Source organism: Ruegeria sp. CG3, from assembly GCF_056537205.1.
The window spans coordinates 282,063-339,285 of sequence record NZ_JBQFRC010000001.1 but is presented as its reverse complement, the minus strand read 5'-3'; the positions used below and the strand labels follow the sequence as shown (position 1 = coordinate 339,285).

Below are 57,223 nucleotides of genomic sequence, written 5' to 3'. Positions count from 1 at the left end.
CCGGCGCCCGGTCCCGTCACCTCGACGCGCTTGCGCACGCAACTTGCCGGGCTGGACCTGCCCAACCCGGTGGGGCTGGCCGCCGGGTTCGACAAAAATGGCGAGGTTCTGGGCCCGCTGTCACGCGCAGGCTTTGGGTTTATCGAGGTGGGTGCCGTCACACCGCGCCCGCAGCCAGGCAACCCCCAGCCGCGCCTGTTCCGACTGACCGAGGACCGCGCCGCCATCAACCGGTTCGGCTTCAACAACGAAGGGATGGAGGCGATGGCCCGGCGTCTGGCGCACCGCCCCAAGGACGCGGTGATCGGCCTGAACCTGGGCGCCAACAAAGACAGCACCGACCGGGCGCGGGATTTTGCGCATGTGCTGGCCCATTGCGGGCAATGGCTGGATTTCGCCACGGTGAATGTCTCGTCACCCAACACCGAAAAGCTGCGCGACCTGCAGGGGAAAGAAGCGCTGAGCGCCCTGCTGGCAGGTGTGCTGGACACCCGCGATGCCTTGGCGCGGCGGGTCCCGGTGTTTCTGAAGATCGCCCCCGACCTGAAGGATGACGAACTGCGGGACATCGCCGATGTCGCCCGTGACACGGGCATCGACGGTGTCATCGCCACCAACACGACCTTGTCGCGCGAAGGGCTGCGCAGCCTGCACAAGGATCAGGCCGGCGGATTGTCGGGCGCGCCCCTGTTCGAGAAATCGACCCGCGTTCTGGCTCGGCTGAGCCAGTTGACCGACGGGCAGATCCCGCTGATCGGCGTGGGTGGCATCGGCACGGCCGAACAGGCCTATGCCAAAATCTGCGCCGGGGCCTCGGCCGTGCAGTTCTATACCGCGATGGTCTATGGCGGCCTGTCACTGGCGGCCGAGATCGCGCGGGGGCTGGACGCCCTGCTGGCGCGGGACGGGTTCAAGTCGGTGGCCGACGCCGTCGGCAGCAAACGAGAGGATTGGCTGTGATCGAATACTGGCACAACCCACGCTGTTCAAAATCGCGCGCCGGGCTGGCCCTGCTGCAGGACCGCGGCGCCGAAGTCACCGTTCGCAGATACCTCGAGGACGCGCCCAGCGCGGATGAGCTGCGCGCGGTGCTGTCCCGGTTGGGCATCCCGGCGATCGAGATGATGCGCAGGGGCGAGGCGCGGTTCAAGGAACTGGGGCTGAGTAGGGAAACACCCGAAGAGGCCTTGGTTCACGCCATGGCCGAGAACCCGATCCTCATCGAACGCCCCATCGGGATCACCACCGACAAGGCCGCAATCGGTCGCCCGCCCGAGACCCTGCTGACCCTGCTCTAGGCCACCTGCGCCTCGAGCCGGGGGTAGCGCAGGCCCAGCGTCACCGCGCGGGCGGTGTTCAGCACCATCAGCGCGGCCCACAGCCCGTGATTGCCCATGGTCGGCACCAGCAGGAACAGCGCCACCACATAGATTGCCACCGACTGGATCATGGCGATGCGCATGGCGCGGGTCCAGGTGGCGCCGATGTAGATGCCGTCGAACATCCAGCTGGCAACGCCGACCACCGGGGCCAGCGCCGCCCAGATCAGGTATTCGCGCGCCGTGATCCGCACCTCGGGCGCGGTGGCCATCAGGTCGATCAATGCGGGCCCTGCCACAAAAAACGTGGCCCCCAGCACCAGAGCCCCACCGACGCCCCATTGCGACGCCATGACCGAGGCGCGCCGGACCTGGTATCGGTCCTTGGCTCCGACGGCGCTGCCTACCAATGCCTCGGCAGAAAAGGCGAACCCGTCCAACGCAAAGGCGGTGATTTCCAGGAACTGCAGCAGCACCTGGTTGGCGGCCAGCGTCACGTCGCCCAGATCGGCGCCCACGAACAGAAAGGTGGTGAAGGACCCGGTCAGCAGGACCGACCGGATCATGATGTCGCCATTGACCTGCATCATCCGGCGCAGGCGGGCGGGGTCGAAGATCCGCGCCCAATCGCGCCATTGATTACCCCCGAACGCATCGCGGCACAGCCACAGACCCAGCGCCAGACCCGTCCATTCGGCAATCAGCGTGGCCACCGCCACCCCTTCGACGCCCCAGCCCAGCCCCAGCACGAACCACAGATCCAGCAGGATGTTCAGCCCGTTCATCCAAACCTGCAGGACGAACACGCCGCGCGTGCGCTCGACCGCGATCAGCCAGCCGGTCACGGCATAAAGCGCAATGGTCGCGGGCGCGCCCCAGATGCGAATCTCGAGGTATTTGCGCGTCAACGCCTCGACCTCGGGGCTGGCGGGCGACAGCGCGAAGGCCCCTGCGAACACCGCCACCTGCGCCACGATAAAGAACAGCCCCGCCGCGCCGCCCAAGAGCAGGCCGCGCATGAGCAGCGCACCGGTTTCGGCCGTGTCTCCCGCGCCTCGGGCCTGCGCCGCCAATCCGGTCGTGCCCATGCGCAGAAAGCCGAACACCCAGTAGATCGTGGCCAGAATGACCGCGCCAATGCCAACCGCGCCGATCGGGGCGGCCTGCCCCATCTGGCCGACCACGCCGGTATCTACCGCGCCCAGAATCGGCACCGTCGCGTTGGACAGCACGATCGGCACCGCGATCTTCAGCACCCGTCTGTGCGTAATGGGTGCCGAGGCGTCCCGCATTTTGCTCAGCTCTTGGCCGAAGGCTCTTGCGGCATCAGGAAATGCCCTGTGGCCTGCGCGAACAGCTTGGCGTGGTTGTCCTGCCAAGCCTCGACGCGCACCGAGGCATACCGCCGCCCCGCCCGACTGATGAAGGCGCGTGCATAGGCATCGCGCGGCAGGCCCGAGCGCAGGTAATCCACCGTGAAGTCGATGGTCTTGGGAAAGCGGATACTGTGATCCGAGATGATGTCCTCGGCGTCAATCTCACCGCTTTCGATGCGCGGGAACAGGTGCTCCCAACTGAGCGTGATCACCGCCGTCACCTCGAGAAAGGCCGCCGTGACGCCCCCATGAATCGCCGGCAGGAATGGGTTGCCGATCAGCTTTTCGTCGAAATTCAGAACTCCGGTCAGTTCGTCTCCGCGCCGATCGAAACTGATGTTGAGGAACCGGATATACGGGACCCCATCGACCAGCGCCTTGAGGGCCGCGTCGCGGCGCTGTTTCACCACCTGCATCGGTTCGGGACGGGGTCTTGCCATCTCACTTCCCCTCGACCGTGAAGGCGCCCGAGGCGGTGGCCACCGGGCGATCCTGATCGTCGTCCATCGCGGTGGCGCGCACGAAGGCCACATTGCGCGTGATGTGATAGCAGGTCGCGCGGGTGGTGATCGTCTGACCGGGCGTTGCGGCGCGCATGTAGTCGATGCGCAGATCGATGGTTGCTGTGCCGCCGGGCGCGGCCGGATGGCTCATGACCGCAGCCCCGCAGCAGGTATCCAGGCTGGCCGACACAGCCCCTCCGTGAATCACGCCAGTGCGGGGATCGCCGATCAGATCCTCGTTGTAAGGCATGGTGATCTCGGCCTCACCCTCGCCGATATGGGTCAGGGTCAGGCCCAGGGCCCGCGCATGGGGGATCGCCTCGATGAACTGGCGGGCGAGTACTGTCTTGTCGACCATGAGGTTCAGTCCTGTTGTCCTGCCCCTTTATGATCTGCTCCGCGCGCAAAGGGCAAGCCCGCCTGTTGCGCTTGTCCGCACAACGCCCTAGGTTGCAACCGAGGAGAACAGGAATGTCCGACAAGCGTTTGTCATTCAAAGAGATGTGCGCCGAGTTCGACGTGACTCCGCGCACCCTGCGCTACTACGAGTATATCGAGCTGCTGCAGCCAGACCGGGAAGGACGGTCCCGGTTTTACGGTCCGCGCGAGCGTGCGCGGATGAAGCTGATCATGCGTGGCCGTAAGTTCGGGTTTCCACTTGAGGAAATTCGGCAGTGGTTGTTGATCTACGAAGATCAAGGCAACAAGGCCCAGATGGCCACCTTTGTCGAAATGGCCGACCGCCAGATGGAAGAGCTGCGTCAGCAGCGTCAGCAACTGGACGAAGCCATGGACGAGTTGCAGCGCCTTCGCGATCAAACGGCCAACTCGCTGACCTGAATCGGCCGGTTCGAGCCCCCCAAACCCATCCTTCATTACACCGGAAATCTGCATTTTTCGGCTGGCGCCCTGCCGCCTGCCCGTCGGATTGGAACCGCGCGGGTACAGTGGATTTGGCTGACCCAACGGAAAGAAAATTGCCAACCCGTCGCTTTACGCGACCGGAAGTTACGTCAATTTCTTTGTGACGCAGCGTCTGGATTACGTAAACGTCAATCTCATGTTGTAAAGCGGCCATCGACTGCGCAACTTTCTCATGACGCCAGCGACGAGAGGGTGACCAATGACCGAAGATCTTATGACCATCCGCGAGATGTGCGAGACCTATGACGTCACGCCGCGGACCTTGCGGTTCTACGAAGCCAAAGAGCTTCTGTTTCCGATCCGTGAGGGCCAGAAACGGCTGTTCACCAAACGTGACAGGGCGCGGCTCAAGCTGATCCTGCGCGGCAAACGCTTTGGTTTCAGCCTGGAAGAGATTCGACAGCTTCTGGATCTGTACCATGTAGGCGACCAGCAACTGACCCAGATGACCCGCACCTATGAAATCGCGTGCGAGCGTCTGGCGGATATGGAAGCCCGCCGCGAGGAACTGACTCAGGCCATTGACGATCTGAAGGAGCAGTTGCGCTGGGGCGAGAAGGTCATCGCCTCAATGAAACAGGAAAAGAAGGCGGCCGAGTAACTCCGCGCCGCCTGCCACCCGGACATCTGAATTAAGGGAGCTTCAAATGCCCGTTTACAACGCGCCTACCAAAGACACGCAATTCGTTCTGCATGACGTTCTGAAAATCTCGGCCTCGGATATTCCGGGCTACGATGAGCTGGAGCCCGAGTTCACGGGCGCCGTTTTGGAAGAGGCCGGCAAGGTCGCCGTCAACCTGCTGCACCCGCTGAACGTGGTCGGCGACACCGAAGGCTGCCGGCTGGAAAACGGCGTGGTCTACACCCCGACCGGGTTCAAGGACGCGTTCGAGCAGGTCAAGGAAGGCGGCTGGACCGGTCTGGACATGCCCGAGGAATATGGCGGCCAGAACATGCCTTATGTTCTTGGCACGGCCGTGGGCGAGATGTTCTCGGCCGCGAACCAGGCCTTCACCATGTATCAGGGCCTGACCCACGGCGCGGCCTCGGCCATCCTGGCGCATGGCACCGACGCGCAGAAAGACACATATCTGCCCAAGATGGTCAGCTGTGAATGGACCGGCACCATGAACCTGACCGAGCCGCATTGCGGCACCGATCTGGGCCTGATGCGCACCAAGGCCGAGCCGCAGGGCGATGGCAGCTACAAGATCACCGGCCAGAAGATCTTTATCTCGTCCGGCGATCACGACATGGCCGACAACATCATCCACCTGGTGCTGGCGAAGATCCCCGGCGGCCCCGAGGGCATCAAGGGCGTGTCACTGTTCATCGTGCCCAAGTTCCTGGTGAACGAAGACGGCAGCCTGGGCGAGCGCAACGGCGTTTCGGTCGGCAAGATCGAAGAAAAGATGGGCATTCACGGCAACTCGACCTGCGTGATGAACTATGACAGCGCAACCGGCTGGCTGCTGGGTCAGGAACACAAGGGTATGCGCGCCATGTTCACCATGATGAACGAAGCGCGTTTGGGTGTCGGCATGCAAGGTCTGGCTCAGGCCGAAGCCGCCTATCAGAACGCGCTGGAATACGCCAAGGACCGCCTGCAAGGCCGCGACGTGACCGGCGCCAAGAATCCCGACGGCCCGGCCGATCCGCTGATCGTACATCCCGACATCCGCCGCAGCCTGATGGACCAGAAAAGCTTTGTGGAAGGCGCGCGGGCCTTCATCCTGTGGGGTGCGACCCTGATCGACAAGGCGCACCGTTCGGGTGACAAGGATGCCGACGGGCTAATCTCGCTGATGACCCCGGTCATCAAGGGTTTCCTGACCGACGAAGGTTACGACATGACCGTTCAGGCCCAGCAGGTCTATGGAGGCCATGGCTACATCGAGGAATGGGGCATGTCGCAATACACCCGCGACGCCCGCATCGCCATGATCTACGAAGGCGCCAACGGCGTTCAGGCGCTGGACCTGGTCGGCCGCAAGCTGGCGCAGGACGGCGGCAAGCATGTCATGGCCTTCTTCGACATGGTCAAAACCTTCTGCAAGGAAAACAGCGGCAAGGACGAAGCCTATGACAAGGCGTTCATCGAACCTCTGAAGGCCGCCTCGAAAGACCTGCAGGCCGCCGGCATGTATTTCATGCAGAACGGCATGACCAACCCGAACAACGCTCTGTCGGGCTCGTATGACTTCATGCACATGTTCGGTCATGTCTGCCTGGGCCTGATGTGGGCGCAGATGGCCAAGGCCGCGCAGGAAGCCCTGGATGCCGGTGCGTCCGACAAGGACTTCTACGAAACCAAGATCGCCACCGGCCGCTACTACATGGCGCGCCGTCTGCCGGCCACGGGCATGCACCTGGCGCGGATCCAGACCGGCGCCGACACGGTGATGGCACTGGACGCGGCGAACTTCTGATCCCAGTCTGGTTCCGGGCGACCCCGCCCGGAACCAGCGCTCATGGAGGAGATGACATGCCCAAACGCTTTCGCCTGACCCGCCGCTTTCCCGTCGCCATGACCGAGGACGGGTATCGAAAACTCAAGGGATTTGCCCGCGAGGCGGGGCTGGACGAAGGAGAGGCGCTGTCATTCCTGTTCGAGAACTTCAACAGCGTGATCGACGAGGAGAACCTGACCCACCGGCTGCGCATCTTCAATTCCGAGCTTGAAGCGCGCAAACGCTAAACGACCCCGATGCCTGGCCCAGGCCCGGCGTGTTTCCAGCAAGACAAGTCCGAACGCAGCTGCGGCCCGCGGTCAGGTCTTCCTCGAAACACGTGCGTGACGAAACCGTACAAACCGCCTTGGGAGGGGTGAGTGCATGACGATAAAACTGCATTGCTTCGGAGAAAGCGGAAACTCATACAAGGCTGCCTTGGCACTTGAGATGTCGGGGCTGGAATGGGAGCCGGTCTTTGTCGATTTCTTCAACGGCCAGACCCGAACCCCCGAATACCGCGCCGAAGTCAACGAAATGGGCGAAGCGCCGGTGTTGATCGACGGAAATTTCCGGATCAGCCAGTCGGGCGCGATCCAGGCCTATGTCACCGAAAAATCAGGGAGATTCGGCGGCAAGACGCGGGAAGAGAACTATGACATCCTGCGCTGGGTGCTGTGGGACAACCACAAGTTCAGCTCGATGGCTGGCATGACCCGGTTCCTGATCAACTTTCTGCCTGAACAGCACCGCAACCCGGATGTGATCGCCTTCAACCAAGGCCGCCTGAAAGCCGCCTATCAGGTGCTGAACGCGCATCTTGACGGCCGCGACTGGATCGTCGGCGACGGCGTGACCAACGCCGATCTCAGCTGCTGCGGCTACCTCTATTACCCCGAACCGTTCGGCTTTGACCGTGCCGAATGGCCCCATATCGACGCCTGGCTGACCCGCCTGTCCGAGCAGCCCAGCTGGAAACCCCCCTATGACCTGATGCCCGGCAATCCGTCGGATCGAGCTTGAGGAGAGAAGTATGACCGAAGCTTACATTTATGATGCCCTGCGCACCCCGCGCGGCAAGGGCCGCAAGGACGGCAGCCTGCACGAGGTGACCTCGGTGCGCCTGTCGGCGGTGGCCCTGAACGCCATCAAGGAGCGCAACAACCTGGAAGGCCACGCCGTCGAGGACGTGATCTGGGGCAACGTCACCCAGGTAATGGAACAGGGCGGCTGCCTGGCGCGCTCGGCGGTTCTGGCCTCGGACCTGGATGAATCGATCCCCGGTCTGGCCATCAACCGGTTCTGCGCATCCGGCATGGAGGCTGTGAATCTGGCCGCCAACCAGGTCAAGGGCGGCGCGGGCGAGGCCTATATCGCCGGCGGCGTCGAGATGATGGGCCGCGTGCCCATGGGCAGCGACGGCGCCGCCATCGCCGTCGATCCGTCGCTGGCGATGGAGACCTATTTCGTCCCGCAGGGCATCTCGGCCGACATCATCGCCACCGAATACGGTTTCAGCCGCGACGATGCCGACGCGCTGGCCGTCGAGTCTCAGAAACGCGCGGCCAAGGCGTGGGAAGAGAACCGCTTTGCCAAGTCAGTGATCTCGGTGAAGGACCGCAACGGCCTGACAATCCTGGACCGCGACGAATACATGCGCCCCGGCACCGACATGCAGAGCCTCGGCGCGCTGAACCCGTCCTTCCAGATGATGGGCGAGCAGATGCCCGGTTTTGACAAGGTGGCGATGCTGAAATACCCGCATCTGGAAAAGATCAACCACATCCACCACGCTGGCAACAGCTCGGGCATCGTGGATGGCGCGGCGGCCGTTCTGATCGGCAACAAGGAATTCGGCGAGAAATACGGTCTGAAGCCGCGCGCCCGCATCAAGGCCACCGCCAAGATCGGCACCGACCCGACCATCATGCTGACCGGCCCGGTTCCGGTGACCGAAAAGATCCTGGCCGAAACCGGCATGAAGATCAGCGATCTGGACCTGTTCGAGGTCAACGAGGCCTTTGCCTCGGTCGTGCTGCGGTTCCAGCAGGCGTTTGACGTCGATCCGTCGCTGGTCAACGTCAATGGCGGTTCGATCGCCATGGGCCACCCGCTGGGCGCCACAGGCGCGATCATCATCGGCACCCTGCTGGACGAGTTGGAGCGCCAGGACAAGGAAACCGGTCTGGCCACCTTGTGCATCGCATCCGGCATGGGCGCGGCAACCATCATCGAACGTGTGTAACGGCGGGGATCAGGAGAAGAAAAATGGCTGATTTTACACTGACCAAAGACGCCGACGGCGTTGGCATCATCACCTGGGACGTCCCCGGCAAGACCATGAACGTGATGTCGTTCGACGGTCTGTCCGAACTGAACGACTGCATCGATCAGGCCCTGGCCGATGACGAGATCAAGGGAATCGTGATCACCAGCGGCAAGGAAGGCTCGTTCGCTGGCGGCATGGACCTGAACCTGCTGGCGGTGATGAAGGAACAGGCGGGTGACGACCCGGCCAAGGGCCTGTTCGAAGGCACGATGAAAATGCACGCCCTGCTGCGCAAGATCGAGCTGGCCGGCATGGACCCCAAGACCAAGAAAGGTGGCAAACCGATCGCGGCCGCCCTGCCCGGCACTGCCGCCGGCATCGGCATGGAGCTGCCGCTGGCGACCCATCGCATCTTTGCCGCCGAAAACCCCAAGGCCAAATACGGCCTGCCGGAAATCATGGTCGGCATCTTCCCCGGCGCGGGCGGCACCACCCGGATGGTCCGCAAGGTGGGCGCCATCGCGGCGGCTCCGCTGCTGCTGGAAGGCAAGATGCTGGACGTGAAAAAGGCCAAGGGCGCAGGCTACATCGACGAGATCGCAGCCGATCCGCTGGCCGCAGCCAAGGAATGGGTGCTGAACGCCAAGGATGCCGATCTGGTCAAGCCGTGGGACGCCAAGGGCTACAAGATGCCCGGCGGTGCGCCCTATCACCCGGCGGGCTTCATGAACTTCGTGGGTGCCTCGGCCATGGTAAACGGCAAGACCCAAGGCGCCTTCCCGGCGGCCAAGGCCCTGCTGAGCGCGGTCTATGAGGGCGCACTGGTCGATTTCGACACCGCGCTGAAGATCGAGGCGCGCTGGTTCACCTCGGTGCTGATGAACCCGTCCTCGGGCGCCATGATCCGTTCGCTGTTCCTGAACAAGGAAGCGCTGGAAAAAGGCGCCGTTCGTCCGCAAGGCATTCCGGATCAGTCGGTCAAGAAAATCGGCGTTCTGGGTGCGGGCATGATGGGCGCGGGCATCTCGTTGGTCTCGGCGCAGGCCGGGATGGAGGTCGTGCTGATCGACCGCGATCAGGCCGCCGCGGACAAGGGCAAGGCCTATACCGAAGCCTATCTGGACAAGGGCATGAAGCGTGGCAAGGTCACGGCCGAAAAGAAAGAGGCCATGCTGGCCCGCATCACTGCCACGCCGGACCTCGAAAAGCTGGCGGGCTGCGATCTGATCATCGAAGCCGTGTTCGAGGATCCCAAGGTCAAGGCCGAGATGACCCAGAAGGTCGAGGCGATCATCCCCGAGGACTGCATCTTTGCCTCGAACACCTCGACCCTGCCGATCACCGAACTGGCCAAGGCCAGCAAGCGGCCCGATCAGTTCATCGGCATCCACTTCTTCTCGCCGGTCGAGAAGATGTTCCTGGTCGAGATCATCAAGGGCAAGGAAACCGGTGACCGGGCCGTGGCCAAGGCGCTGGACTATGTCCGCCAGATCCGCAAGACGCCGATCGTGGTCAATGACGCGCGGTTCTTCTACTGCAACCGCTGCATCATCCCCTACATCAACGAAGGGGCGCGGATGATCACCGAAGGCGTCAGCCCGGTTCTGGTCGACAACGCCGCCCGTCAACTGGGCTTCCCGGTGGGTCCGGTTCAGCTAACCGACGAAACTTCGATCGACCTGGGCGCCAAGATTGCCCGGGCGACCAAGGCGGCAATGGGCGACGCCTACCCGGAAAGCCCGGCGGACGATCTGATCTTCTGGATGGAAGAACAGGGTCGCCTGGGCCGCAAGTCCAAGGCCGGGTTCTTCGATTATGACGAAAACGGCAAGCGCATCGGCTACTGGAAAGGTCTGCAGGACAAGTATCCGCTGGCCGAGCAGCAGCCCGACTTGATCGAGGTACAGGAACGCCTGATGTTCGCACAGGTTCTTGAAGCCGTGCGCGCGCTCGAAGAAGGTGTTCTGGAAGACATCCGCGAAGGCGATGTCGGCGCCATCCTGGCCTGGGGCTTTGCGCCGTGGTCAGGTGGTCCGTTCAGCTGGCTTGATATCATCGGTGCGCCCTACGCGGCCGAGCGTTGTGACCAGCTGTCGGAGAAATACGGTGACCGCTTCGCCTGCCCGCCGCTGCTGCGCGAGATGGCCGAAAAAGGTCAGACCTTCTACGGCCGCTTCGACCCCGAAGCCAAGGCTGCCTGAACAAGTGATGCTGGCGCATGATCCCATGCGCCAGCATCTTTCTTAGAGTGTTTGGTCAGGTCTGCCATTCAGGCCGCAGAAACAAGGCCGGCACGTTGGGCCGCCCCGGACGTCCCGGACGCCGCACCCCCGATGGGGGACGTATCGGAAAGATCGGTTCCTGCGGGATGGGTGCAGGCAGTGCACCCAACGGGTTTGCAAGGGCCGACAGTTCGCCGGCCTCTGCGATAGATGTGACGAGGCTCCGCGCCTCGGATTCTTCCAGCACCGCGTAGGATCGTCGGGACGGGCCAGACAGCGAACGGATGCGGCACGAGGAACAGAAGGCTTGAAAGCCACCCTCGATGAAGACCACTTCGTCCTGCTCAAAAAACAGCGATGTGACCTGGAATTCCTCTGCCGGTGTCCGAGAGGAAAAGCTGAAGTGCCCGCTCAGCAGACGCGCCGGAATGATCGCCAGCCCCTCGTCTCTGTTGAAATCAGAAGACAAGGCTACGGCCATTCCCTGCTCGGGCATCAGCCAGACCGCACGACCGTTATATGCCGCGCGGGACGGCACGCGCACGGGCAAAAAGTCAGGTCGAACCTCGCCAGCCGGTACGGCTATTCTGTCGTGGGACACGCGTTTCACTTCCTGAAACCCGTTGTCCATCGTTCTGACCAGATCGCCGGCAACCAATGCCTCGGCCAGTTTCCAGCCATTGGTGGTGGCAACCTTCGTCCCGTGCAGCAATCCGCCACGCCTGACCGAAACGGCGTCACCCGGTACGGTCTGGATATTATTTTCGGAAAACCCCGAAACACTCACTACTTCCAACACGTGCCTACCCCCTTTTGGCACTTTCAAACTATCCCATTGTGCTAGCACGAAGTTTTCGGGAGTGACTTAGTTTTGCCATATTTAGGGCCAATTTGGGCCTTTTTCGCCCCATTAGTCGCGTTTTTTTATAAACAAAAGCCTGTATTTGTCAGCGTTTCGCGCAATTCGGGAAATAATCGACCAGCCTTATTCGAACCGATATTCGAATCTCTCTATGTCTTCGCGACAGGCGTCAAACACAGCCTTTTTTGCCTGGACCGAGTAGTAGTTGGCGTATTCCGCCCCCCGGGCTGACCGGTTTTCATGCGGAAGGTCCAGACGAAACCCCAGATGATCGAACAGTGGGGCCGCATCCCGCTGAAAGCTTTCGATCCGAATGTATGCGCGACAAAGATCGGTTCCGGTGGCGTCTCTGACATAGGATGGGAACGGGTTTTCCCGAAAGGACTGCTGGATTTTAGGGTGCAGAACAAAGGCCTCAAAATCCAGCCGCCCGGCCAGATGGACTGCTGGGTGATCAAAGGACTGATCCCTCAGCCAGTAGTAATAGCTGACCATCCGGTCCCACGGGTTGCGGATCAGCGTGAACACGAACATCTCTTGCATCTGCTGGTCGGGCAAAAGCCCCCGCAAATCGGTCAGACGGGAGTGTTTCCACAGCCTTCCCGCCGTCTTCAGTGACCTGTTGCGTTTGTTTCTGCGCTGCGCCTTGGGGGTGTCGCCCACCAGGATATCGTCCTTCATGGCCCGCTGCTCGAGCGCCAGCGCCAGTGATGTTCCCCCGGTCTTGGGAATATGTATGAAGATGTAGGTCCGCCCTGTTGATAGAATCATTGCGCCGGTTCCCGTTGGGGAACCACGCTCGCCCGCCACGCCAGCACTGCGCCGGCCGCGGCGATCAGGGCGATGCCCGCAATCTGCAGCGGTCCGATCCCCTGCCCCATCACCACCCAGGCAAAAACCGGCCCGAAGATCATGACCGAATACTCGAACACCGCGACATATGACGGCTCGCCCAGTTGGTAGGCCTTGATCAGCATGAATACCGCAGCCGTGGACCCAACCGCCTGCAATGCGACCCACGGCAGAGCGGCCTCCATCGGCCAGACCCATCCCCGGGTCACAAAACCGGCCGGGCCGTCAGACTCCACAACCGGCAAAACCGAAAACACGGCGAGGCCAAGGGCGCCGGCCAGCCCAAGCGTGACAATCATCGCAGCCAGCAAGGCGACGGTGCTTTCGTTTGCACAATGCGTTCGGGTCAGGATCGCACTGAGCGCATAGAAAAAGCCGCCTGCCACCGACAATAGGCTGGTCGCATCAAAGGCATTGGGGTCAGGCTGCAAAACACAGAGGATTCCGACAAACCCCATAAGCACAGCCAAGACCCGCCAGGGGCCGATCTTCTGGTCCAGCAACAGCGCGGAAATCAACAGAACGAAGATCGGTGATGTGAACAGCCCCGCAAGGGCCTGAGCAATTGGCATCAAAGCCAGTGAGCTGAAATAGAACAACATCGCCAGGGTGATCAGAACACTGCGCAGCAGGACCGCCCAAAACCTCTGAGGTCGCAGCCCTCCAAACCCAAGAAACGACAGTCCAACGATAAGAGGCAGCATCATCACGGCCCGGCTTAGGTGGAATTGCCACAGACCGATCGTTTCGGCCAGCCGAATGACGAAATTGTCCACGACGCCGATGATTGCCATGGCCGAGACCATCAGAACCGATGCAAGAACCGGTGAAGAAGGATGTGCTGTCTGCATGTGGCCTTGGCCTCCGGGCCCTTTGGCCGAAACTACGCGTCCCGGTTATCGAGCACATTTCCAAATCACCACGCAACAGGTTTGCGCGGATTAATCTCTCCGTGCTAGGAATCGACAAAAGAAAAAACGAGCAGACCTCATCGAAATGACGGCACTGAAACAATACCAGCGGATCGAGGCTACCGGTCTGTGGCGCCCGTCGCCCGACGAGCAGCGGCGCGAAGTGGTTGTTTCGATCGGCGAGGCGACGTTGACCATCACCGATTTCAACGATCGCGCGCTGACGCACTGGTCGCTTGCCGCACTTGAAAGGCAGAATCCGGGCAAGTTCCCCGCGATATTCAACCCCGATGGCGACCCGGATGAGACACTGGAGCTGCAGCAGTCCGAAACCACCATGATCGAGGCAATCGACCGCTTGCAACGCGCCATCGAACGGGCGCGCCCGCATCCCGGGCGGCTGCGGTGGGCCAGCGTCGGCGGAGTGGTTGCGGCGGTCGCGGCGGTCTTGCTGTTCTGGCTGCCCGGTGCCCTGCAAAGCCATGTCGAAAAGGTCGTGCCTGAGATCAAACGGCAGGACATCGGGAACACGATTCTGCAACGGATTGAACGGGTCTCGGGCCGGGCCTGCGCCTCGGCGGACGCGCAGCCGGCGCTGCAGAAGCTGGCCCAGAGAACAGGTGTGCGACGGATCGTTGTGTTGCCGGCCGGGGTGCAGGAAAGCCTGTCACTTCCCGGTGGGATCGTGCTGCTGAACCGAGCGCTGGTTGAAGACAGTGAAGATCCCGCGGTTGCCGCCGGTTACGTGATAGCTGAACGCACGCGGGCCAGGCTGCATGATCCGTTGGACGATCTCCTGGACAAAACCGGGCCCACTGCAGCGTTTCGTCTGCTGACAACGGGCGAACTGACACCCCAGATCGTGGACACCTATACCGAACAGGTTCTGGCCGAATCCCGCCCCGCAGTTCCGGAATCGGACCTGCTGGAGGCGTTTGCGTCCGCCAATTTGCCCTCAACCCCATATGCCTATGCGGTTGATATCACGGGCGAAACGGTACTGGGTCTGATCGAGGCCGACCCGATGGCGGGTCAGCCTTTGGATCAGGTTATGCCCGACCGCGATTGGGTGCGGCTGCAGAATATCTGCAGCGACTAGGCGTGCCTATTTGGTGCCGAACATCCGGTCTCCGGCATCGCCCAGACCGGGCATGATGTAGCCCTTGGAATTCAGCTCGCGGTCCAGCGCGGCGGTCACGATCTTGACGTCGGGATGCGCCTCTTTCATGCGGGCCACGCCTTCGGGGGCGGCCAGCAGGCACAGGAACCGGATGTCGGTGGCACCGGCCTGTTTCAGCAGGTCGATCGCAGCGGCCGAGCTATTGCCGGTGGCCAGCATCGGGTCGACCGCAATCACCAGCCGATCCTTAAGGCCTTCGGGGGCCTTGAAGTAGTACTGCACCGGCTGCAACGTTTCTTCATCGCGATACAGGCCCACAAATCCAACCCGGGCCGAGGGCACCAGTTCCAGAACGCCGTCCAGCATCCCGTTGCCCGCACGCAGGATCGACACCAGCGCCAGTTTCTTGCCCGCCAGGATCGGCGCATCCATCTCCTCCATAGGGGTTTCGATGTGGCGCGTGGTCAGGGGCATCTCGCGCGTCACTTCATAGGCCAGCAGCAGCGTGATCTCGCGCAGCAATTGCCGGAACGAGGCGGTCGAGGTGCCCTTGTCCCGCATGAGCGTCAGTTTGTGCTGAACCAGCGGGTGGTCGACGACGGTCAGATGTTCGCTCATGTGTTCTCCAGTCTTTTCCTGACCCTTGCGCGGGTCTCTTCATCGCAGAATGCGGCGTTCAGGGCGGTGTCGTTCAGCGCGGCGAAATCCTCGGCGTCCCAGCCGAAGGCCTGGGCCAGCATGTCATATTCGCGGCGCATGGTGGTATGAAAAAACGGCGGGTCATCGGTGGAAACCGTGACCTTCACGCCCGCCTCGCGCAGCCGCGCGATCGGGTGGGCTGCGAAATCCGGGTACAGACCCAGCACAACGTTCGAGCCCGGGCAGACCTCGAGCGTGATGCCCCGGTCGGCCAGTTCATGTACCAGATCTGGGTCTTCGATGGCCCTAACCCCATGGCCCACACGTTCGACCCCCAGCGCGCGCACCGCATCGCGCACGCTTTCGGGGCCGCCGAATTCGCCGGCATGGGTGGTCAGGCGCAATCCGGCCTCGCGCGCGCAGTCGAAAGCCCATTTGAAATCGGCCTGCTGGCCCATGGCCTCGTTCCCGCCCATGCCGAACCCGGTGATCCAGTCACCGGCGGTTTCGGCGGCGCACAGCGCGCTGCGCTTGGCCTTGTCGGGCCCGAAATGGCGCACGCAGGTCACCACACCGCGCAGGGTGATGTCGAATTTGCGCTCGGCCTCGTCGGCGGCGTCCTGAATGGCGGCCAGATAGTCGCGCCAGGCGTGCAGATCACCCCCGCCGCAGAAATCGGGGCTGAGGAAGGTTTCGGAATAGACCACCCCGTTCGCAGCACTTTCTTCCAGGATCGCCAGCGTCAGGCGGCGGAAATCCTCGGGGGTTTTCAAAACCTCGCAGGCGGCTTCGTAGACGCTGAGGAAATGCGCGAAACCGCGGAAGTCATAGCTGCCGTCGGGCTTGAAAATGCCGCTCAGGTCAACCTTCTTTTCATGCGCCAGCTGGCGGATGAAGGCGGGCGGGGCCGCGCCTTCGTGATGCAGGTGCAGTTCGATCTTGGGCAGGTCTGCGACGGTCATAGAAAGGTCCTTCCCGGCCCTTGCGCCGGAATGTTCAGGTGATTGGCGATGCTGGCGGCCACGTCGGCGAAATTGACTTGCCCGATCTGTCCGGCCCCCAGGCCGGCGATCAGCACCGGCACCTGCTCGCGGGTGTGGTCGGTGCCGACCCAGCTGGGGTCGTTGCCGTGATCGGCGGTCAGCAGAAACAGGTCGCCCGGGCGCAGCCGGGGCAGGATACGGCCGATCTCGGTGTCGAACCACTCGAGCGCGCGGGCATAGCCCGAGATGTCGCGCCGGTGGCCGTACTGGCTGTCAAACTCGACGAAATTTGCGAATGTCAGGCTGCCGTCCTCGGCGCTGTCGACAAGTCGCGAGAGGTGACCCATCAATTCGGCGTCCGAGCCCTTGTCCAGCGTGTCGATCCCCTGCATCGAGAAGATGTCACCGATCTTGCCCACGCCATGCACCGTGCGCCCGGTATCCTGCGCCCAGTTGGTCAGCACCGGAGCAGGCGGCGTGATGGCGAAATCCTTGCGGTTGGTGGTGCGGACAAACCCCTGTTCGGGCGATCCCACGAAGGGGCGCGCGATCACCCGACCCACCTTCATCTCGTGCAGCATGGGGGCCAGGGTCCGGCACATCTGGTACAAGCGCTCCAGCCCGAACGCCTCTTCATGCGCTGCAATCTGGAACACGCTGTCGGCCGAGGTATAGCAGATCGGCCAACCGGTGCGCAGATGTTCGGCGCCCAGTTCGGCAATGATCGTGGTGCCCGAGGCGTGGCAATCGCCCAGAATGCCCTCTGTACCTGCGGCCTGCGCGGCGGCGCGAGTCACATCATCAGGGAAGGCGGGGACCGTGTCGGGGAAATAGTGCCAGTCCCATGGCACCGGCAGCCCGGCCAGTTCCCAATGACCCGAAGGCGTGTCCTTGCCCGGCGAATGTTCGCGCGCGCACCCCCACAGGCCGGTCGGGTCGGCCTCCAACCCCGGCACATCCGCGCCCGACGCCAGCCGCACCGCCGCCCCCAGCCCCAGCGCATCGAGGTTGGGTAGGCGCAACGGCCCGGACCGGCCATCCTCGGCCCGCCCTTCGGCGCAGGCCTGCGCGATATGGGCCACCGTGTTCGCGCCCGTGTCCGGCACGTCGCCGTTGAAGAACCGGTCGGCATCCGGCGCACCGCCGATGCCCACTGAATCCATCACCACAAGGAACGCGCGGCTCATGCGAGGATCCTTTCTTGTACCAGCTCCGGCACCGGAACGGGCGCTGGGCCGATGGTGATCGCGGCACGCACGGCTTGCGCGGCCCGCTGCGCGGCGTCCTCGCGCGCGGCATGGACCACGGCCAGCGGCGTTCCGGCCGAGACCTTGTCGCCCAGCCGCACCAGCCCCGACAGGCCCACTGCCGGGTCGATCACATCGCTTTCCACCTGCCGGCCACCGCCCAGCGCCACGACGGCAAGGCCCAGCGCCTCGCCGTCCATCGCAGAGACATGGCCTTCGTCCTGCGCCGTCACCTCAAGGATCACGCTGGCCTCGGGCAGATAGCGCGCCCAGTCCTCGACCAGACCCAACGGCCCGCCCACCGCGGCCATCATCCGTCCGAACCGCTCGGCCGCGCGGCCATCGCGGATCACCTCGGCGATCATGTCCCGCCCGGCCTGCGCGTCGCCGACCACACCTGCGTCAGACAGCAGAACGCCGCCTAGCTCGGCCGAAATCTCGGCCAGGGGCGAAGGCTGCCCACCGGTCAGCACTTTCATCACCTCGGCGATTTCCAAGGCGTTGCCCAAGGCGGGCGCCAGCGGCTGGCTCATGTCCGTGATCAGGGCCGAGGTCCGGCACCCTGCCTTATTGGCCGTTTCGGTCAGGGCCTGCGCCAGCTTGCGCGCTTCGTCCAGCGTTTTCATGAAGGCTCCGCTGCCCATCTTGACGTCCAGCACCAGAGCATCCGGGCTGGCCGCCAGTTTCTTGGACAGGATCGAGGCGGTGATCAGATCGAGGCTTTCGACCGTGGCGGTCACGTCGCGGATCGCATAGAGCCGCTTGTCCGCCGGAGCGATCTGTACCGTTGCGCCGATGATGGCGGCACCGGTCTCGGCCAAAATCTGGGCCAGCCGGTCCTGGCTGATCTGGGTCGACACGCCCGGGATCGCCTCGAGCTTGTCGAGCGTCCCGCCGGTATGGCCCAGACCGCGGCCCGAGATCATCGGCACATAGGCCCCGCATTCCGCCAGCGCCGGGGCCAGCACAAGGCTGACGCAATCCCCCACCCCGCCGGTCGAATGCTTATCGATCACCGGGCCGTCCAGGTTCCAGGTCAGAACCTCACCGCTGTCGCGCATGGCCAGCGTCAGCGCGGCGCGGCCCTCGGGACCCAGCCCGCCCATGCAGACGGCCATGGCGAAGGCTCCGGCCTGGGCGTCGCTGACGCTGCCATCGGCCAGACCCTGGGCGAACCACACCAGCTCGCCGGCATCCGGCACTTCGCGGCGGCGCAGTTTCGCGATGATCGAACGGGCGTCCATGGGCGCGGCCCTTACATGAACGAGGCGTCGAAGGCGCCGGGCAGCAGCTCGCCGATGGTCGTGCGGGTCTCAATCCCGTCCACCGTCGCCATGGTGACCACCACATCCTTGTCCCCGAACTCGGCCAGTTTCTGCCGGCATCCGCCGCAGGGTGGCACCGGTTGCGGGCTGGAGGCCACCACATAGACATCGGCCAGCTTGTTTTCTCCGGCGGCGACCATCGCGGCGATCGCACCGGCCTCGGCGCATGTGCCTTCAGGATAGGCCACGTTTTCCACGTTGCAGCCCGCGAACACTTCGCCCGACGGGGTGCGGACCGCGGCGCCCACCTTGAAATTCGAATAGGGCGCATAGGCGTTTTCACGCACCTTGCGGGCTGCTTCTTTCAACGACATGGCGATTCCCCAATTTTTGATCATCTGGTCAGAATGCCATACCCTACTGGAAATCCGCGGGGGAATTGAAGCCCCCTCTGCACGGGAATGTCGGCGCGCCCGCGCGTTAGCCCAGATCAGTCTTGAAATACCCCGGCAGCGTGACCTCGAGCAGTTCGACATCGTCGCTGGGGTCGGCCAGCCGCGTGCGCATTCCGGGTGGGATGACAAAGGCATCGCCCTGCTCCAGCCGATACGGATCACGGCCTTCACCTTCCAGGGTGACTGCCCCGTTCATCACGAAGGTAAAGTGGATATCGGCATCATGGCTGGCCCAGACCGGGTCGCCCTGCCCCCGGCGCACCACCTGTACGCCGGCCACGCCCTTGGTGTTTTCGGCAATCGTCGTGTCGCGGCATTGATAACCCGGCAGGCGGAACGGCTGCCACTCTGCCCGTTCGGCCCGGTTGTAGACGAACCGCTGGCCCTGCCATTCCCGCTCGGGGCGGTAATGCGGCGTGGGCAGCTGCATTTCGTGGTCGATCTCGGTGACATGCTCGGCCGGAACGCCGATTTCGATCACCTGCACGTTGTCCGACGCCTCGAGCACGCGGTGCCTGATTTCGGGCGGCTGGATGAAACAGTCGCCAGCGGTCAGGCGCATCTTGTCGCCCTGATCCTCATAGACCACATCCACCCAACCGTGGATGCAGAAGATCAGCTGGAACCCGACCTTGTGGAAATGCACCATGTCCGGGACCGGGCCGCCGTCGGGAATGCGGATGTGGCTGGCGATGATCGACCCGCCCAGCCGGTCGGGCACCAGATCGCGGTAATGCATGCCCGCGCGCCCGATGATCCAGGGCGCCTGATCCTTGAGCCTGCGGACGACGAAGGAATGAACCGTCTCGGGCATCACCAAAGGGGGGTTGCGTTCCTCGATCTCGATGCGGGTGCCATTGGGGGCGACCAGGCTGCGCTGACCGCCGGCAAACCCGTCCGGGTCATCGGTGAGGATGCGCAAGGTGCCCGGCGCCTCGGGCGCGTCCTTTTCCACCCGCAGGCGCAGTCCATGCCCGGAAAACACCGCGACGCGAGGGTCATCCGCCGGATAGATCATGTCCATCCGCATGCCCAGAACCTTGGTGTAGAACGGAATGTCGTCTCGCAGTTCTTGGGTCGGAATGCGGAATTCGGCTATGGTGTCGGTCATGCTGGTCTCCTCTGCGCGGGACTGTGAGGGGCCGTTGGGGGATTTGCAAGTCGGGGTCGGATCCGCCGTCATGCGATTTCGAGGTTTCCCCTGCGTCAAAAATAGTTTAGCACTAAACTAAATTCCAAACGGGAAGTTTTGACATGTCCGACACACCCAGCCTGCGCCAGGCCGCACTTGATTACCACGCGCATCCAAAGCCTGGGAAACTGGAGATCAAGGCGACCAAACCCATGGCCAACGGGCGCGACCTTGCCCGCGCCTATTCGCCCGGCGTGGCCGAGGCGAGCCTTGAGATCAAGGCCGACCCGGCGACCGCCGAGATGTATACCGCGCGCGGCAATCTGGTGGCGGTGGTTTCGAATGGCACCGCGGTGCTGGGGCTGGGCAATATCGGCGCGCTGGCCTCCAAGCCGGTGATGGAGGGCAAGGCCGTCCTGTTCAAGAAATTCGCCGGCATCGACTGTTTCGACATCGAGTTGAACGAACCCGATCCCGAGAAGCTGGCCGATATCGTCTGCGCGCTGGAGCCGACCTTCGGCGCCATCAACCTCGAAGACATCAAGGCGCCCGATTGCTTTGTCGTCGAAAAACTATGCCGCGAGCGGATGAACATCCCCGTGTTCCACGACGACCAGCACGGCACCGCCATCGTGGTAGGGGCCGCTGCGCGCAACGCGCTGCACGTGGCCGGCAAGCGGTTCGAGGACATCAAGGTCGTGTCCACCGGCGGCGGTGCGGCGGGGATCGCCTGCCTGAACATGCTGGTCAAGCTGGGCGTCAAGCGCGAGAACATCTGGCTGTGCGACATTCACGGGCTGGTCTATGAAGGCCGGGCCGAGGACATGAACCCGCACAAGGACCAATTCGCCCAGAAAACCGACCTGCGCACGCTGGATCAGGTGATCGACGGGGCCGACCTGTTTCTGGGCCTCAGCGGGCCGAACGTGCTCAAGCCCGAGATGGTCGCGCGCATGGCCAAACAGCCGATCATCTTTGCGCTGGCGAACCCAACCCCGGAGATCCTGCCCGACGCCGCGCGTGAAGTGGCCCCCGACGCCATCATCGCCACCGGGCGCAGCGACTTCCCGAACCAGGTGAACAACGTCCTGTGTTTCCCGTTTATCTTCCGCGGCGCGCTGGACGTGGGCGCGACCGAAATCAACGATGCCATGCAGATCGCCTGTGTCGAAGGCATCGCCGAGATGGCCCGCGCCACCACCAGCGCCGAGGCCGCAGCCGCCTACAAGGGCGAGCAGCTGACCTTCGGCCCCGACTACTTGATCCCGAAACCGTTCGACCCACGGCTGGTGGGTGTGGTGTCTTCGGCTGTGGCCCGGGCCGCGATGGAAAGCGGCGTGGCCAGACGCCCCATCGAGGACATCGAGGCCTACAAGGAAAAGCTGAACCAGACGGTCTTCAAGTCCGCCCTTCTGATGCGACCCGTCTTCGAGGCCGCCGCCGCCGCCTCGCGCCGCATCGTCTTTGCCGAGGGCGAAGACGAACGCGTACTGCGCGCCGCTCAGGCGATTCTTGAGGAAACCACCGAAACCCCGATCCTGATCGGCCGTCCCGAGGTGATCGAGGCGCGCTGCGAACGTCTGGGCCTGTCGGTCCGCCCCGGGCAGGACTTCCAGATCGTGAACCCGGAAAACGACCCGCGCTATTATGACTATTGGAACTCGTACCACCAAATCATGCAGCGCCGGGGGGTGACGCCTGATCTGGCCAAAGCGATCATGCGGACCAATTCCACCGCGATCGGCGCAATCATGGTTCACAGGGGTGAAGCCGACAGCATGATCTGCGGCACCTTCGGCGAGTATCGTTGGCACCTGAACTATGTTGAGCAGGTGCTGAATGACGGCGACCTTCGCCCCCATGGTGCATTGTCCCTCATGATCCTTGAAGACGGCCCGCTGTTCATCGCCGACACTCATGTCCGGCAATTGCCCAGCCCGGAAGAACTGGCTGAGATCACTGTGGGCGCCGCGCGCCATGTCCGGCGTTTCGGGCTGGCGCCAAAGATCGCGTTCTGCTCGCAATCGCAGTTCGGCAATCAGGCCGAGGGCTCGGGCAAGCGCCTGCGCGAAGCGATTGCCATTTTGGACAGCAAGCCCCGAGATTTTATCTATGAAGGCGAAATGAACTTGGATGTGGCCCTCGACCCCGAACTGCGCGAGCGGATTTTCCCCAATTCGCGCCTGGAGGGGGCGGCCAACGTGCTGATCTTTGCCCATGCGGACGCGGCCAGCGGTGTGCGCAACATACTGAAGATGAAGGCCGACGGCATCGAGGTCGGCCCCATCCTGATGGGCATGGGCAACAAGGCGCATATCGTGACACCCTCGATCACGGCGCGCGGGCTGCTGAATATGGCGGCAATTGCCGGAACGCCTGTCGCGCATTACGGTTGACCACGGCGGCCCGACCGGTCTGGCCGCCCTGCCGAGGGAGGTCATCATGAAAGGTCACTGCCACTGCGGCGCCGTGCGATGGGCCAGCGATGCCGAGATCGCCTGGAGCTGTTACTGCCACTGCGCGGATTGCAGGCGCAATTGCGCCGCCCCAGTCACGGCGTTCATCGGGCTGCCGCACGGCTCGGTGACATGGTCAGGGGATGCGCCACGCGTGTACAACTCGTCTGAGGTTGTCGAACGCCTGTTCTGCGGAACCTGCGGCACGCCGATGGCATACCGCAATGCCCGCGACCGGGTGAATATTCACCTCTATACCGCCACGCTGGACAATCCCGAGGATGCCGCGCCCCGGTTTCACGTTTTTCACGCCGAGCATCTGCATTGGCTGAACATCCAAGACAGTCTGCCCCGATATGCGGGAACGGCGACCTGATCCGAATCTGACAAACCCACTTTTGCACCGGACGCTTTGCGAATTTGCAAGTTCTGCGGAAATTTCCCGCTTAGGCGCGCAAACAAGGATCATTTGCAAAACTTTGCAAGACAAATGGGGCAGTTCTGCAAATATTTCGCGATAAACTGACGCGCCGTCACGCGCGCCGCTTGCTCGGTTAGCCGTCCGCGCCTAACACAATGCGAGTAATTTTTGGGAGGAGGACCCATGGCATACCAGGACGTTTACGAGAGCTGGCAAAAAGACCCAGAGGCTTTCTGGATGGACGCAGCCAAGGGAATTGACTGGTTCCAACCGCCAAGCAAGGCCCTGTTTGACGACGACGCCCCTCTCTATGAATGGTTCTGCGATGCCAAGGTGAACACCTGCTGGAATGCCGTGGACCGCCACGTTGAAAACGGCCGGGGTGAACAGACCGCCATCATCTATGACAGCCCGATCACCCACACCAAGCGCGAAATCTCGTACATGGAATTGCGCAATCGCGTGGCGACCCTGGCCGGTGCGCTGCGCGCCAAGGGGATCGAAAAGGGCGACCGCGTCATCATCTACATGCCGATGATCCCCGAGGCGCTCGAGGCGATGCTGGCCTGCGCGCGGCTGGGTGCGGTGCATTCGGTGGTCTTCGGCGGGTTTGCCAGCAACGAACTGGCGGTGCGGATCGACGACGCCAAACCCAAGGCGATCATCGCGGCGTCGTGCGGGTTGGAGCCCGGTCGCGTGGTGCATTACAAGCCATTGCTGGACGGCGCCATCGACATGGCCAGCCACAAGCCCGAGTTCTGCGTGATCTTCCAGCGCGAACAGGAAGTGGCCAAGCTGATCGAAGGGCGCGACTTCAACTGGCACGGCTTCCAATACGGTGTCGAGCCGGCCGAGTGTGTGCCGGTCGCAGGCAATGATCCCGCCTACATCCTTTACACCTCGGGCACCACGGGGGCGCCCAAAGGCGTCGTGCGGCCCACGGCGGGGCACCTTGTGGCGCTGAACTGGACGATGAAGAACATCTACAACGTCGATCCCGGAGATGTGTTCTGGGCGGCCTCGGACGTGGGCTGGGTCGTGGGCCACTCCTACATCTGCTATGGCCCGCTGATCCACGGCAACACCACCATCGTGTTCGAGGGCAAGCCCGTCGGCACACCCGATGCCGGTACCTTCTGGCGGGTGATTTCCGAGCACAAGGTCAAAAGCTTTTTCACCGCCCCAACGGCGATCCGCGCAGTCAAGCGCGAGGACCCCAAGGGCGAGATGCTGGCGAAATACGACCTGTCCTGCCTCAAGGCCCTGTTCCTGGCCGGTGAACGCGCCGACCCGGACACGATCACTTGGGCGCAGGACGCGCTGAAGGTTCCGGTCGTCGACCACTGGTGGCAGACCGAAACCGGCTGGACCATCGCCGGCAACCCGCTGGGGATCGAGGAACTGCCGATCAAGCTGGGCTCGCCCGCCAAGCCGATGCCCGGCTATGACGTGCAGATCCTGGACGAAGGCGGCCACCCGATGAAACCGGGCGAGCTGGGCGCGATCGCGGTCAAGCTGCCACTGCCCCCGGGCACGCTGCCGACCCTGTGGAATGCCGAGGAGCGGTTCAAGAAATCCTATCTTGAGCATTTCCCGGGCTACTATGAAACTGGCGATGCCGGGATGATCGACGAGGACGGGTATCTGTACATCATGGCCCGCACCGATGACGTGATCAACGTGGCCGGCCACCGCCTGTCCACCGGCGCGATGGAGGAGGTTCTGGCAGCCCATCCCGACGTGGCCGAATGCGCAGTCATCGGTGTATCGGACCAGTTGAAGGGTCAGGCCCCGGTTGGCTTCCTGTGCCTGAACGCAGGCTGCAATCGTGACCATGCCGAGATCGCGAAAGAGGTCGTGCAGATGGTGCGCGACAAAATCGGGCCCGTTGCGGCATTCAAACTGGCCGTCGTAGTGGATCGTCTGCCAAAGACACGGTCTGGCAAGATCCTGCGTGGAACGATGGTGTCGATCGCCGATGGCAAAGATTACAAAATGCCTGCCACGATCGACGATCCGGCCATTCTGGACGAAATCACCGAAGCCCTGAAATCAATCGGTTACGCCCAGTAACCGGGCATCGGGCGGCCCCGGGCCGCCCGCCCTGCCCTGCGGGGTTGCAACCATTGGCAGACCGCCTACTGTGCCCTTGACGGAGGGCACATGGCAAATTACGACATCTGGCGCCTGAGCGCCGCAGAACTCGCAAAACAGACCCGTTCCGGGGACCTGAGCGCGACCGAAGCCGTCCAAAGCGCAATCGACCGGATGCACGCGCTGAACCCGGCACTGAATGCCGTCGTCGAAGACCTCAGCGCCGAGGCGCGGGAGCGCGCCCGCGCCCTCGATGCCCAGCGGGCCCGCGGCGAACCGACCGGCCCGCTGCACGGCGTTCCCGTCACGATCAAAGTCAATGTCGACCAGAAGGGCCATGCCACGACCAACGGTGTGACCGCTCTGAAAGACGTAATTGCCCCCGACGATGCGCCCGTCGTGTCGAACCTGCTGAAGGCTGGGGCGGTGGTGATTGGCCGGACCAACACGCCCGAGTTCTCATTCCGTGCCGACACCGACAACCCGCTTTATGGACGCACCCACAACCCTTGGGGCCGACATATTTCTCCCGGGGGCTCCTCGGGCGGGGCCGGTGTGGCGGTGATGACGGGCATGGGGGCGCTGGCGCATGGCAACGACATCGGCGGCAGCCTGCGGTTTCCGGCCGCGGCCCTTGGCGCGGTGACCGTGAAGCCGGGCCTTGGCCGCGTTCCCGCATGGAACCCCAGCCAAACCGCCGAACGCGGACTGCTTGCGCAATCCATGTCGGTGCAAGGCCTGATCACCCGCAGCGCGGCCGACCTGCACCTGGCCATGCCCAGCCTGATCGCGCCGGATCCGCGCGATCCGTTTCACGTCCCGCTGCCCTGGCGCGTGGCCGAGCCTGACCAGCAGCCGCGGGTGGCTTTCACCAAGAACACTTTCGGTTACGATCTCCACCCCGAGGTCGACAAGGCGCTGGACACGGCCCGTGATGCACTGGTTGATGCCGGGTACACCGTTGACGAGATCGACCCTCCGAACGTGTTCGAATGTGGACGGCTTGGTTATCGCGCATTGATGGGCGAAGTGCTGACCCTGATGAAAGCCGATGTCGAGGCGGCCGGGTCCGAGACCATCCAACGCATCTTTGCCACTTACTTCCAGGAATTTCCCCCGATCACAGGCCCGGACCTGATCCGGGCACTGGCGCAGCGCAGCCACTATGCGCGGGAATGGTCCCTGTTCATGGAGGACTACCCGCTGGTGCTGTCGCCTTTCCTGCCGCAGCCCTTTTTCAGACCCGACCGTGATACGGAAGGCTCGGAAGGCGTGCACGAAGTGCTGGGCTGCGCAGTCTATTCCTATGCCATGAACTTTCTGGGCCTGCCCGCCGCCTGCGTTCCGGCGCGTTTGGCCGAGTTGCCGAGCGGGCGCCAGCCAATCAACGTTCAGATCGCAGCGCAGCGCTGGCGCGAGGACTTGGCCGTAGATGCAGCCGTCGCGATTGAAGCCCGGGTTGGTCGCATGGCTGATCACCTGTGGGCCGGTCTGGCAAGCACGGGCTGAAACACCAACCGCCTTCAACTGCCCCAAAATAATTGACCCCGGGACTGAGAGCCCGGGGTCCAAGTGCTAAAATATGCCCGGATTGTGATGACGAGCGTAGCACCACCCACCCTCGCCAGCGCGAAAACTGCGCAATCATCCGAAAACACCATTTGGTGGCCACTCACTCCCACCGCGGCGTGTTCTCCGGGCAGGATTAGCATAGCTGAGAGGTGGTCAGCTTCCTGTGAACTGCTTCACATAAGTCCGAGAATCTCGGGAATTTATGTAAATTGTTCAATCGTTAGACGCTCTTCCAAGCCATGACCGGGATCAAACAGGATCCTGTGACGGATCTTGGGTTCCGACCGAATCTCGACCCAATCGATATCCGGAAAGGATATGGAATCAGCGTCTGCCATCACCGGGCGCTTGTCGGCCTCAAGCACGTCAAAGCGCACATGCGCCGTACTGGGCAGCAACGCACCGCGCCACCGCCGAGGACGAAAGGCCGCAATGGCCGTCAGCGCCAAAACATCCGACCCAATGGGCAAGATTGGGCCATGTGCCGAATAGTTGTAGGCGGTCGACCCGGCGGGCGTGGACAACAGCGCCCCGTCACAGACCAGTTCGGCCAACCGCACCCGGCCATTCACGCTGATCTTCAGGCGCGCGGCTTGCGGACCGGCACGCAGCAACGAAACCTCGTTAATCGCAAGGGCTTCGTGCACCTGTCCTGATTGGTCCATGGCCTTCATCGTCAAGGGGTTGATGACTTCTTCTTCAGCGGCTCTCAGACGCTCCATCAGATCGGCTTCGTGGAACTCGTTCATCAGAAACCCGATGGTCCCGCGATTCATGCCGTAGACCGGCACATCCAGATGCTGCGTGTTGTGCAGCGTCCGCAACATGAACCCGTCGCCACCCAGCGCCACGATGACATCCGCATCTCGGGGGGCCGCATTGCCATAGCGTGCAACCAGTTTGTTGCGGGCCGACTGCGCGACATCCACGTCGCTGGCGAGAAAAGCGATTCTCTTTGTCATGTTTTCCGGTTTCCGGTGCTACGCATTTGGTTCCGAAACAAACATACCTTTCCCCATTAGGCCAGACGTGACGCCGCAGCTGGCCATTTCGTCGCTTTAAAGTCTTTTTCATCCGTACAGTTTCCTATAGGAAATCCGCCAAACCAACCTCAGCCATGCGGAGCGCCCATGAACGCCAACCTTCGTGATACCGGTTTCTTCACCCAGTCCCTCGCGGATCGCGACCCTGAACTTTTTGGGGCAATCACCTCCGAACTGGGACGTCAGCGCGACGAGATCGAGCTGATCGCTTCGGAAAACATCGTCAGCGCAGCCGTCATGGAGGCGCAGGGCTCGGTCATGACTAACAAATACGCCGAAGGCTATCCCGGTCGGCGTTACTATGGCGGCTGCCAGTTCGTCGACATCGCCGAGAACCTGGCCATCGACCGCGCCAAGCAACTTTTCGGTTGCGAATTCGCCAACGTGCAGCCGAATTCAGGATCACAAGCCAACCAGGGCGTGTTCCAGGCGCTGATCCAGCCGGGCGACACCATTCTGGGCATGAGCCTGGATGCTGGCGGTCACCTAACCCATGGCGCCAAGCCCAACCAGTCGGGCAAGTGGTTCAACGCGGTTCAGTACGGCGTGCGCAAGCAGGACAACATGCTGGACTACGATCAGGTCGAGGCGCTGGCCAAAGAACACCAGCCCAAGCTGATCATCGCCGGCGGCTCGGCCATTCCGCGCCAGATCGACTTTGCCCGCATGCGCGAGATCGCCGACATGGTGGGGGCTTATCTGCACGTGGACATGGCGCATTTCGCCGGTCTGGTCGCCGCGGGCGAGCATCCCAGCCCCTTCCCGCACGCGCATGTGGCCACGACCACCACGCACAAAACCCTACGCGGCCCGCGTGGCGGCATGATCCTGACCAATGACGAGACGATCGCCAAGAAGGTGAATTCGGCGATCTTCCCGGGCATCCAGGGCGGCCCACTGATGCATGTGATCGCGGCAAAAGCCGTGGCATTTGGCGAGGCGCTGCAGCCTTCGTTCAAAGACTACATCAAACAGGTCGTCGTCAACGCTCAGGCGTTGTCGGATCAGCTGATCAAGGGCGGCCTGGACACGGTGACCCACGGCACCGACACCCATGTTGTTCTGGTCGACCTGCGCCCCAAAGGCGTCAAGGGCAACGCGACCGAAAAGGCGCTGGGCCGTGCGCACATCACCTGCAACAAGAACGGCGTGCCGTTCGATCCTGAAAAGCCGACCGTGACCAGCGGCATCCGTCTGGGCTCGCCCGCAGGCACGACCCGAGGCTTTGGAGAGCCCGAGTTCCGCCAGATTGCGGACTGGATCATCGAAGTGGTCGATGGGCTGGCCGCCAATGGTGAAGACAACAACGGTGAGGTCGAGGCGCGGGTCAAAGCGCAGGTCGCGGATCTGTGCGCCAAGTTCCCGATCTACCCGAACCTCTGACGCCACAAAGTCAGAAACAACAAAATGGCGCCTTTAGCGGGCGCCATTTTTCTTTAATGTCAGATGCCCTGATCAGATCAGATCGCGCCACCAAAGCACGACCAGAAACAGTGCGGCCAAGGCCAGAATGTTGAAGGCTAGCCCCCCGAGCATGCCCAGAAACCAACCCCAGCGGCGATCCGCCAGATTGATGGCGCGCAGATGCGACTGAACATCCTTCGCCGCCTTTTCCAGGGTCGGCGAGTCCAGGGTCAGCCGGAGCTTGGGATGCTCGACCAACGGCTCGGCACGGGCCAGTTCCATTGCCTGTTTGTAGACCTTGCGCGGCAAGCGGCGCTTGGCACGGCGCACCGACTCGGCCAGGGTCTTGCCCTTTGCCCCCAGTTTTTTGCGCAACAGAAATATCGTCTGAGCTATCTGGGTCTGAATTTCTGTTTCCTGAGCCATGCGCCCCTCCTGACGGGGCAATCTAACGGTCTGCGCAGGCGGTCACAATGGGGCTGGTTGTCCGGGGCGCCGGACGGTATCAGAAAGATATGCTGAACACGATCACACATGGCGAACCGACGTCCCGCACACCGCTGTTGATTGCCCATGGGCTATACGGATCGGCCCGAAACTGGGGGGTGATTGCGCGTAGGCTGTCAGATGAACGTCAGGTGGTGGCGGTCGACATGCGAAACCATGCCCACAGCTTCTGGGACGACCGGCACGATTATCCGGCGTTGGCGGATGATTTGGCTGAGGTCATCGAAAGCATGGGCGGCGTGGCAGACGTGATCGGGCATTCGATGGGCGGCAAGTCGGCAATGACATTGGCGCTCGAGCATGGCGAAATGGTCCACAGGCTGGTCGTGGCGGACATCGCTCCGGTTCGGTACAGCCACACGCAAATGCCATATATCGAGGCCATGCGCGCCGTGGACATGACACAGGTCGCGCGCCGCTCGGACGTGGAACAGCAACTGGCCGATCTTGGAGTCGAGAAGGCATTGCAGAGCTTCTTCACTCAGTCGCTGGACGTTCCCGGCAAACGCTGGCGGCTGAACCTGGACGTATTGGCCAAAGAGATGCCGAATATCATGGGTTTTCCGGACTTTACCTCACACTGGGACGGCCCGGCGCTGTTTCTCGCCGGTGCGGAGTCGGACTATGTTCAGGCAAGTCACCGCGAAATCATCAAATCCTTGTTCCCGAACGCCCGTTTCGCCAAGATTCCGGGCGCAGGCCATTGGCTGCACGCCGAAAAACCGCGTGAGTTCGAAGCTGCTGTCCGGACATTTCTGAACGCCACCTAAGCTCTCTATTGGTACAGGCGCTTGGCGACCAGCCAGGATGCGGGCAAAGCCGCGACCGCTCCGACGGCTGCGGCACCCACGATGGCCAGGGTCGAAACCATTCCCGCGGTCAGCACGGCGATAACGGCCGTACCCGCGAGGGCGGTCGCGATCAGGGAATACAGTAGCGCTGCAAGTCTCATCATTGCCAGTCGTCCTTGTTGATGGCGTCTGACGCGCAGATTGCCGAAGCGTAATACAATCGGCTTTGATGCAGATCAGGCTGGGTCCCTACATCCCGGAATCAACCGGGCCGACGTAGTCGCCCCCGCCGTTTACCCAGTCCGAGAACCCACCCAGGTTGTAGACATGCTGATACCCCATGTCCTTGAGCAACTTGCCCGCAAGAGCCGCCCGTCCGCCCGATGCGCAATGCAGAATGATCGGGCGATCCTTCCGCAGCTCGGGGTCATGCGACTGCAGCGCAGGATCGGCACGAAACTCGAGCATACCGCGTGAGATATGGTGAGATCCGACGGCGCGACCGGTCTTTTCCAGTTCAGGCGCATCGCGAATATCCAGCAGCAGCGCACCCTGCTGCAATAGCTCCCTGGCTTGCGCGGCGCTGATACGTTGAACATCAGCATTCGCGGCCTCAAGCATCTCTTTAACGGTCAATGGCATTCGTGCGGTCCCTCCCGGATTTTCACGAATGCTAGCACGGGGCCCTTTGAATTTGTAAGCGCTATGGTGGGCGGCTATTGCTCGCGAAAGGCCCGAGACATGCTGTCGACGATCGGCTTGGCGATATAGGCGGCAAAGGTGCGTTCCTCGGTCTGGATCATGATCTCGGCCGGCATGCCGGGGGTCGGAATGAAGCCCCGCACCCGGTCCATCTCGTCAGGCTCCAACGACACCCGGGCCAGATAGACCTCTTGAGGTATTCCGCTGGCTTCTTCCAGAACCGCGTCCGCCGAGACGTAAAAGACTTCGCCCGTCAGAACCGGTGTCGTGCGCTGATTCAAAGCCACCAACCGAACGGTCGCGGTCTGGCCGGTCACAACGCTGTCGATATCGGTGCGCGGGATCTGGGCCTCGATGATCAGCGGGGCATCAGCTGGCAGGATTTCGGCAATCGGCTTGCCGGTCTCGATGACGCCGCCCGGCGTGTAATAGTGCAATCGCACAACCGTGCCATCAACCGGGGCACGGACTACCGCGCGGGCAAGAACACTGCTGGCCTGGCGCGATTTTTCCCGCACGCTTTCCAGATCCGCCTCGATTACACCCAGTTCGTCCAGCGCCGCTTCGCGATAGGCCGACCGGGTCCGGGTGATCTGCTCTTCGTATTTCAGCAGCATCTGGCTGGTTTCCGAGGCCTCGGCCGCCAGTCGGGCCAATTGCCCGTCGGCTTCGGCCTGGACCCGCCGGATGGTGTTCAACTCACCCTTTCGAACAAGCCCTTTTTCGAACAACGCGTTCTTGGTTTCGTATTCTTCCTGAAGGATCGCCTTGCGGCGCTCCATGCTTTCCAATTGCGCCTCGAAGCCGCTGGCCCTGATCTTCAGCGCTTCGATATTGCGTTCGAGAAGGGCAATGTCATTCAGTAACGTCTTGCGCGAGACTTCGAAACTGAGCCGCTGGTTGTCGAGAATGGTCATCACTTCAACGTCGTCGGATGCCTCGATCAGGGCGGGTGAAAACTCCAAAGTGTCCTTTTCGGCGTATTCGGCCAGCAAGCGCTCGACCATCGCCTGAAGGCGGATCTTGCGGATGAACAATTCACGCTCATTTGCCTCGGCCGAGGTCCGGTCGAGTGTCATCAAGACCTGCCCCTCCTGCACGGTCTGACCTTCGGTGACCAGAATCTGTTCGATGATCCCTCCTTCAAGATGCTGGACGATCTTGTTGCGCCCAGTGGCTACAAAGCTGCCTTGCGCAATCACTGCGGCCGCGAGCGGCGCCTGAAACGACCACAGGCCGAACCCGCCGAAACAGGCGACCAGCAGCACGGTGCCCACGACTATGAACTTGGTTATCGATCTCGGAACCTCGGCGTACCAAAGGGCGGGATCGTCTACTTGGACCAATTCGTTCATCTTTACCCCCGTCTACCCTTTCAACTCGGGCTGCTGACGCGGCCCGTTCAGTTGCTGCAGCACCTGCTCACGCTTACCGAACAGGGCGACCCGCCCGTCCGTCAGCAGCATGATCTTGTCCACCACGTTCAAGAGCGTCGGTTTTTGGGTGATCACGACCACGGTAATCTTGTTTTCCCTCGCCTGCTCGATTGCCCGGGCAAGCGCCTTGTCGCCCGCGACATCCAGGTTCGAGTTCGGCTCGTCCAGAACCACCATCCGCGGATTGCCAAAGAAGGCGCGCGCCAGCGCGATCCGCTGTTTCTGACCGCCAGACAGGGGCGAGCCATCGGCAGCGACCACGGTCTCATACCCCTGTGGCAAGGTGGCGATCATGTTGTGCACGTCGGCCAGAACTGCAGCATCATGAATTTGCTCATCGGTGGCATCGGCGCGCATTCGGCCGATATTGTCCTTGATCGTGCCCGGAAACAGCTGAACGTCCTGCGGCAGGTACCCGATGCTTTCGCCGAACTGGCGCGGATCCCAGTTTCGGATATCCATCAGGTCGAGCCGCACGCTGCCCGAGGTCGGCAGAATCGATCCTACCAGCGTTTTGCCCAGCGTGGTCTTGCCCGCGCCCGAGTTGCCGATGATCGCCAGCGTCTCGCCCGGGTTGAGCGAAAAACTGATGCCGTTGAGAACCACGCGTTTGGTACCCCCGGGTACAAACAGAAGGCGTTCAACATCCACTCGTCCCTCGGGGCGGGGCAAGCGCAGCTTCTCATACTGAAGCGCCGAATTGGACAGCAATGCCTTGATGCGGCTGTAGGCACCGCGGGTCAGCAGGAATGTATTCCAGCCCTCGATTGACCCTTCGATTGGCGCAAAAGCCCGCCCAGCGATGATCGAGGCCGCGATCACCATGCCGCCCGTGATTTCGCCTTGCAGGGCCAGATAGGCCCCCCATCCCAGAATGCCGACCTGCGTCAGCAGGCGTACGGTGCGCGAGATCGCCGCGAACACCACGTTTCGGTCCTGCGCCCGGACCTGCCAGGTCAGGGAGTTGGCGGTGTCGCGTCCCCAGATCCGAACCGCCTCGGGGATCATTGCAAGTGCGTTGATGATCTGGCTGTTCCGCGACATCGAATCCAGATGCTGGTTGGCCAGAGACTGGGCCATGTTGGCCTCGGCAAACGGTTTGGCCGTCATCCGCTGGTTGATCAGCGCGATAACCATCAGGATCACGGCCGTCACCACCACGATCATGCCCAACTCTGGGTGAACCAAAAAAATCATAAGGATGAACAACGGCGCAAAAGGAACATCCAAAAAGGAGAGAAGGGTGCTTGAAACGAGAAAGCCGCGGATTTGCTGCAGATCACCCAGCGTCTGATACTCGCGTCCCGTCCCGTGCAACGAGGCATGCGCTGCGGCACTGAGGGTCGGAGCACCCAGTCGCGCCGCCACTTCGACCCCGGTGCGCATCAACATGAAGCGCCGCACCGCATCGAAAGCCGATTGAAAGATGATTGCCCCGGCCACGATCGCGGTCAGCATGATCAGCGTGTCCAACGAGCGGCTGGTCAGCACCCGGTCACTGATCTGGAACAGGTAGATCGGGATCGCCAGGATCAACAGATTGGTCGCGCAGGTCAGTACCAGAACAAAGGCAAGGTTTCGCCATATCGCTCGCATCGAGGTCCGAAGGGTGCGTTGAAAGTCTTCGGGCGGCGTGCGCTTGTGAAAAGTTTGGGGTGGCCCTTTGCCGCCGCCATCGCCTGAACCAGTGCGCAGCAGCGGCTTGTTCGCTTCGGCCTCGATAGTGGTGCCCATGCGATCCGTCCCACCCGACCGGGACGAGGGGGTCATGCGCGCGGTCGGGCTTTCGACGGTTTGCGGTTCCGAGTCCTCGGCATTGGCCACCCCTTCGCCGTCACCCGCACGCCCTTCCACAGCGACGGTCTCCGGCGTTTCGCGCCGTCGGGGAGAGGCGGCGCTGAATGTTGTTTCTAGTGTGTTGTCGTCTGTTATTTTCTGATCGGTTTCGTCCCGGGCTTCCGGTGCCGGAGCCGCTGCATTTCGAGCAACCTCTTGCTCCTTCTGCGCCGTGGCCGGGCCCTCCTGCGCTGCCTTGTTCTGGCTCTGCTCGGTCACGGGCACGCGCATCTCCTTGGTCAGCCTTAGCCGTGCGGTCAGCCGTTCCGTTGCAAATGACGAGCCAGACACCATGTCGCTGGGTCGCAAAGTCAGAGGCTGTCCGCTTCCCGACCGGTCCAGCGGGCTGGCATATCGGGTGCGGCGCGACGAAAAAACGATCGACATAAACAAACCTTCCGGTCACTCGTAAAAAAGGGAAAATCAGGTCAGGATGGATTGCATTCCTACATTGGCGTCCAAGTCTTCGGGCGTCAGGACAGGAGCGGTCGGGCCGCTGACTGCTTGCCCGGCGGTCATTGCCTCCTCCATCAGGATTGCGATGGCTTCATTGGCAAATTCCGGGCTGATCTCATTCTCAGGCAAGTCGATGAGACTGGCCTGGTGCAGCAAAAGCTCGGAATACGCGCCCTGCCCGGCCATGACCACGGAGTCCACGCCCAGCTTGTTGATATTGGCCGCATTCAGCATCGCGTTGCTGCCGGCCACGACTTCGGTACTGGCACCGTGCGGACCGGACAGGAAAATGTCATCCTGATCGGCGAGCATCGTGACCTGCTCAAGAATATTCACCTGCAGCAGGTTTCCGTCGATTTTCAGAACGCGCATCTGCTCCATACCCGCGAACATCGGATCGTTCAGCAATGCGTCCTCGAGCGCCGCCATGTTCATTTCATTCAGAGTCATGGCCTCGGCCATGTTCTCCTCAAGCGCCTCCTGCAGGTCCAGGCCGTTGGTCATCACCGAGGCCTGGTTCATCAGCAGGTTTTCGTTCGCACCTCCGGCAGGTCCGGCTAGGCCGCCTGACACCAGGTCGTCATCCATCAGGACAAGCGTCTGGAACAACATGTCGACCGAGATCATGTCGCCGCCGATCATGATCAGGTCATAGTAACTGCCGAGTTGAACAATATCGGCCACGTTGACCATCTGGTTGCCACCCATCGCATACATGGTCGAAGATGCGGAAATCTCGGTCTGGATATGGTCGATATCGGTGGCGTTGATGACCTGCTTGAGGAAGTTGGCAACCACCAGATCGCCATGGATCCAATCGACGGTCAAAAGGGACGGCTGCCCGGCCCCACCAGCGACGGCCGAGGTTCCGGCAAGCCACGGCGCAGGATTCGCCTCTGTTTCAATCTGGGCGGATTGGACGACGTTGGTGCCCGCGCCGCTGCCGGTGTTTCCGACATCAACATCTGATACCAGCGCGACCTGGCTGATCATCGTCAGGCTGATCGCTTGTCCACCCACGGCGATGAAGGGGGCATCCACCCAACCGACGTTCAGCGCGACTTCGTTGATCGCAAGATTGCCGCCGGTGACAACGGTATGACCCTCGTGTGACTCCGGCCCCTCGGACTGGTTCCACTCGGCCGGATAGGACTGTGACACCAGATTTTCCTCAGCCTCCTCGGGCTGGTGGTAGGCCGGCAGAAGATCGCTCCAGACCGGAGCCTCCGACACGTGTTGACCGTTGACGATGATGCCTTCCGCGTCTTCACCTTGGAATTGGTGAACCGTGACACCTTGGACCGATCCGTTCATCGGTGTCGTTATCTGTTCGACCAGCGTATCCAGGTATTCTGGCGTCATGTAGTCCGGTATCGCCAGTGAAGGCACCGCCATCGCATGAAGCGAGTGCGCCACGTCCAACGCGGCTTCGGCCTGCGCTGTCAGCATCGCCGCATCGCGGAAGTCGCCCGCGCCCACGGTATCATTGTCGCGCAGGACCAATGTCTGGAATGTGTAAGTGACGGCAGACCCTATCAGGTCGCTGACGACCTGAGGCTGCAACATCAAGAATTGCGGCCCGACCGAGATGGGCAATTCGGACTGCGGAACGAATCCGACCGGCGCCAACGGGTCACCGATCTGGATGTTCGACTCGAGCATCGGACCGGCTGGTGGCAGCGGCAACTGCGGGTCCGCGGGCGGTTCGGGGAAACGGTAGGGAAGCGGGTCGTAGTCCTTGGGCTTCAGATCCAGATCGGCCTTGACGACAATCCTGATCGGATCCTCCAGACCTTCAACTTCGGCCAGCCGTCGGAGCGCCGTAAACTCCTCGTATTGCTGCCGCAGGATGGCCTGTTCCATCGTGAGCTGAAAAGTACCGATAAAATGCGCGATCGTTTCCGTAATGCTGTCAAGTGACATCTGGACTATCCCTGTCACCCTTTCCGGCAGAAAATTTCCGGGTCTGGGTTAAGTTGGACCGAGGCCATGAAACACGGCCCCGGTGTTTTCATCAAAGACCGGAGGCCGAAATCGCGGCCTCCGGGGTCAGGCATTATGCCTCGGTGTCGTCGCTCGCGTAGGTCGAGCTCATCGAACCGCCAACCATCGTGGTATCTACCGAGTTGCCAAGCACGTTGGCGCCCATGACGATTGTCTGGTTGAAGGCCGAGGTATCGACCACTGCTGCTGCCGACGCGTAGGATTCACCAGTGACGATACCGTCGCCACCATTGTTGGAACCCCAGGTGCCGCCATTGCCGCCGGCTCCGCCGTCACCCGAATAGGCGCCGGCCGCGCTGCCACCTGTGACTGCGCCACCCGTGGTATCGCCGGACATGGCGCTACCCATGGCGTAGCCGCTGGTACCACCATTGGCCGCAGACGCACCGCCTGCACCACCGGCTCCCGAGCTGGCCGCGCCAGTCGCGCTGCCGGATCCGGTCGAGGTGGCATCGTTGTCGGTGTATGACGCGCCGCCGTATCCCGCGATGGCTTCGGCCAGGCTGTCGGCGGAACCGTTTGTGTCTGCGTCAGCAAAGACTTCTGCCGCACCGCCGGTACCGGCCGTGTTGACCGCATCCGCAGAACCCGCACCGTTACCGGACGAGGTGGACGTTGGCGTCGTGGTCCCACCGGCTCCGCCAGCGCCTTCTGCGCTGGACGAACCCGAACCGGTTCCATTTGCCGCGCCATTGGCTGCGTTCGAACCGCCGGCTCCGCCGGTTCCGGTCGACGTCTGCGGGTTGCTGGCCGCACCGTTCACGTCACCGGGCGACTGGCTGATATTCGGACCGCTTGCGGCCAGATCGCCGACGCCCTGTGCGCCAGAGTTGGCTGCCGAGCTGCCGCCCGTGCCGGCTCCGCCGGACCCTGCGCCACCGGTTCCGGCACCGCCGGTTCCTGCGCCGCCGGTTCCAGCACCACCGGTGCCCGCTCCGCCGGTACCCGGGTTGTTGCCCGTGGTTCCGCCGCCGCCGGTCGCAGCGTCGGTATCAGCCGCATTCAAGGCCGGACCACCATCCGCGATTTCCTGGTTCAGCGCCGCGATGGCTGCTTCGACCATGGCCGAGAATCCGCCGGATCCCTCGCCACCAGAGCCTTCGCCGCCAGCACCTTCACCACCCGAGCCCGAGCCGCCGGAACCCGTGCCACCGGAACCAGGCCCGCCGGTGCCATTCGCGCCACTTTGCGCGCCGCTGCCGGCCATGCCCGCACCCGTGTTGCTTCCGGCCGTCGCTTCATTCGCTTCGGTCGTACCGGTGCTGTTGTTCGATGCAGAACCCGAGTTCGATGACTCGCCGTTGCCGCCATTGGCGCCGTTCGCACCCGACTCGTTTCCGGCCAGGCCAAGGCCCGCGCCGATCGAACCAGTCGCGTTTTCACCACCGTTGGCATTGCCTTCCGAGTTGGCGCCGGACAGTCCCAGACCAAGGCCAAGACCGATCGAGCCGGCATTACCGCCTTCACCGCCAGTTCCCTGGCCGTTGGCATTCGAACTGCCGGTGTTGTTGGCGCTGGAGGTACTGTTGGCGTTGCCGCCATTGCCAGCCGTGCTTTCGCCACTGGCTTCGGCGCCCGACAGACCAAGACCCAGGCTCGTGTTGTTGGCGCCGCCCGAGGCCGCACCGTTACCGCCTTGCGAAGCCGCGCCGGCATTGCCGGTGTGGCCGCCCAGCGCGAATGCGTGGCTGCCATTGGTCTCGCCGCTTGCTGCACCGCCGTAGCTGGTTCCGCCAGAACCCGAGTTACCGCCGCCGGAGGAGGAACCGATGCCTTCTTCGGCATAGGCCGAACCGCCCGTCGCGCTGCCGTTCTGATAGAACGAGCCGTCATTCGACAGGCTGGGCGAATCCAGCGTGTCATCGTCACTCAGGCTGGCCAACTGGTTGTTGATCGACGACATGTCATTGCCGTCACCATTCATCGAGATGGACAGGTTCAGATCATCGCCGGGATCATAATTCACGTCGTTTCCGGCCGTGATGACATCACCGATCGATGCCGAGTCACCGATATCCAGATCGACCTGGTCATCGTCGCGCGGGATCCACTCGCCTTCACCGAAATCGATGTTGATCGAGTTTGCGATGCTGTTGCTGTCATCGCCGCCATTGACGTTCGATTGCTGCTGACCTTGCTGTTGGCCCTGCTGCTGCGCTTGGCCCTGATCCTGACCCTGGGCCTGTTCGTTTGCAACCTCGGTCGCCTGAGCCTGAGCCTGGTTCTGTTCGTCTTCGTTGTTTGCAGCGTTTTGAACTTCCTGACCCTGCTGCTGTTGCTGCGCGGTCAGTTCGGCCTCGATATTTGCTTCTTCAACGGGGATTTCCACCGAGATCGGAGCTTCGAGATTTTCAACATTAACTTCGTCAACGGTCGTGACATTTGTATTGTTCACATTGCGTCGCATAACAATCTTCCATTTTTGAAGCGCCAGACCGCCATTCATCTACAAAGCGATATTCGGCGCGGTTGAAAAATATTATTGAGCATCCATTCGCGAAACTGCGCATGTCTGCGGCCTTGTCTTTCGAATGATGTGTTGTCACCCCCCTTTCTCGGCCAAGCCGATTCCGTGACTGCTCAAAATCACGCGAAAATACGCGGGCCGCAGACACGCCAGGTACAAGTACACTTCGCAAATTGAAGCACGACACAGGGTACAGATGCCGTTCGGCCTGCCTAGCTGGCAGAAAGTATTAACATCACTAAAAGGCTGATTTGCTTGATGTATTACTCGAACACGCATTTCATGGCCGAGTTCGGAGCCGAATTGGCCAGCGACAAAGGTTGGTGAATTTAAGTTCTTTGAATCCAGATATTTAAGCGGTCCGACCGTCAAACGGCCTTAATCGAAAGTTCTAAAATCTGGTGATTCTCAAAGCCGTACAGTTGTCGAAAACTGAACTTTCTGGTATACTCAATACATATTTTTAATTGTTTTTATTCAGTTTCACCCCGGCCAATAACGGCCAATTCAGGACGTAATCTGGGGTATTTAGGGGGGCGCAAAAATGAGCATTTCTGAATTAAGTAACAGTTCCAGCACGATCGACAAAAGTGAAGATTTCATGATTGTTTTTGTTGGGAAAGAGCTCTTCTACTCCAACCAAACCCTGCGAAGCGTTCAGCACGAATTCGGCGTGGCAGCCCATCGGTTTGAATCCCTCGCGGCATTCTTGTCCGAGGCGAGCAATGCTGAGGGTTCCGGCAAGATTGTTGTCGTGGATCAGATCATGATGGAGGATCTGCTGGCCCATCCCTCCGATTATGTTCAATCGTCCATGCCGGGATGCCTTGCCTTCGCATACCGCAAAGAGGACGCAGCCCGTTTCGTTTTCGAGCGATGGGACCGATCCCGGTACGGACCAATCGGGTATCTTCCGATGAACGTCGCCCCGGACGCATGGCGCGCGATCCTGCGGCTGCTGATGCATGAAGAGTTGTACCTGCCGGGATTTGTAGCCAATTGCGTTGCATCGAAGCCGTGCGCGAAAACCCCAACTGCAGCCCGGGAAACTCCGAATTCCCCTGCGGCTGGCCCTCTGTTGTCTAAACTGACCAGGCGCGAGAAGCAGGTTCTGCAGCTTGTCTCCGAAGGCAAAAGCAACAAGGCTATCGCTGCCCAGTTGGGTATCACCGAACACACGGTCAAGCTGCACATGCACAACGTGTCGGGCAAGATCGGTGTCTGCAACAGAACGGCAGCGGCGCATTTCTTCTTTGAGGCGGCGGCGCAAGACGCGCACCGAACTTCGGTTGACTGACGACTTCGAAGCCAGGTTCGATCGGTTGATCCTTTTGGTCGGCCGCCTGAACTATGTCTGGACGAACACCGAAAGCCTGTTGATACATCTGATTGCCGGCCTCTCGGGGACCAGCAAAGACGTAGCCGTCATCATTTTCCTGACCCTGAACACAACCCGCGCCCGAATTGATCTGGTCGAGCGTCTGGCAAAGATGGACGGAAGGCCGGCCTCGGTTCGTGATCCGATCCTAGAGCACACGCAGCGGCTCAGCCGTCTGTCTGGCATCCGCAACAAGTTCAACCACTGCATCTATTCCTTCGACCAGGAAACCGGGAACCCCAAAACGATCCTGATGCGCATTGCCGATCGAAAAACCGACATCAAGCTGGGACGCGAAGATACGGTCGACGAACAGGCGATGCAGGAAATCGAGGATGTCGTCGCGCAGCTGTCGGCGGCGAACCAGGACATCTGGCGGCTGATCTCCAAGCTGGGTTATCCGGTCTGACGATCGCCCTCGGCCAAGTCGACCAGTGTGTTTGGTGCGGGCGGTGGGACTCGAACCCACACGGCGCTAGGGCCTTCGGATTTTAAGTCCGATATGTCTACCATTCCATCACGCCCGCATCCGGCCGGTCTGATGCACCGGCGCCGGATCACGTGCCGAACACTTACACGCACCCATACCGATTGCAAAGACCGCAAGCGGTCAATTCGCCAGCCAGATCAACGCCGTTTGGTTCAGGGCAGGTAGCCACTTTTCCCAGGGAACAGGAAGTGTGCATTTCTCGCATTTCACCCCTATGCCTTGACAGATTGACTGCATTTCTATGACGTCTGCCGGATCGTTGAGGGAGGCCGCGATGAAGTCCGTCACCAACCCGTATCGAGGCGAAGGCAAACTGTTTTCACAGGCCCCCTTCCCTTCAACCAATTCCAGCCGGTTGGCGCAGCTTTTGTCGCTGTGCCCTGCCTCCGGCGTGACACCACTGGCCGAAGCGCAGGGTTTGGCGCCCGTTTCCCGCCTTTGGATCAAAGATGAACGGACGCGGATGAATCTCGGGTCGTTCAAGGCATTGGGCGCGGCCTATGTCATCGCCTACCAAGCGAGCGAAGCCACCGAGACACCCGACAACACATCCCTTGCTGGCCGTACTTATGTAACGGCCAGCGCCGGGAACCACGGCCTAAGCATGGCTGCGGGTGCGCGCGTTTTTGGTGCGAATGCCGTAGTGTTCATTTCTGAAACCGTGCCCGAGAGCTTTGCTCAGCGCCTTTCGGCGCAAGGTGCGCGAGTGGTGCGCGAAGGCGTCGATTACGCCGCAAGCATGAGCGCCGCAAGCCGCGCGGCGAACGACAACGACTGGACGCTTCTGTCAGACAGCTCTTGGGAAGGGTATTATGACCTGCCCCATCTCTTGATGGAGGGGTACGTTCAAATGGCTGTCGAGGCGGTTGATCAGTGTCCCGAACCTCCGACATTGATCCTGCTGCAGGCCGGAGTAGGAGGCATGGCGGGCGCCGTTGCCGCATGTTTCCGAAAGGCTTGGGGAGACGACCCCAAGATCATCGTGGTCGAACCGGCCGCAGCCCCGGCGCTGATGGCCAGCATCCAAGCCGGCGCGCCGGTTTTTGCAGACGGTCCGGACAGCATCATGGGACGGCTGGATTGCAAGGAGCCATCGCTGATTGCACTGAATGGACTGGCGCGGGATGCCGATCAGTTTCTGACGCTGGAGGATGACACCGTGGCCGCTCAGCTTCCGGTCATGGCAGAGGCCGGGTTCGAAACGACTGCGTCAGGCGGGGCCGGACTGGCTGCCGTTCTGGATGCCGATAGCCGCAACTTGCTCGATATCGGACCACAGGACCGCGTTTTGTGCGTCGTGACCGAGCAAGCCTCATGAGAGGGTTCGAACAAGCCGAATTCGCGGAAAGAACTGCGCGTGCACAGGATCTCATGCGAGAGCATGGCCTGGACGCCCTGCTGCTGACGACCGAGCCCGACGTCCGGTATTTCAGCGGCTTTCTGACCCGGTTCTGGGAAAGCCCGACGCGCCCCTGGTTCCTTGTCGTTCCTGCCACCGGCAAACCTGTCGCGGTGATCCCGTCGATTGGTGCGGCCTTGATGGCGCAGACCTGGATCGAAGACATCCGCACCTGGTCCGCCCCGGATCTGGCAGACGACGGAGTATCGTTGCTGGCCGAAACCCTGCGCGAACTTGTTCCGGACGGCGGTTTGATCGGATGCCCCGACGGGCATGAAACGCACCTGCGGATGCCGCTTGCGGATTTCGGGCGTCTGAAATCCGAAATCGACCGCCGCAGGATCACCGGCGACCTTGGCATTCTGCGCGACCTGCGCATGGTCAAATCTCAAGCCGAAATCAAAAAGATCGAAACCGCCTGCCTGATCGCGGGACAGGCTTTTGAGCGGGTTCCTGAGATTGCATCGGCCGGTGTTCCTCTGGATCAGGTCTTTCGACGGTTCCAGATGTTGTGTCTCGACGCAGGCGCCGATTGGGTGCCTTATCTTGCCGGCGCGGCCGACCAAGGCGGATATGGCGACGTAATCTCACCGGCAACCCAACGACCGTTGAAGCCGGCCGACGTGCTTATGTTGGATACCGGGCTGGTCTGGGATGGGTATTTTTGCGATTTCGACCGCAACTGGTCCGTCGGCCCGGCCAGTCCCGCCGTGCGCGCGGCGCACCACGCGCTGATCGATGCGACCGAGGCGGCGTTCGAGCAGGCCAGACCGGGCGCGACGGCCTCGGACCTGTATCACACAATGAACTCGGTCCTGTCCCGTGGCGGCGGCGGGACCGAAGCCGGGCGCCTGGGCCACGGATTGGGCATGTCATTGACCGAGTGGCCTTCGCTCATCCCAACGGATCACACGGTTCTGAAACCCGGAATGGTGTTGACGCTGGAGCCAGGTATTGAGGTCGGTGGCAAAATACTTGTCCACGAGGAAAATGTGCTGGTCACCGAAGGCGCCCCGCGGTTCCTGAGCCCCAAGGCACGACGGGAGATTCCCGAGCTATGACAACACTGCCATTTTCTCTGGACACGGATGACCCGGACATATCTCCGCTTGGCCTGATCGTTCTGCAGACAGACGAGACGATCGAAGGCGATTTCCGCAGGCTTTTTGCCGGCGACCCGTCACCCATTTATGTCTCGCGCATAACTAGCGACCCGCAGGTCACGACCAAGACGTTGACCCGCATGAAGCATGCGCTTCCAGCGGCGGCAGATTTACTGCCCAAGGCGCGCCCCTTCCGGGTTGTGGGCTACGCCTGCACCTCGGCAAGCTCGGTCATCGGGTCGGAAAAGATCGAAGAACTGGTGAAGCAGACTTGTGATGTGCAAACGGTGACCAACCCGCTGCGCGCCGCGGTTGCGCAGGCGCGCGAATTGGGTGTGTCACGCTTTGCACTGCTGTCCCCTTATGAGGAGCAGGTCAACACGGCGCTTCGCGCGGCCTTCGCCGATCAAGGGATCCTGATGGATGTGTTCGGCACCTTTGGAATTTCCGAAGAATCAAAGGTCGTCCGGATTTCAACGCAATCCATCGTTGACGCCGCGGTGAGGTTGGGTTCGGACAGTGCGGTCGAAGCTGTTTTTCTCAGCTGCACCAACCTTCGCACGTTGGACGCCATCCCGCGGATCCATGAACAGATCGGCAAACCGGTCCTTTCCAGCAATCAGGCCCTTGCGTGGCACATGCGGCGCCTCAACACTGCGCAAAATCCTTGAATCCCACCCAATGAGGATTGGTTTTTGTCATTGAGTCTTGCCAGCCGGACATTGCTGCGTCTTTAATGTGCTCAGGGATCAATGAAATCCGGACCAACCGGATCAAGAATTGACGCAACAGGGGGTCTTGTGACCGGCACTTCTAGCGACGCCGCGTTTGTCGAATTTCAACGCGTTCAAAAATCGTATGACGGCGAAAATCTTGTCGTCAAAGACCTTAACCTCGCGATGCCAAAGGGCGAGTTTCTGACAATGTTGGGCCCATCGGGATCTGGCAAGACCACTTGCCTGATGATGTTGGCCGGGTTCGAAACTGCGACGCATGGCGAAATTCTGTTGGATGGGCGACCGATCAACAACATTCCGCCGCACAAGCGTGGCATCGGGATGGTGTTTCAGAACTATGCCCTGTTCCCGCACATGACTGTGGCCGAGAACCTCGCCTTTCCGCTGGAAGTCCGAAAAATCGGCAAATCCGAGCGCGAAGAAAAGGTCCAGCGCGCCCTCGACATGGTGCAGATGGGTGCCTTCGGCAGCCGCCGACCCGCGCAGCTGTCAGGCGGACAACAACAGCGTATCGCCTTGGCCCGCGCGCTGGTCTTCGAACCCGAATTGGTTCTGATGGACGAACCGTTGGGCGCATTGGACAAACAGCTGCGCGAGCACATGCAGTTTGAAATCACGCGTCTGGCCCATGAATTGGGGATCACGACCGTCTATGTGACCCACGACCAGACCGAAGCGCTGACCATGTCGGATCGCGTAGCGGTCTTTGACGATGGGCGGATCCAGCAGCTTGCACCGCCGGACCAGCTTTATGAAGAACCGGAGAACAGTTTCGTTGCGCAGTTCATCGGTGAGAACAACACGCTGGAAGGCGTTCTGAAATCCGTCGATGGCGGGAAATGCGTCGTAACGCTGGACGATGGGTCCGAGATCGACGCGGTTCCGATCAACGTGAGCCAACCGGGGGAACGGACCAAGGTCTCGATCCGGCCCGAGCGCGTGGAATTCAACAAGGATCGCCTCAGCCCCGAAGCGCATACGCTCAAGGCTGTGGTCAAGGAATTCATCTACATGGGCGATGTATTCAGGTTCCGCATGTCGGTGGCCGGCAATGATGAATTCATCGTCAAGACCCGGAATGCCCCTGACGCCGTCAGGCTGACACCGGGTCAGGAGATCGAGATCGGATGGCTGGCGCAGGATTGCCGCGCTCTGGACGCCTAGGCGCGCCCGGCTTCGCAATCCGCCCCCAAGCCGAAAGAACCGACCGACGAAAACCCGTGCGTTGGTCGACAAATCATAAAACGGGAAAAACTGGGAGCTACATATGAAACGTACCACCACAATGCTGACAGCTGTTGCTCTGGCAACTGCAGCAGGCGGAGTTTCCGCCGAAGAAATGACGATCGTGTCCTGGGGCGGCGCCTATTCCAAGTCGCAGCTCAAGGCCTATCACGAGCCCTATTCGGAAAAGACCGGCGTCACCATCCTGAACGATGACAGCTCGGCCGAGGCCGTGGCCAAATTGCGCGCCATGAACGAGGCGGGCAACATCACATGGGATGTGGTCGACGTGGTTGCCGCGGACGCGATCCGTCTGTGTGACGAAGGTCTGGCAATGGAAATCGACCCGGACACCCAGCTGGCGCCTGCGCCGGACGGCACCCCGGCTTCGGAAGACTTCGGCGATCTGCTGGTCAGCGAATGCTTCATCCCTCAGATCGTGTATTCGACCACCTTTGGGTATCGGACCGACATGGTCGGGGACAACCCGCCGACCGACATCTGCGCGGTCTTCGACCTGGAGACCTATCCCGGCAAGCGGTCGCTGGAAAAGCGCCCGATCAACAACATGGAATGGGCCCTGCTGTGCGACGGCGTCTCGAAGGACGAAGTGTATGACGTTCTGGCAACCGACGAAGGCCAGGACCGTGCTCTGAAGAAGCTGGACACCATCAAGGACAGCGTCGTCTGGTGGTCCGCCGGTGCCGATACGCCTCAGCTGCTGGCTGACGGCGAAGTCGTCATGGGCTCGACCTACAATGGCCGCTTGTTCAGCGTCATCGAAGAGCAGAAGCAGCCCGTCGCCATGCTGTGGGACGCGCAGGTCTTCGATCTGGACGGCTGGATCATTCCCGCCGGTCTGAGCGAAGAGCGCAAGCAGCGCGCGCTGGACTACATCATGTTCGCGACCGACACCCAGCGGCTGGCGGATCAGGCCAAATACATCTCGTACGGCCCGGCTCGCGCCTCGTCGGCTCCGCTGGTCGGCAAACATGCCGAACTGGGAATCGACATGGCTCCGCACATGCCGACCGATCCGGAAAACGCCAAGAACACGTTCCTCTACAACTACGAGTTCTGGGCTGACTACCGCGATGACATCGACGCCAAATTCCAGGCGTGGTTGGCGCAATAAGCGCTTGAATCTCTGAAGAAACGTCAGGTGGCGGTGCGCCGCCATCTGACCCGGGCACAACCAAGAGGCACTGATGACTGACGCAAGCCAAACCGCAGGACCCATGCTGGCAGCGGACGGAACGCCGCTCAAGCAATCGCTGGCGCGTTCATTGCGACGTCAGAAACTGCGCGCGCTTATGCTGATCGCGCCTTTGCTTCTGTTCGTGCTGTTTTCCTTCCTCGTACCGATTGCATCGATGCTGTTTCGGTCGGTCGAAAACGGAATTGTCTCGGAAACCCTGCCCCTGACGGTCGAAGCGCTGGACAACTGGGATGAAACCAGCGGCGAATTGCCGGGCGAGGACGTTTATGATGCCTTCGTTCGTGACATGGTGGTCGCGATCGAAAACAAGGAACACACCCGGCTTGGCACGCGTCTGAACTACGAAGAAACCGGCATGTCTTCGCTGTTCCGCCAGTCAGGCCGCAAGATCAAACGGTTGGATCCTGAAGCCGACGGTCCGTTCAAGGAAAAGCTGATCGAGATCCACGACGGCTGGGGGGACCCGCAGACGTGGCGCGTGATCAAAACCCATGCGGTTCCGATCACCAACGGTTACTTCCTGAACGCAATCGACATGCGGCGCACCCCGGAAGGTGCTCAGGCTCAGCCGGAAGACAAGCAGATTCTCATCAAGCTGTTCGGGCGTACGTTGTTCATGTCGCTGGTGATCACCGGGGCCTGCATCCTGCTGGCCTATCCGGTCAGCTACCTGCTGGCGACCCTGCCAATGCGCGTGTCGAACCTGCTGATGATTCTGGTTCTGCTGCCCTTCTGGACGTCGCTTCTGGTGCGGACATCCGCATGGAAGGTCATGCTGCAGCAGCAGGGCGTTATAAACGACACCCTCGTCTGGCTCGGGCTGGTCGCAGATGACGCCCGGCTGATCATCATCAACAACCAGATCGGCACGATCATTGCCATGACGCATATCCTGCTGCCGTTCATGATCCTGCCGATGTATTCGGTGATGCAGACGATTCCGCCATCCTACACCCGCGCGGCCAAATCCATGGGCGCGACGAACTGGACCACGTTCTGGCGGATCTACTTCCCGCAATCCATCCCGGGCATCGGAGCGGGATCGATCCTCGTGTTCATTCTGGCAATCGGCTACTACATCACGCCCGAAATCGTGGGCGGCACCAAGGGTGTCTTCATCTCGAACCGGATTGCCTATCACATATCGTCGTCGTTGAACTGGGGCCTGGCTGCAGCATTGGGGACGATCCTGCTGGCAGTGGTTCTGATCCTCTACTGGGTCTACGACAAGATCGTGGGCATCGATAACGTGAAGCTGGGGTAACCGACATGGCCGCACTGACACCAATTTCGCGCAAGCCCCTATCCATGGTCCTTCCCAGCGTCGCACTGGCCGGCGCGTTTGCCGGCATGTTTGTCGGCGCCGGAAACGGCTCGGTCCCCCTCGGAATGATCGGCGGCGCAGCGCTGACGGCCCTTTTGGCCTGGATCTACATCTCGGTTCTCAAGAACGAGAGGCTTGCCCACTGGATCAACATCATCGGTTTCGCGTCCGTCGGCTTCGCGGTTTCCGGGCCGATGGGCGGTGTGCTCGGCTTCTTGGGCGGCTGGTTTTTCGCATGGTTCACATTCTGGCTGTACGAGGGCCGATACCGCCGCAAGCTGCTCCCTTATCTGACGGCGCAGCAGGTGTTCTATCACTACCTGTTCCGGGTGATCTGCGGCGCAATCTTCGTCTTCTTGATCACGCCGATTCTGGTGGTTCTTCCGCTGTCGTTCAACGCGCAGGACTTCTTTACCTTTACACCCGAGATGCTGCGGCTGGACCCCGAAGGGTATTCGCTGAAGCATTACCAGGATTTCTTCACCAACAACGAATGGCAGCGCAGCTTCAAGAACTCGCTGATCATCGCGCCCATCGCGACTATCATTTCTGTAACGCTGGGAACGCTGGCGGCCATCGGTCTCAGCCAATCGCATGTGCCGGGGCGGCGCGCCATCATGGGGATCCTGATTTCTCCGATGATCGTGCCGCTGATCATCTCGGCGACGGGCATGTTCTTCTTCTACAGCGACATCGGCCGCTTCCTTGAAGGCACTTTGGGCATGAACAAGACCTTTGTGGGCTACCTTAAGGTGATCCTGGCCCACGCCGTTCTGGGCATTCCCTTCGTCATCATCACCGTGACCGCCACGCTGGTCGGGTTTGACCGTTCGCTGACGCGGGCTGCTGCGAATATGGGTGCGGGTCCGGTGCGGACCTTCTTCAAGATTCAGATGCCCCTGATCCTGCCGGGCGTGATCTCGGGCGGGCTGTTCGCCTTCATCACCTCGTTCGATGAGGTGGTCGTGGTGCTGTTCGTCGGATCGGCCAGCCAAAAGACGCTGCCGTGGCAGATGTTCACCGGCCTGCGCGAGCAGATCAGCCCGACCATCCTGGCCGTGGCCACGATTCTCGTCGTCATCTCGATCGCCCTGCTGACCACGGTCGAGCTGCTGCGGCGGCGGTCGGAACGTCTGCGCGGGCTGACGCCGGCTTGACCGGCGGCGTGGCCTGATCTAACGATTTCTCTGTTCGCCCCCTGCTGCGATGGCGTCGCAGCGCCCAAGGGGGTGATCGGCTCTCGGACCCCGAGACCGCCTGTCCTGTACGCCGGGACATGTGGCCGGGCTTTGCACGTCCGGCAAAGAAACGAGAGAGCACATGACAGACCTTTCAAATCGCCCCGAATTCTTCACCTGCCACAACGGTGACAAGGCGCCCCTGCCCTTCAGCCGGGCCGAGTACGACCGCCGGCTGGCCAAGCTGCGCGCCATCATGGCGCAACGGGACATACCCGTCGTTCTGCTGACCTCAATGCAGAACATCGCCTACTACTCGGGCTTTCTGTACTGCGCCTTCGGACGGCCATATGGCTGCGTGGTGACTCAGGACAATTGCACCACCGTGTCGGCCAATATCGACGCGGGCCAGCCCTGGCGCCGGTCGGTCGAAGACAACGTGATCTATACCGACTGGAAGCGCGACAACTACTGGCGCGCCGTGGCCAGCCTGATCGGGAATGCCCGCCGGATCGGCATCGAAAGCGACCACATGACGCTGGCTGCGCGCGACACGGCCCTAGCCATGCTGAACCAGCCCGAGCTTGTGGACATCGCTCCCGACACGATGGCCGCGCGGATGGTGAAATCGGCCGAGGAGATCGAACTGATTAAGGGCGGCGCCCGCACGGCGGATGTGGGCGGCGCAGCCATCCATGCCGCCATCCGTGAAGGTGCCACAGAGATCGAGATCGCCATGGCCGGTCGCGATGCGATGGAGATCGAGATCGCCCGCGCCTATCCCGACGCCGAATACCGCGACACCTGGGTCTGGTTCCAGTCGGGCCTGAACACCGACGGCGCACACAACCCGGTCACCAAACGGGCCTTGCAGAAAGGCGATATCCTGTCGCTCAACACATTCCCGATGATCTCGGGCTATTACACCGCGCTGGAACGCACCCTGTTCCTGGGCGAGCCCGACGCCGACAGCCTGCGCCTGTGGCAGGCCAATGTCGCCGCGCACGAGCTGGGGTTGAGCCTGATCAAACCCGGCGCGACCTGTTCCGGCATCACCGCCGAGATCAACCGGTTCTTCGCCGATCAGGGCCTGCTGCAATACCGCTCGTTCGGGTATGGGCACTCCTTCGGCATCCTCAGCCACTACTACGGTCGTGAAGCGGGGCTGGAACTGCGTGAGGACATCGACACGGTGCTCGAACCGGGCATGGTCGTGTCCATCGAGCCGATGCTGTGGATACCCGAAGGTCAACCCGGCGCGGGCGGCTATCGCGAACACGACATTCTGGTCGTAGGCGAGGATGGGGCCGAAAATATCACCGGCTTTCCGTACGGACCGGAACACAACATCATCAATGCGTGATGCAAAGGGGGCGAGGCATCGGCCTTGCCCCTGTTTCCGCCTGAAACGGGTGTCAGGCCAGGATGGCGTGGATTTTGTCCAGCGTCGCGACGCTGACACCAACCCCGTCCTGGCTGGCCTGCAGGCGCTTGGCGCGCCGACCATCGCCGGGCAGACGCGCTCCTTCCTGATACCGGATCGCCTCGACAAGTTCCGCGATATTGGCAGCAAACCCCGACCCGGCCGTAGCGCCGGGGTCGATGGCAATGAAGAACTGGCCGGTTTTTGGCGGGCCGCCTACGGTTCCTGAAAACGGTGAAGCATGGATACCCAAGGTGGCTCCGGTCAATGCGGCGGCCATTACCTCGGTCAGAAGTGCGACGCCCACGCCCTTGTAGCCGCCCGAAGGCGCCATAGAGCCCTTGAGGCCCACGGCGGGGTCAGTTGTCGGGTTGCCATCAGGGTCCAGCGCCCAACCGACCGGAATCGGCTTTGCCTCGCGGGCGTGCTTCATGACCTCGCTTTTTGCGATCGTGCTGGCGCTTTGGTCGATCAAGACGGCAGGTTGCCCATCAGCACCCGGAACGGCCAGCGAAAACGGGTTTGTGCCCACGACGGGCCGTGAACCACCCGACGGTGCAATGGATGCAGGTGCATTGGTGAACCCCAGACCAACAAGGCCCGCCTGAGCCAAGCGATAGGTGTGATACCCCAGCACACCACAATTGTAACTGTTGCGGATGGCCAGCGCGGCTATCCCCTGCTCGCGTGCTGCCGGGATCAACGCATCGAACCCCAAGTCGATCGCCGGGTGAGCGAAACCGGTGGCCGCATCAACCACCACCACGCCCGGTTTTGGGGCGGACATCACCGGCTTTGCTCGCCCGTCCACCTTGCCGCATTGTACATGCTCGCAATAGATCGGGATGTAGGCCAGTCCGTGACTGGCCACCCCATCCGCCTCGGTCGCGGCGGTCGCAACCGCCAATGGCCGGGCATTGTCCTCGGACGTGCCGGCCGCCATCAGAGCGCGCAGCGACAGATCCTCGATTTCGGCAAGGGACAGCGTTCGGGTTTCTGGCATCTCGGCCTCCTCAGTCATTATCGGACAAACCAGCACCGGCACCCAACCGGCGAGACTCCTCGGTTGCGGGGGCATAGGTGCGTTGAGCCAGAGTGTTCAAAAAAGCCAGAGCCGCGGGCGCCGGCAGGGCGCGCGTTTGCTTGGCGCGCAGTTTTTCAGGTGTACCGCCGATCCTTACGATGACCTTTGTGGCGCTTTCCGGCCAAAGATCCGGAGCGTCCACGACCTCCCCATCCGTCGTGGCGCTGAGTTCATCGCAGACGACGGCCACATTGGTCTGCAATCGGTGTGCGGCGTTGCCAGCGAACGGCAAGAGCAACAGTGGAACCGCCACGTCATGCAGAACGATCGGCCCGCAGCCCAAATGTTCCGAACAATCTGACAGCAGCATCCCCGCCCCCAACGGGCACATCTGCCCATGCGCCCGCCAATTCGCCCCGAGGGCCCGTGGCGTGTGCGCATCAAACAGAAGCGCAAAGTCCTGGCGCAGGACCGCCGACAGGGCGGCTGCACCGTCAAAACCATGACGACACAGCCAGCGGGTCGCCTTGGCGGCGTCCTCGGCCGGCCCCCAGTGATGACCCGCCCCACGTGCCGCGCGTTTTGCCAGTCCTTCGACCTCGTTCAGCGACAGGTTCATTCCGGCACCTCCGGATAAATCCAGAAATCGGCATTTTCGGGCGAAAGATCCTCGGGGTACGGCGCGCCTGAATACATGCAGATACGGACCCAACGGTCCGAGCGGGGATCGAAATGTGTCGCGCCGAAAAAGGACAGTTTGGCGCGGAGCATGTCGATCGGCAGAACCGATGCACCAATCGTGTTGTCTCGGATCTCGCTGTAGGGGGCCTTGCGGCTGATCTGCGCCCGGCGGATCGTGTGGCGATGTTCAGGGTGGCGCAGAAGAAATTCCGCGGTGGTCGCGGCGGTGTCCCAATCGGCCATTGCCGAATATGCCGCTGCCGCATCCCGCGCCGGGGCAAGCGGTTGTTCGTACTCGGCTACCGGCTCGTCAAAGCGCTCACCCAGTCTGGGTTCCAGCTTTTCTTCCGACACATACCAGACCCGTGCGCAGGCTTCCCGGGCGCCCCAGTCCAGATCCAGGGCCCAACCGAAACCGTCGCGGATCGCCTGCCGCACATCGGCCAGCGGCATGGCACCGTCAATCTCGTACAGATGCGGGCTTGAATCCGCCATGCATCCTGACAAACCGTCCACCAAGTCTGAATAGGGTTCGAGGATCAGGGAAAGAAGCAACTCCTGCCCCTCCTCGCTCAGCACAGTTTCCGACCACTCCGCCAGACGGTTCCACGGTCTTCGGCCCGTAAGATCGTCATGGCGGAGAAAGTCCGCGATCACCCCGAGGTCTGCTTTCAGAGCAGACAGTTTCCGCTCTTGTATCGGATGTTCCGAATGCCATTGGCCAATCGACAATTGGCAGCGAGCAAACACCGACCGGAACACACTGATTTCTTCTTGGGTCGCGGTGTCCAAGGATCGAACCCGGGCGATTGCCTCCTCGCGCGCCATGATCCAGTTGTTCAATAGGACCGGATGATTGATCAGGAACGGCGCCATGCCCAGCCCCGTGGAGTTCCCGATGCCAAGGCGGCGCGCGATATCAGGGGCCATCTTGACGGCCTTGCTTCCCCCTTTGGCGCGCGCCATGTGTTCGACCAGGTCCCGCACGAAGGCGCGGGTGAGGAAGACTGACAGCATCTCGGCCTGAAACGGCCCCTCGGTTTCCGGACGGTTTGCTATGTTTTCCCGGTCCGCGGCCCCGAATTTTCCGGATCCGTACACGGCCGTGGTTCGCATCAGGTAGCCAACCTTTTGGATCTGCTCCAGATCCGGCTGTAGACCGTCGGCCAGGGCTTCGACTACATGCGTCCACAATCGGACCGAGCGATTGGCCCGGGACAGCGACAGTTCGGTTTCGCTGATCCGGCCGGCCTCCTGCAGCGGAACATTGCGGGAAAGCCGGTCAAGGTCGGCTTCGGAAGGGATTCCGTCAAATAGGGTGAAGGTCGCGTCCCAGGCATCCGCGATCACCCGGTCCGACCGTTTTTCTGGTGGAAGATCATGGGCAAAGGCCACCAGAGAATACGCGCGCTCTGGTCCCTGGGCGACATACACGGCCCGTCCGACGCCTGCCTCGTCAATATCGAACACCGGCGTGGAAAACCGCCAGTTGTCGCGTGCCAGGCGGCGAGTCAGAACGCGCATGAAGCTGAGCCTGCACTGGTGCAAAGACCCGAGCCGGCTGAGCCGCATAACGGTTGCCGGATCCCGGCGCGCGATATGCGGCCCCGGTCCGGTCAATTCTGGACAGGTCCGAAGTTGTCCGCAAAGAAGCGGTACCAGTTCTGCCCCATGATCCCGGCGACTTCGGTCGGGGTCATCCCAACCGCGAGAAGGCCGGCCTCGATCTTGTCAAAGTCACGATTGTCCCGGAACCACTTTGGCATCGGCGGAAAACCCGGGTTCGCCGACGATCCTTCGCCATAGTCTATTTCCTTGGTCCAGCGACCCACACGCATCCACTCAACAACGCTGTCGGGTTGGTCCTGACACAGGTCGGTTCCGATCCCGAGATGCTGTGTTCCGTATTTTTCGGCCGTTCGGGCAATCATGGCGCAAAAGCTTTCCAGCGTGCAGTCGGACTTGTCCTTCAGGTGATGAGGGTAGACCGAAAACCCGAGCATCCCACCTCTTTCCGTCACGGCGCGGATGACGGGGTCACGCTTGTTGCGCAGGGCGGGCGCCCAGTCGTGCGGATTGGCGTGGGTGATGGCGATCGGACGCGCGGAAAGGTCGGCCGCCTCGATCGTCGAGCGGTCGGCCGAATGGCTCATGTCGATGACCAATCCCACGCGGTTCATCTCCTTGATCACCTGCCGCCCCATCCGGGTGATACCGGTGTCTTCCGCCTCGTAGCAGCCGGTCGCCAGCAGGGATTGGTTATTGTAGGTCAACTGCATGAACCGGGCACCAAGGTCGTACAGTATTTCGATCAGCCCAATGTCATCTTCCATGGGTGATGGGTTCTGGAAACCAAAGAAAACGGCCGTGCGCCCGGTGTCACGCGCGGTGTCGATGTCACTGGCCGATCGTCCCTTCATGATCAGGTCCGGGAACAACTCGAACCAGCGGTTCCATTTCTCGAGGTTTTGAACCGTTTCACGAAAATTCTCGTGGTAGGCGACGGTGACGTGAATGGCATCCACGCCCCCTTCCTGCAATTGCCGGAAGATCTTTTCCGACCAGTTGGCATATTGCAGGCCGTCAATCCGCATCAGATCGGGGTCCCGGCGCTGATATAGGCGGTTTTGACCGTGGTGTAGAACTCGGCGGCCGCTTTGCCCTGTTCGCGCGGTCCATACGAGCTGTCGCCCCGGCCACCGAAAGGAACGTGATAATCAGTGCCTGCCGTGGGCAAATTGACGGTCACGACACCGGTTCTTGCATGCCGTCGAAAATGCGTCGCGCGTGCAAGATTCTGGGTCACGATGCCCGATGTCAGGCCGAAATTCGTGTCATTCACGATCGTCAAAGCCTCATCATAGCTGTCGACCTTGAGCACGCTGGTCAGCGGGGCAAACATCTCTTCCCTGTTGATCCGCATGGTGTTGTTCGTATTCACGAACACGCCGGGCGACATGTAATACCCGTCATGCTGCAGCTCCAGCCTTTGCCCGCCGCACACCAGCTCGGCGCCTTCGGATTGGCCAAGTTCGACATAGGCCAGGTTCTCTTGCAGTTGCTGCTCGCTAACGACCGGCCCCATCTGCGTGCCTTCCTCCAGGGCATGCCCGACCTTCAGTGCCTTGGCGCCGGCGACAAGCTTCTCGACAAACGCGTCGTGGATCGCGGCATGGACCACCAACCGCGAAGAGGCGGTGCACTTCTGCCCGGTGCCGCCAAACGCCCCGCCCAGTGCAAGTGACACCGCCAGATCCAGATCCGCGTCATCCATCACGGCCAACGCGTTTTTTGAGCCCATCTCCATCTGCACCTTGGTCAGGTTCTGGATGGCTGCTGCGGCAATGCCTTTGCCGACGGGCACCGACCCGGTGAACGAAATCGCATCCACCTGGGGGCTTTCAACCAGTCTTTGTCCGATTGCGCCGCCTGACCCCATGACCAAACTGAAAAGACCCTTGGGAATGTCCTGACGTTCAATGATCTCAGTCAACGCCATGGCTGAGGCGGGGGTCAGGTTGGCTGGCTTCCACACTACGGCGTTCCCATAACACAAGGCCGGTGCGATCTTCCACGCGGCCGTAGCTGTCGGGAAATTCCAAGGAGAGATTACCGCGACAACCCCGACCGGTTCGCGGCGCACGTCGATTTCGACGCCCTCACGTACGCTGTCCGCGTTTTCGCCGATCTGGCGCAGGCATTCCGCCGCATAATACGTAAAGAACTGCCCCGCGCGGTAAACCTCGCCCTTGCCCTCGGCAAACGGCTTCCCCTCTTCTCGCGACAACAACCGCCCCAACTCTTCGGCGCGGGACATCAACTCGGTCCCGATACTCATCAGAACCGCCTGCTTGCGTTCCAACCCATAAGCCGCCCATTCCAACTGCGCGATACGTGCCCGGTCGAGGGTCGCGGACAGCTGATCGGCGCTTGCCTGGGCGAACAGGCCAATCACATCCGTCAGATCAGAGGGGTTGCGGTTCTCGATCGCGGTGTCGCCGGCCATCCATTCGCCGGCAATCAGGTTCAATTTTGTCACAGGGGGCCTCGGGTCCGGTACGTTTCACGAACAGAATAGACCTCTGCCCGGACATCAGGCAAACTCAAACAAATTTAATGAACTTCAGGAAATCTGAAATTTGTCACTGAAACTGGAAATGCTCCGCAGCTTTTGCACAGTCGCCCAGTCCGGAAATCTTGCCGAAGCCGCAAGCCGTCTGGGTCGCACTCAGTCTGCGGTCTCGATGACCCTGAAACAGTTTGAAGAGCATCTCGGCAAACGCTTGTTCCTGGGTGAGCGAAAGAACCAGCTGTCGCCTCTGGGG

52 protein-coding genes and 1 tRNA gene (2 of these 53 only partly in view) are annotated in these 57,223 nt (G+C 61.6%); 27 read left to right on the top strand and 26 right to left on the bottom strand.

Annotation, left to right across the window (positions count from 1 at the left end; translation table 11 throughout):
• On the top strand, positions 1-960 hold the 3' portion of the coding sequence (locus ACR0NB_RS01630) for a quinone-dependent dihydroorotate dehydrogenase (RefSeq protein WP_480774777.1). It extends 99 nt beyond the left edge of the window; only the last 960 of its 1,059 coding nucleotides appear in the window; its start codon lies beyond the left edge, outside the window; its stop codon occupies positions 958-960.
• Positions 957-1,298, top strand: a complete 342-nt coding sequence (gene arsC / locus ACR0NB_RS01625) for an arsenate reductase (glutaredoxin) (RefSeq protein ID WP_170337675.1) — start codon at positions 957-959, stop codon at positions 1,296-1,298. The genes ACR0NB_RS01630 and arsC overlap by 4 nt, the downstream gene beginning before the upstream one ends.
• On the opposite strand, the gene ACR0NB_RS01620 is transcribed toward arsC, so the two are convergent.
• The 3 genes from ACR0NB_RS01620 to ACR0NB_RS01610 are packed head-to-tail and all read right to left on the bottom strand — an operon-like array spanning position 1,295 to position 3,556.
• Complete coding sequence (locus ACR0NB_RS01620) at positions 1,295-2,611, bottom strand: MATE family efflux transporter (RefSeq protein WP_170337674.1); 1,317 nt, start codon at positions 2,609-2,611, stop codon at positions 1,295-1,297. The two genes, arsC and ACR0NB_RS01620, sit on opposite strands and share 4 nt — an antisense overlap.
• Positions 2,612-2,616: 5 nt before the next feature.
• Positions 2,617-3,135: a PaaI family thioesterase gene (locus tag ACR0NB_RS01615; protein WP_170529143.1), complete on the bottom strand. Its 519-nt coding sequence runs from the start codon at positions 3,133-3,135 to the stop codon at positions 2,617-2,619.
• Between the two features lies 1 nt (position 3,136).
• Positions 3,137-3,556, bottom strand: coding sequence for a PaaI family thioesterase (locus ACR0NB_RS01610; protein ID WP_170358398.1), 420 nt, complete (start codon positions 3,554-3,556; stop codon positions 3,137-3,139).
• 113 nt (positions 3,557-3,669) lie between these two features.
• Here ACR0NB_RS01610 and ACR0NB_RS01605 point away from each other — a divergent pair, with 113 nt between their 5' ends.
• The 7 genes from ACR0NB_RS01605 to ACR0NB_RS01575 all read left to right on the top strand — a co-directional run bounded on the left by ACR0NB_RS01605 (position 3,670) and on the right by ACR0NB_RS01575 (position 11,042).
• Positions 3,670-4,038 (top strand): MerR family transcriptional regulator, encoded by a 369-nt coding sequence (locus ACR0NB_RS01605; protein WP_093962629.1) that lies wholly within the window; start codon positions 3,670-3,672, stop codon positions 4,036-4,038.
• A 283-nt stretch (positions 4,039-4,321) separates the two neighbouring features.
• Positions 4,322-4,723 (top strand): MerR family transcriptional regulator, encoded by a 402-nt coding sequence (locus ACR0NB_RS01600; protein ID WP_093962630.1) that lies wholly within the window; start codon positions 4,322-4,324, stop codon positions 4,721-4,723.
• Positions 4,724-4,769: 46 nt separating this feature from the next.
• Positions 4,770-6,551, top strand: a complete 1,782-nt coding sequence (locus tag ACR0NB_RS01595) for an acyl-CoA dehydrogenase C-terminal domain-containing protein (RefSeq protein WP_480774776.1) — start codon at positions 4,770-4,772, stop codon at positions 6,549-6,551.
• A gap of 56 nt (positions 6,552-6,607) precedes the next feature.
• Positions 6,608-6,820: a hypothetical protein gene (locus tag ACR0NB_RS01590; RefSeq protein ID WP_005981899.1), complete on the top strand. Its 213-nt coding sequence runs from the start codon at positions 6,608-6,610 to the stop codon at positions 6,818-6,820.
• A 136-nt stretch (positions 6,821-6,956) separates the two neighbouring features.
• The gene (locus ACR0NB_RS01585; RefSeq protein WP_480774775.1) at positions 6,957-7,595 is read left to right on the top strand and encodes a glutathione S-transferase family protein; all 639 of its coding nucleotides are present in this window, start codon (positions 6,957-6,959) and stop codon (positions 7,593-7,595) included.
• Positions 7,596-7,605: 10 nt separating this feature from the next.
• Positions 7,606-8,817, top strand: coding sequence for an acetyl-CoA C-acetyltransferase (locus tag ACR0NB_RS01580; protein ID WP_170581292.1), 1,212 nt, complete (start codon positions 7,606-7,608; stop codon positions 8,815-8,817).
• 23 nt (positions 8,818-8,840) lie between these two features.
• Entirely contained in the window at positions 8,841-11,042 is a 2,202-nt protein-coding gene (locus ACR0NB_RS01575; protein WP_170358386.1) for a 3-hydroxyacyl-CoA dehydrogenase NAD-binding domain-containing protein, read from the top strand.
• A 55-nt stretch (positions 11,043-11,097) separates the two neighbouring features.
• Here the strand turns inward: ACR0NB_RS01575 and ACR0NB_RS01570 are convergent, their stop codons facing one another.
• The 3 genes from ACR0NB_RS01570 to ACR0NB_RS01560 form a co-directional block, all read right to left on the bottom strand.
• The gene (locus ACR0NB_RS01570; protein ID WP_480774774.1) at positions 11,098-11,862 is read right to left on the bottom strand and encodes a Hint domain-containing protein; all 765 of its coding nucleotides are present in this window, start codon (positions 11,860-11,862) and stop codon (positions 11,098-11,100) included.
• A gap of 186 nt (positions 11,863-12,048) precedes the next feature.
• Entirely contained in the window at positions 12,049-12,696 is a 648-nt protein-coding gene (locus tag ACR0NB_RS01565; protein WP_170358384.1) for a sulfotransferase family 2 domain-containing protein, read from the bottom strand.
• On the bottom strand, positions 12,693-13,628 hold the full coding sequence (locus ACR0NB_RS01560) for a DMT family transporter (RefSeq protein WP_480774773.1): 936 nt from the start codon (positions 13,626-13,628) through the stop codon (positions 12,693-12,695). Before ACR0NB_RS01560 ends, ACR0NB_RS01565 begins: the two co-directional genes overlap by 4 nt.
• 145 nt (positions 13,629-13,773) lie before the next feature.
• Between ACR0NB_RS01560 and ACR0NB_RS01555 the strand changes: the two genes are divergently transcribed.
• Entirely contained in the window at positions 13,774-14,787 is a 1,014-nt protein-coding gene (locus ACR0NB_RS01555) for a hypothetical protein (protein WP_480774772.1), read from the top strand.
• Between the two features lie 6 nt (positions 14,788-14,793).
• Here the strand turns inward: ACR0NB_RS01555 and upp are convergent, their stop codons facing one another.
• The 6 genes from upp to ACR0NB_RS01525 all read right to left on the bottom strand — a co-directional run bounded on the left by upp (position 14,794) and on the right by ACR0NB_RS01525 (position 20,508).
• Positions 14,794-15,426, bottom strand: a complete 633-nt coding sequence (gene upp, locus ACR0NB_RS01550; RefSeq protein WP_093962638.1) for a uracil phosphoribosyltransferase — start codon at positions 15,424-15,426, stop codon at positions 14,794-14,796.
• Complete coding sequence (locus ACR0NB_RS01545; RefSeq protein ID WP_480774771.1) at positions 15,423-16,409, bottom strand: adenosine deaminase; 987 nt, start codon at positions 16,407-16,409, stop codon at positions 15,423-15,425. Before ACR0NB_RS01545 ends, upp begins: the two co-directional genes overlap by 4 nt.
• Positions 16,406-17,617 carry a phosphopentomutase gene (locus tag ACR0NB_RS01540; RefSeq protein ID WP_480774770.1) on the bottom strand — a complete coding sequence of 404 codons (1,212 nt, stop codon included), beginning with the start codon at positions 17,615-17,617 and terminating at the stop codon, positions 16,406-16,408. The genes ACR0NB_RS01545 and ACR0NB_RS01540 overlap by 4 nt, the downstream gene beginning before the upstream one ends.
• Entirely contained in the window at positions 17,614-18,921 is a 1,308-nt protein-coding gene (locus tag ACR0NB_RS01535; RefSeq protein WP_480774769.1) for a thymidine phosphorylase, read from the bottom strand. Before ACR0NB_RS01535 ends, ACR0NB_RS01540 begins: the two co-directional genes overlap by 4 nt.
• An 11-nt stretch (positions 18,922-18,932) precedes the next feature.
• Positions 18,933-19,316 carry a cytidine deaminase gene (locus ACR0NB_RS01530; protein ID WP_480774768.1) on the bottom strand — a complete coding sequence of 128 codons (384 nt, stop codon included), beginning with the start codon at positions 19,314-19,316 and terminating at the stop codon, positions 18,933-18,935.
• Positions 19,317-19,422: 106 nt separating this feature from the next.
• Positions 19,423-20,508 (bottom strand): cupin domain-containing protein, encoded by a 1,086-nt coding sequence (locus ACR0NB_RS01525; RefSeq protein WP_480774767.1) that lies wholly within the window; start codon positions 20,506-20,508, stop codon positions 19,423-19,425.
• Between the two features lie 143 nt (positions 20,509-20,651).
• Here ACR0NB_RS01525 and ACR0NB_RS01520 point away from each other — a divergent pair, with 143 nt between their 5' ends.
• The 4 genes from ACR0NB_RS01520 (at position 20,652) to ACR0NB_RS01505 (ending at position 27,009) form a co-directional block, all read left to right on the top strand.
• A complete protein-coding gene (locus ACR0NB_RS01520; RefSeq protein WP_170390574.1) occupies positions 20,652-22,925 on the top strand; it encodes an NADP-dependent malic enzyme in 2,274 nt (757 codons plus the stop codon).
• A 46-nt stretch (positions 22,926-22,971) separates the two neighbouring features.
• Entirely contained in the window at positions 22,972-23,361 is a 390-nt protein-coding gene (locus tag ACR0NB_RS01515; protein ID WP_480633381.1) for a GFA family protein, read from the top strand.
• A gap of 228 nt (positions 23,362-23,589) precedes the next feature.
• Positions 23,590-25,479, top strand: a complete 1,890-nt coding sequence (prpE, locus tag ACR0NB_RS01510) for a propionate-CoA ligase PrpE (protein ID WP_480774766.1) — start codon at positions 23,590-23,592, stop codon at positions 25,477-25,479.
• A 90-nt stretch (positions 25,480-25,569) separates the two neighbouring features.
• Entirely contained in the window at positions 25,570-27,009 is a 1,440-nt protein-coding gene (locus ACR0NB_RS01505) for an amidase family protein (RefSeq protein WP_480774765.1), read from the top strand.
• Positions 27,010-27,272: 263 nt separating this feature from the next.
• Here the strand turns inward: ACR0NB_RS01505 and ACR0NB_RS01500 are convergent, their stop codons facing one another.
• Positions 27,273-28,034: an NAD kinase gene (locus ACR0NB_RS01500; protein ID WP_170337641.1), complete on the bottom strand. Its 762-nt coding sequence runs from the start codon at positions 28,032-28,034 to the stop codon at positions 27,273-27,275.
• A 168-nt stretch (positions 28,035-28,202) separates the two neighbouring features.
• On the opposite strand from ACR0NB_RS01500, the gene glyA reads away from it, so the two are divergent.
• Positions 28,203-29,498 carry a serine hydroxymethyltransferase gene (glyA, locus tag ACR0NB_RS01495; protein ID WP_170337640.1) on the top strand — a complete coding sequence of 432 codons (1,296 nt, stop codon included), beginning with the start codon at positions 28,203-28,205 and terminating at the stop codon, positions 29,496-29,498.
• A 72-nt stretch (positions 29,499-29,570) separates the two neighbouring features.
• Here glyA and ACR0NB_RS01490 read toward each other — a convergent pair whose 3' ends face one another.
• Complete coding sequence (locus ACR0NB_RS01490; RefSeq protein ID WP_170372118.1) at positions 29,571-29,945, bottom strand: hypothetical protein; 375 nt, start codon at positions 29,943-29,945, stop codon at positions 29,571-29,573.
• 47 nt (positions 29,946-29,992) lie between these two features.
• Here ACR0NB_RS01490 and ACR0NB_RS01485 point away from each other — a divergent pair, with 47 nt between their 5' ends.
• The gene (locus tag ACR0NB_RS01485; RefSeq protein ID WP_480774764.1) at positions 29,993-30,796 is read left to right on the top strand and encodes an alpha/beta fold hydrolase; all 804 of its coding nucleotides are present in this window, start codon (positions 29,993-29,995) and stop codon (positions 30,794-30,796) included.
• Positions 30,797-30,801: 5 nt separating this feature from the next.
• On the opposite strand, the gene ACR0NB_RS01480 is transcribed toward ACR0NB_RS01485, so the two are convergent.
• From ACR0NB_RS01480 to ACR0NB_RS01455, 6 genes are all read right to left on the bottom strand, one after another.
• Positions 30,802-30,981 carry a hypothetical protein gene (locus ACR0NB_RS01480; protein WP_170363027.1) on the bottom strand — a complete coding sequence of 60 codons (180 nt, stop codon included), beginning with the start codon at positions 30,979-30,981 and terminating at the stop codon, positions 30,802-30,804.
• A gap of 85 nt (positions 30,982-31,066) precedes the next feature.
• Entirely contained in the window at positions 31,067-31,459 is a 393-nt protein-coding gene (locus ACR0NB_RS01475) for a rhodanese-like domain-containing protein (RefSeq protein ID WP_170390579.1), read from the bottom strand.
• Between the two features lie 74 nt (positions 31,460-31,533).
• The gene (locus tag ACR0NB_RS01470; RefSeq protein WP_480433559.1) at positions 31,534-32,874 is read right to left on the bottom strand and encodes an HlyD family type I secretion periplasmic adaptor subunit; all 1,341 of its coding nucleotides are present in this window, start codon (positions 32,872-32,874) and stop codon (positions 31,534-31,536) included.
• A gap of 12 nt (positions 32,875-32,886) precedes the next feature.
• Entirely contained in the window at positions 32,887-35,178 is a 2,292-nt protein-coding gene (locus ACR0NB_RS01465) for a type I secretion system permease/ATPase (RefSeq protein WP_480774763.1), read from the bottom strand.
• Positions 35,179-35,214: 36 nt separating this feature from the next.
• On the bottom strand, positions 35,215-37,170 hold the full coding sequence (locus ACR0NB_RS01460; protein ID WP_480774762.1) for a type I secretion protein: 1,956 nt from the start codon (positions 37,168-37,170) through the stop codon (positions 35,215-35,217).
• 133 nt (positions 37,171-37,303) lie between these two features.
• Entirely contained in the window at positions 37,304-39,658 is a 2,355-nt protein-coding gene (locus tag ACR0NB_RS01455; protein WP_480633388.1) for a hypothetical protein, read from the bottom strand.
• Positions 39,659-40,262: 604 nt separating this feature from the next.
• Between ACR0NB_RS01455 and ACR0NB_RS01450 the strand changes: the two genes are divergently transcribed.
• Both ACR0NB_RS01450 and ACR0NB_RS01445 read left to right on the top strand, forming a co-directional pair.
• Positions 40,263-41,015: a helix-turn-helix transcriptional regulator gene (locus tag ACR0NB_RS01450; RefSeq protein ID WP_480774761.1), complete on the top strand. Its 753-nt coding sequence runs from the start codon at positions 40,263-40,265 to the stop codon at positions 41,013-41,015.
• A complete protein-coding gene (locus tag ACR0NB_RS01445; RefSeq protein ID WP_093962654.1) occupies positions 41,008-41,505 on the top strand; it encodes a hypothetical protein in 498 nt (165 codons plus the stop codon). The genes ACR0NB_RS01450 and ACR0NB_RS01445 overlap by 8 nt, the downstream gene beginning before the upstream one ends.
• 32 nt (positions 41,506-41,537) lie before the next feature.
• On the opposite strand, the gene ACR0NB_RS01440 is transcribed toward ACR0NB_RS01445, so the two are convergent.
• Positions 41,538-41,623 (bottom strand) — tRNA-Leu (locus ACR0NB_RS01440).
• A 237-nt stretch (positions 41,624-41,860) separates the two neighbouring features.
• Here ACR0NB_RS01440 and ACR0NB_RS01435 point away from each other — a divergent pair.
• The 8 genes from ACR0NB_RS01435 (at position 41,861) to ACR0NB_RS01400 (ending at position 51,133) form a co-directional block, all read left to right on the top strand.
• On the top strand, positions 41,861-42,904 hold the full coding sequence (locus ACR0NB_RS01435; protein ID WP_480774760.1) for a pyridoxal-phosphate dependent enzyme: 1,044 nt from the start codon (positions 41,861-41,863) through the stop codon (positions 42,902-42,904).
• Positions 42,901-44,046 carry a M24 family metallopeptidase gene (locus ACR0NB_RS01430; RefSeq protein ID WP_480774759.1) on the top strand — a complete coding sequence of 382 codons (1,146 nt, stop codon included), beginning with the start codon at positions 42,901-42,903 and terminating at the stop codon, positions 44,044-44,046. Before ACR0NB_RS01435 ends, ACR0NB_RS01430 begins: the two co-directional genes overlap by 4 nt.
• On the top strand, positions 44,043-44,759 hold the full coding sequence (locus tag ACR0NB_RS01425; protein ID WP_480774758.1) for a maleate cis-trans isomerase family protein: 717 nt from the start codon (positions 44,043-44,045) through the stop codon (positions 44,757-44,759). Before ACR0NB_RS01430 ends, ACR0NB_RS01425 begins: the two co-directional genes overlap by 4 nt.
• Before the next feature lie 81 nt (positions 44,760-44,840).
• Positions 44,841-45,989 carry an ABC transporter ATP-binding protein gene (locus ACR0NB_RS01420; RefSeq protein ID WP_174819681.1) on the top strand — a complete coding sequence of 383 codons (1,149 nt, stop codon included), beginning with the start codon at positions 44,841-44,843 and terminating at the stop codon, positions 45,987-45,989.
• A 103-nt stretch (positions 45,990-46,092) separates the two neighbouring features.
• On the top strand, positions 46,093-47,184 hold the full coding sequence (locus tag ACR0NB_RS01415) for an extracellular solute-binding protein (protein ID WP_170358339.1): 1,092 nt from the start codon (positions 46,093-46,095) through the stop codon (positions 47,182-47,184).
• A gap of 73 nt (positions 47,185-47,257) precedes the next feature.
• The gene (locus ACR0NB_RS01410) at positions 47,258-48,532 is read left to right on the top strand and encodes an ABC transporter permease (RefSeq protein WP_170358337.1); all 1,275 of its coding nucleotides are present in this window, start codon (positions 47,258-47,260) and stop codon (positions 48,530-48,532) included.
• A gap of 5 nt (positions 48,533-48,537) precedes the next feature.
• Positions 48,538-49,749, top strand: coding sequence for an ABC transporter permease (locus ACR0NB_RS01405; protein WP_170358335.1), 1,212 nt, complete (start codon positions 48,538-48,540; stop codon positions 49,747-49,749).
• A 163-nt stretch (positions 49,750-49,912) separates the two neighbouring features.
• Positions 49,913-51,133, top strand: a complete 1,221-nt coding sequence (locus ACR0NB_RS01400) for an aminopeptidase P family protein (protein ID WP_480774757.1) — start codon at positions 49,913-49,915, stop codon at positions 51,131-51,133.
• A gap of 52 nt (positions 51,134-51,185) precedes the next feature.
• Here ACR0NB_RS01400 and ACR0NB_RS01395 read toward each other — a convergent pair whose 3' ends face one another.
• The 5 genes from ACR0NB_RS01395 to ACR0NB_RS01375 are packed head-to-tail and all read right to left on the bottom strand — an operon-like array spanning position 51,186 to position 56,904.
• Positions 51,186-52,196: an Ldh family oxidoreductase gene (locus tag ACR0NB_RS01395; protein ID WP_480774756.1), complete on the bottom strand. Its 1,011-nt coding sequence runs from the start codon at positions 52,194-52,196 to the stop codon at positions 51,186-51,188.
• Between the two features lie 10 nt (positions 52,197-52,206).
• The gene (locus tag ACR0NB_RS01390; protein WP_480753700.1) at positions 52,207-52,836 is read right to left on the bottom strand and encodes a DUF3726 domain-containing protein; all 630 of its coding nucleotides are present in this window, start codon (positions 52,834-52,836) and stop codon (positions 52,207-52,209) included.
• On the bottom strand, positions 52,833-54,470 hold the full coding sequence (locus ACR0NB_RS01385) for a hypothetical protein (RefSeq protein ID WP_480775615.1): 1,638 nt from the start codon (positions 54,468-54,470) through the stop codon (positions 52,833-52,835). Before ACR0NB_RS01385 ends, ACR0NB_RS01390 begins: the two co-directional genes overlap by 4 nt.
• Positions 54,471-54,514: 44 nt before the next feature.
• Complete coding sequence (locus ACR0NB_RS01380; protein ID WP_480774755.1) at positions 54,515-55,492, bottom strand: membrane dipeptidase; 978 nt, start codon at positions 55,490-55,492, stop codon at positions 54,515-54,517.
• Complete coding sequence (locus ACR0NB_RS01375) at positions 55,492-56,904, bottom strand: aldehyde dehydrogenase family protein (protein ID WP_480775614.1); 1,413 nt, start codon at positions 56,902-56,904, stop codon at positions 55,492-55,494. The genes ACR0NB_RS01380 and ACR0NB_RS01375 overlap by 1 nt, the downstream gene beginning before the upstream one ends.
• Positions 56,905-57,037: 133 nt before the next feature.
• On the opposite strand from ACR0NB_RS01375, the gene ACR0NB_RS01370 reads away from it, so the two are divergent.
• A protein-coding gene (locus ACR0NB_RS01370; RefSeq protein WP_480774754.1) for a LysR family transcriptional regulator crosses the window boundary here: on the top strand, positions 57,038-57,223 show its 5' end (the start). 756 nt of this gene lie beyond the right edge of the window; only the first 186 of its 942 coding nucleotides appear in the window; its start codon is at positions 57,038-57,040; its stop codon lies beyond the right edge, outside the window.

Coding starts and splice junctions, on each gene's coding strand:
- ACR0NB_RS01470 (WP_480433559.1), bottom strand. CDS start 32,874: ATGAACGAATTGGTCCAAGTAGACGATCCCGCCCTTTGGTACGCCGAG.
- ACR0NB_RS01480 (WP_170363027.1), bottom strand. CDS start 30,981: ATGATGAGACTTGCAGCGCTACTGTATTCCCTGATCGCGACCGCCCTC.
- ACR0NB_RS01380 (WP_480774755.1), bottom strand. CDS start 55,492: ATGCGGATTGACGGCCTGCAATATGCCAACTGGTCGGAAAAGATCTTC.
- ACR0NB_RS01420 (WP_174819681.1), top strand. CDS start 44,841: ATGAAATCCGGACCAACCGGATCAAGAATTGACGCAACAGGGGGTCTT.
- ACR0NB_RS01560 (WP_480774773.1), bottom strand. CDS start 13,628: ATGCAGACAGCACATCCTTCTTCACCGGTTCTTGCATCGGTTCTGATG.
- ACR0NB_RS01595 (WP_480774776.1), top strand. CDS start 4,770: ATGCCCGTTTACAACGCGCCTACCAAAGACACGCAATTCGTTCTGCAT.
- ACR0NB_RS01555 (WP_480774772.1), top strand. CDS start 13,774: ATGACGGCACTGAAACAATACCAGCGGATCGAGGCTACCGGTCTGTGG.
- ACR0NB_RS01545 (WP_480774771.1), bottom strand. CDS start 16,409: ATGACCGTCGCAGACCTGCCCAAGATCGAACTGCACCTGCATCACGAA.
- ACR0NB_RS01615 (WP_170529143.1), bottom strand. CDS start 3,135: ATGGCAAGACCCCGTCCCGAACCGATGCAGGTGGTGAAACAGCGCCGC.
- ACR0NB_RS01575 (WP_170358386.1), top strand. CDS start 8,841: ATGGCTGATTTTACACTGACCAAAGACGCCGACGGCGTTGGCATCATC.
- ACR0NB_RS01540 (WP_480774770.1), bottom strand. CDS start 17,617: ATGAGCCGCGCGTTCCTTGTGGTGATGGATTCAGTGGGCATCGGCGGT.
- ACR0NB_RS01425 (WP_480774758.1), top strand. CDS start 44,043: ATGACAACACTGCCATTTTCTCTGGACACGGATGACCCGGACATATCT.
- ACR0NB_RS01490 (WP_170372118.1), bottom strand. CDS start 29,945: ATGGCTCAGGAAACAGAAATTCAGACCCAGATAGCTCAGACGATATTT.
- ACR0NB_RS01415 (WP_170358339.1), top strand. CDS start 46,093: ATGAAACGTACCACCACAATGCTGACAGCTGTTGCTCTGGCAACTGCA.
- ACR0NB_RS01585 (WP_480774775.1), top strand. CDS start 6,957: ATGACGATAAAACTGCATTGCTTCGGAGAAAGCGGAAACTCATACAAG.
- ACR0NB_RS01535 (WP_480774769.1), bottom strand. CDS start 18,921: ATGGACGCCCGTTCGATCATCGCGAAACTGCGCCGCCGCGAAGTGCCG.
- ACR0NB_RS01475 (WP_170390579.1), bottom strand. CDS start 31,459: ATGCCATTGACCGTTAAAGAGATGCTTGAGGCCGCGAATGCTGATGTT.
- ACR0NB_RS01505 (WP_480774765.1), top strand. CDS start 25,570: ATGGCAAATTACGACATCTGGCGCCTGAGCGCCGCAGAACTCGCAAAA.
- ACR0NB_RS01395 (WP_480774756.1), bottom strand. CDS start 52,196: ATGCCAGAAACCCGAACGCTGTCCCTTGCCGAAATCGAGGATCTGTCG.
- ACR0NB_RS01430 (WP_480774759.1), top strand. CDS start 42,901: ATGAGAGGGTTCGAACAAGCCGAATTCGCGGAAAGAACTGCGCGTGCA.
- ACR0NB_RS01390 (WP_480753700.1), bottom strand. CDS start 52,836: ATGAACCTGTCGCTGAACGAGGTCGAAGGACTGGCAAAACGCGCGGCA.
- ACR0NB_RS01620 (WP_170337674.1), bottom strand. CDS start 2,611: ATGCGGGACGCCTCGGCACCCATTACGCACAGACGGGTGCTGAAGATC.
- ACR0NB_RS01605 (WP_093962629.1), top strand. CDS start 3,670: ATGTCCGACAAGCGTTTGTCATTCAAAGAGATGTGCGCCGAGTTCGAC.
- ACR0NB_RS01500 (WP_170337641.1), bottom strand. CDS start 28,034: ATGACAAAGAGAATCGCTTTTCTCGCCAGCGACGTGGATGTCGCGCAG.
- prpE (WP_480774766.1), top strand. CDS start 23,590: ATGGCATACCAGGACGTTTACGAGAGCTGGCAAAAAGACCCAGAGGCT.
- ACR0NB_RS01405 (WP_170358335.1), top strand. CDS start 48,538: ATGGCCGCACTGACACCAATTTCGCGCAAGCCCCTATCCATGGTCCTT.
- ACR0NB_RS01465 (WP_480774763.1), bottom strand. CDS start 35,178: ATGTCGATCGTTTTTTCGTCGCGCCGCACCCGATATGCCAGCCCGCTG.
- ACR0NB_RS01530 (WP_480774768.1), bottom strand. CDS start 19,316: ATGTCGTTGAAAGAAGCAGCCCGCAAGGTGCGTGAAAACGCCTATGCG.
- glyA (WP_170337640.1), top strand. CDS start 28,203: ATGAACGCCAACCTTCGTGATACCGGTTTCTTCACCCAGTCCCTCGCG.
- ACR0NB_RS01525 (WP_480774767.1), bottom strand. CDS start 20,508: ATGACCGACACCATAGCCGAATTCCGCATTCCGACCCAAGAACTGCGA.
- ACR0NB_RS01610 (WP_170358398.1), bottom strand. CDS start 3,556: ATGGTCGACAAGACAGTACTCGCCCGCCAGTTCATCGAGGCGATCCCC.
- ACR0NB_RS01600 (WP_093962630.1), top strand. CDS start 4,322: ATGACCGAAGATCTTATGACCATCCGCGAGATGTGCGAGACCTATGAC.
- ACR0NB_RS01520 (WP_170390574.1), top strand. CDS start 20,652: ATGTCCGACACACCCAGCCTGCGCCAGGCCGCACTTGATTACCACGCG.
- ACR0NB_RS01590 (WP_005981899.1), top strand. CDS start 6,608: ATGCCCAAACGCTTTCGCCTGACCCGCCGCTTTCCCGTCGCCATGACC.
- ACR0NB_RS01515 (WP_480633381.1), top strand. CDS start 22,972: ATGAAAGGTCACTGCCACTGCGGCGCCGTGCGATGGGCCAGCGATGCC.
- ACR0NB_RS01450 (WP_480774761.1), top strand. CDS start 40,263: ATGAGCATTTCTGAATTAAGTAACAGTTCCAGCACGATCGACAAAAGT.
- ACR0NB_RS01485 (WP_480774764.1), top strand. CDS start 29,993: ATGGGGCTGGTTGTCCGGGGCGCCGGACGGTATCAGAAAGATATGCTG.
- upp (WP_093962638.1), bottom strand. CDS start 15,426: ATGAGCGAACATCTGACCGTCGTCGACCACCCGCTGGTTCAGCACAAA.
- ACR0NB_RS01375 (WP_480775614.1), bottom strand. CDS start 56,904: ATGGCCGGCGACACCGCGATCGAGAACCGCAACCCCTCTGATCTGACG.
- ACR0NB_RS01460 (WP_480774762.1), bottom strand. CDS start 37,170: ATGTCACTTGACAGCATTACGGAAACGATCGCGCATTTTATCGGTACT.
- ACR0NB_RS01410 (WP_170358337.1), top strand. CDS start 47,258: ATGACTGACGCAAGCCAAACCGCAGGACCCATGCTGGCAGCGGACGGA.
- ACR0NB_RS01455 (WP_480633388.1), bottom strand. CDS start 39,658: ATGCGACGCAATGTGAACAATACAAATGTCACGACCGTTGACGAAGTT.
- ACR0NB_RS01435 (WP_480774760.1), top strand. CDS start 41,861: ATGAAGTCCGTCACCAACCCGTATCGAGGCGAAGGCAAACTGTTTTCA.
- ACR0NB_RS01565 (WP_170358384.1), bottom strand. CDS start 12,696: ATGATTCTATCAACAGGGCGGACCTACATCTTCATACATATTCCCAAG.
- ACR0NB_RS01400 (WP_480774757.1), top strand. CDS start 49,913: ATGACAGACCTTTCAAATCGCCCCGAATTCTTCACCTGCCACAACGGT.
- ACR0NB_RS01385 (WP_480775615.1), bottom strand. CDS start 54,470: ATGCGGCTCAGCCGGCTCGGGTCTTTGCACCAGTGCAGGCTCAGCTTC.
- ACR0NB_RS01580 (WP_170581292.1), top strand. CDS start 7,606: ATGACCGAAGCTTACATTTATGATGCCCTGCGCACCCCGCGCGGCAAG.